This window comes from Corynebacterium sp. HMSC063A05 (assembly GCF_001809695.1).
Classification (GTDB): Bacteria; Actinomycetota; Actinomycetes; order Mycobacteriales; family Mycobacteriaceae; genus Corynebacterium; species Corynebacterium amycolatum.
The window spans coordinates 1-55,690 of the sequence record NZ_KV798511.1 but is presented as its reverse complement, the minus strand read 5'-3'; the positions used below and the strand labels follow the sequence as shown (position 1 = coordinate 55,690).

56 protein-coding genes and 1 tRNA gene (1 of these 57 cut by a window edge) are annotated in these 55,690 nt (G+C 58.6%); 25 read left to right on the top strand and 32 right to left on the bottom strand.

Annotation, left to right across the window (positions count from 1 at the left end):
* On the top strand, positions 1-519 hold the 3' portion of the coding sequence (locus HMPREF2651_RS10455; protein WP_038626537.1) for a thiamine phosphate synthase. 240 nt of this gene lie to the left of the window's left edge; only the last 519 of its 759 coding nucleotides appear in the window; its start codon lies beyond the left edge, outside the window; the stop codon is at positions 517-519.
* Positions 520-807: 288 nt separating this feature from the next.
* Here HMPREF2651_RS10455 and HMPREF2651_RS10450 read toward each other — a convergent pair whose 3' ends face one another.
* Together HMPREF2651_RS10450 and HMPREF2651_RS10445 are read right to left on the bottom strand one after the other, a co-directional pair.
* On the bottom strand, positions 808-1,509 hold the full coding sequence (locus HMPREF2651_RS10450; RefSeq protein ID WP_038626539.1) for a potassium channel family protein: 702 nt from the start codon (positions 1,507-1,509) through the stop codon (positions 808-810).
* The gene (locus HMPREF2651_RS10445; RefSeq protein WP_038626542.1) at positions 1,502-2,932 is read right to left on the bottom strand and encodes a TrkH family potassium uptake protein; all 1,431 of its coding nucleotides are present in this window, start codon (positions 2,930-2,932) and stop codon (positions 1,502-1,504) included. Before HMPREF2651_RS10445 ends, HMPREF2651_RS10450 begins: the two co-directional genes overlap by 8 nt.
* A 422-nt stretch (positions 2,933-3,354) precedes the next feature.
* Here HMPREF2651_RS10445 and trpB point away from each other — a divergent pair, with 422 nt between their 5' ends.
* Positions 3,355-4,680: a tryptophan synthase subunit beta gene (trpB, locus tag HMPREF2651_RS10440; RefSeq protein ID WP_052155542.1), complete on the top strand. Its 1,326-nt coding sequence runs from the start codon at positions 3,355-3,357 to the stop codon at positions 4,678-4,680.
* Between the two features lie 66 nt (positions 4,681-4,746).
* Here the strand turns inward: trpB and HMPREF2651_RS11005 are convergent, their stop codons facing one another.
* The 3 genes from HMPREF2651_RS11005 to purD form a co-directional block, all read right to left on the bottom strand.
* On the bottom strand, positions 4,747-4,902 hold the full coding sequence (locus HMPREF2651_RS11005; protein WP_162837147.1) for a hypothetical protein: 156 nt from the start codon (positions 4,900-4,902) through the stop codon (positions 4,747-4,749).
* 816 nt (positions 4,903-5,718) lie between these two features.
* The gene (locus HMPREF2651_RS10430; RefSeq protein WP_038626546.1) at positions 5,719-6,846 is read right to left on the bottom strand and encodes a pyridoxal phosphate-dependent aminotransferase; all 1,128 of its coding nucleotides are present in this window, start codon (positions 6,844-6,846) and stop codon (positions 5,719-5,721) included.
* Between the two features lie 247 nt (positions 6,847-7,093).
* On the bottom strand, positions 7,094-8,368 hold the full coding sequence (purD, locus tag HMPREF2651_RS10425) for a phosphoribosylamine--glycine ligase (protein WP_038629163.1): 1,275 nt from the start codon (positions 8,366-8,368) through the stop codon (positions 7,094-7,096).
* An 80-nt stretch (positions 8,369-8,448) separates the two neighbouring features.
* On the opposite strand from purD, the gene HMPREF2651_RS10420 reads away from it, so the two are divergent.
* The 3 genes from HMPREF2651_RS10420 (at position 8,449) to HMPREF2651_RS10410 (ending at position 10,521) form a co-directional block, all read left to right on the top strand.
* On the top strand, positions 8,449-8,871 hold the full coding sequence (locus tag HMPREF2651_RS10420) for an HIT family protein (protein WP_038626548.1): 423 nt from the start codon (positions 8,449-8,451) through the stop codon (positions 8,869-8,871).
* Between the two features lie 167 nt (positions 8,872-9,038).
* Positions 9,039-9,758 carry an esterase/lipase family protein gene (locus HMPREF2651_RS10415; protein WP_038626550.1) on the top strand — a complete coding sequence of 240 codons (720 nt, stop codon included), beginning with the start codon at positions 9,039-9,041 and terminating at the stop codon, positions 9,756-9,758.
* Entirely contained in the window at positions 9,748-10,521 is a 774-nt protein-coding gene (locus HMPREF2651_RS10410; RefSeq protein ID WP_049180884.1) for an esterase/lipase family protein, read from the top strand. The genes HMPREF2651_RS10415 and HMPREF2651_RS10410 overlap by 11 nt, the downstream gene beginning before the upstream one ends.
* Positions 10,522-10,530: 9 nt before the next feature.
* Here the strand turns inward: HMPREF2651_RS10410 and HMPREF2651_RS10405 are convergent, their stop codons facing one another.
* Positions 10,531-11,373 (bottom strand): PaaI family thioesterase, encoded by an 843-nt coding sequence (locus tag HMPREF2651_RS10405; RefSeq protein WP_038626554.1) that lies wholly within the window; start codon positions 11,371-11,373, stop codon positions 10,531-10,533.
* Positions 11,374-11,499: 126 nt separating this feature from the next.
* Entirely contained in the window at positions 11,500-11,874 is a 375-nt protein-coding gene (locus HMPREF2651_RS10400) for a hypothetical protein (protein ID WP_141737486.1), read from the bottom strand.
* Between the two features lie 545 nt (positions 11,875-12,419).
* Between HMPREF2651_RS10400 and HMPREF2651_RS10395 the strand changes: the two genes are divergently transcribed.
* From HMPREF2651_RS10395 to HMPREF2651_RS10380, 4 genes are all read left to right on the top strand, one after another.
* Positions 12,420-13,922 (top strand): hypothetical protein, encoded by a 1,503-nt coding sequence (locus HMPREF2651_RS10395; RefSeq protein WP_038626562.1) that lies wholly within the window; start codon positions 12,420-12,422, stop codon positions 13,920-13,922.
* A gap of 370 nt (positions 13,923-14,292) precedes the next feature.
* The gene (locus HMPREF2651_RS10390) at positions 14,293-14,544 is read left to right on the top strand and encodes a hypothetical protein (RefSeq protein WP_049180886.1); all 252 of its coding nucleotides are present in this window, start codon (positions 14,293-14,295) and stop codon (positions 14,542-14,544) included.
* Complete coding sequence (locus HMPREF2651_RS10385) at positions 14,541-15,293, top strand: hypothetical protein (RefSeq protein WP_049180887.1); 753 nt, start codon at positions 14,541-14,543, stop codon at positions 15,291-15,293. Before HMPREF2651_RS10390 ends, HMPREF2651_RS10385 begins: the two co-directional genes overlap by 4 nt.
* Positions 15,294-15,299: 6 nt before the next feature.
* Positions 15,300-17,927, top strand: a complete 2,628-nt coding sequence (locus tag HMPREF2651_RS10380; protein WP_070586056.1) for an FtsK/SpoIIIE domain-containing protein — start codon at positions 15,300-15,302, stop codon at positions 17,925-17,927.
* A gap of 524 nt (positions 17,928-18,451) precedes the next feature.
* Here HMPREF2651_RS10380 and HMPREF2651_RS10375 read toward each other — a convergent pair.
* The 9 genes from HMPREF2651_RS10375 to HMPREF2651_RS10335 form a co-directional block, all read right to left on the bottom strand.
* A complete protein-coding gene (locus HMPREF2651_RS10375) occupies positions 18,452-18,922 on the bottom strand; it encodes an OmpH family outer membrane protein (RefSeq protein WP_049180890.1) in 471 nt (156 codons plus the stop codon).
* 67 nt (positions 18,923-18,989) lie between these two features.
* Entirely contained in the window at positions 18,990-19,340 is a 351-nt protein-coding gene (locus tag HMPREF2651_RS10370; protein WP_049180891.1) for a hypothetical protein, read from the bottom strand.
* A 61-nt stretch (positions 19,341-19,401) separates the two neighbouring features.
* Positions 19,402-19,770, bottom strand: a complete 369-nt coding sequence (locus HMPREF2651_RS10365) for a hypothetical protein (RefSeq protein ID WP_049180892.1) — start codon at positions 19,768-19,770, stop codon at positions 19,402-19,404.
* Between the two features lie 97 nt (positions 19,771-19,867).
* A complete protein-coding gene (locus tag HMPREF2651_RS10360; protein WP_049180893.1) occupies positions 19,868-20,467 on the bottom strand; it encodes a hypothetical protein in 600 nt (199 codons plus the stop codon).
* Positions 20,436-21,374 carry a hypothetical protein gene (locus tag HMPREF2651_RS10355; protein ID WP_049180894.1) on the bottom strand — a complete coding sequence of 313 codons (939 nt, stop codon included), beginning with the start codon at positions 21,372-21,374 and terminating at the stop codon, positions 20,436-20,438. The genes HMPREF2651_RS10360 and HMPREF2651_RS10355 overlap by 32 nt, the downstream gene beginning before the upstream one ends.
* 73 nt (positions 21,375-21,447) lie before the next feature.
* Positions 21,448-21,648 carry a helix-turn-helix domain-containing protein gene (locus HMPREF2651_RS10350; protein ID WP_049180926.1) on the bottom strand — a complete coding sequence of 67 codons (201 nt, stop codon included), beginning with the start codon at positions 21,646-21,648 and terminating at the stop codon, positions 21,448-21,450.
* A gap of 736 nt (positions 21,649-22,384) precedes the next feature.
* Positions 22,385-22,996, bottom strand: a complete 612-nt coding sequence (locus tag HMPREF2651_RS10345; protein ID WP_141746500.1) for a helix-turn-helix domain-containing protein — start codon at positions 22,994-22,996, stop codon at positions 22,385-22,387.
* A 204-nt stretch (positions 22,997-23,200) separates the two neighbouring features.
* Complete coding sequence (locus tag HMPREF2651_RS10340; protein WP_049180928.1) at positions 23,201-23,548, bottom strand: hypothetical protein; 348 nt, start codon at positions 23,546-23,548, stop codon at positions 23,201-23,203.
* A gap of 134 nt (positions 23,549-23,682) precedes the next feature.
* The gene (locus HMPREF2651_RS10335; RefSeq protein WP_049180929.1) at positions 23,683-23,910 is read right to left on the bottom strand and encodes a hypothetical protein; all 228 of its coding nucleotides are present in this window, start codon (positions 23,908-23,910) and stop codon (positions 23,683-23,685) included.
* Between the two features lie 81 nt (positions 23,911-23,991).
* Between HMPREF2651_RS10335 and HMPREF2651_RS10330 the strand changes: the two genes are divergently transcribed.
* On the top strand, positions 23,992-24,654 hold the full coding sequence (locus HMPREF2651_RS10330; RefSeq protein ID WP_053088404.1) for a recombinase family protein: 663 nt from the start codon (positions 23,992-23,994) through the stop codon (positions 24,652-24,654).
* Positions 24,655-24,796: 142 nt separating this feature from the next.
* Here the strand turns inward: HMPREF2651_RS10330 and HMPREF2651_RS11000 are convergent, their stop codons facing one another.
* A complete protein-coding gene (locus tag HMPREF2651_RS11000; RefSeq protein WP_153246018.1) occupies positions 24,797-24,952 on the bottom strand; it encodes a hypothetical protein in 156 nt (51 codons plus the stop codon).
* Complete coding sequence (locus tag HMPREF2651_RS10325; RefSeq protein ID WP_049180930.1) at positions 24,949-25,641, bottom strand: hypothetical protein; 693 nt, start codon at positions 25,639-25,641, stop codon at positions 24,949-24,951. Before HMPREF2651_RS10325 ends, HMPREF2651_RS11000 begins: the two co-directional genes overlap by 4 nt.
* A gap of 74 nt (positions 25,642-25,715) precedes the next feature.
* On the opposite strand from HMPREF2651_RS10325, the gene xerC reads away from it, so the two are divergent.
* Complete coding sequence (gene xerC, locus HMPREF2651_RS10320; RefSeq protein ID WP_070586054.1) at positions 25,716-26,882, top strand: site-specific integrase; 1,167 nt, start codon at positions 25,716-25,718, stop codon at positions 26,880-26,882.
* Positions 26,883-26,907: 25 nt separating this feature from the next.
* On the opposite strand, the gene HMPREF2651_RS10315 is transcribed toward xerC, so the two are convergent.
* A tRNA-Thr gene (locus HMPREF2651_RS10315) sits at positions 26,908-26,980 on the bottom strand.
* Between the two features lie 360 nt (positions 26,981-27,340).
* On the opposite strand from HMPREF2651_RS10315, the gene HMPREF2651_RS10310 reads away from it, so the two are divergent.
* From HMPREF2651_RS10310 to HMPREF2651_RS10300, 3 genes are all read left to right on the top strand, one after another.
* Complete coding sequence (locus HMPREF2651_RS10310; protein WP_038626570.1) at positions 27,341-28,993, top strand: threonine/serine exporter ThrE; 1,653 nt, start codon at positions 27,341-27,343, stop codon at positions 28,991-28,993.
* Between the two features lie 221 nt (positions 28,994-29,214).
* Positions 29,215-29,592: a hypothetical protein gene (locus HMPREF2651_RS10305; RefSeq protein WP_038626573.1), complete on the top strand. Its 378-nt coding sequence runs from the start codon at positions 29,215-29,217 to the stop codon at positions 29,590-29,592.
* A 14-nt stretch (positions 29,593-29,606) separates the two neighbouring features.
* Positions 29,607-30,083, top strand: a complete 477-nt coding sequence (locus HMPREF2651_RS10300; RefSeq protein ID WP_038626574.1) for an META domain-containing protein — start codon at positions 29,607-29,609, stop codon at positions 30,081-30,083.
* On the opposite strand, the gene HMPREF2651_RS10295 is transcribed toward HMPREF2651_RS10300, so the two are convergent.
* Positions 30,065-30,688: a flavin reductase family protein gene (locus HMPREF2651_RS10295; protein WP_038626576.1), complete on the bottom strand. Its 624-nt coding sequence runs from the start codon at positions 30,686-30,688 to the stop codon at positions 30,065-30,067. The two genes, HMPREF2651_RS10300 and HMPREF2651_RS10295, sit on opposite strands and share 19 nt — an antisense overlap.
* Positions 30,689-30,789: 101 nt before the next feature.
* Positions 30,790-31,896: a LacI family DNA-binding transcriptional regulator gene (locus tag HMPREF2651_RS10290; protein WP_038626578.1), complete on the bottom strand. Its 1,107-nt coding sequence runs from the start codon at positions 31,894-31,896 to the stop codon at positions 30,790-30,792.
* A gap of 317 nt (positions 31,897-32,213) precedes the next feature.
* Between HMPREF2651_RS10290 and HMPREF2651_RS10285 the strand changes: the two genes are divergently transcribed.
* The 3 genes from HMPREF2651_RS10285 to HMPREF2651_RS10275 are packed head-to-tail and all read left to right on the top strand — an operon-like array spanning position 32,214 to position 34,785.
* Entirely contained in the window at positions 32,214-33,230 is a 1,017-nt protein-coding gene (locus HMPREF2651_RS10285; protein ID WP_070586052.1) for a metal ABC transporter solute-binding protein, Zn/Mn family, read from the top strand.
* 2 nt (positions 33,231-33,232) lie between these two features.
* Positions 33,233-33,913 (top strand): metal ABC transporter ATP-binding protein, encoded by a 681-nt coding sequence (locus tag HMPREF2651_RS10280; RefSeq protein ID WP_049180933.1) that lies wholly within the window; start codon positions 33,233-33,235, stop codon positions 33,911-33,913.
* Complete coding sequence (locus HMPREF2651_RS10275) at positions 33,913-34,785, top strand: metal ABC transporter permease (RefSeq protein ID WP_038626582.1); 873 nt, start codon at positions 33,913-33,915, stop codon at positions 34,783-34,785. The genes HMPREF2651_RS10280 and HMPREF2651_RS10275 overlap by 1 nt, the downstream gene beginning before the upstream one ends.
* A gap of 556 nt (positions 34,786-35,341) precedes the next feature.
* Here HMPREF2651_RS10275 and rlmB read toward each other — a convergent pair.
* The 3 genes from rlmB to HMPREF2651_RS10260 form a co-directional block, all read right to left on the bottom strand.
* A complete protein-coding gene (gene rlmB / locus HMPREF2651_RS10270; RefSeq protein ID WP_038626584.1) occupies positions 35,342-36,286 on the bottom strand; it encodes a 23S rRNA (guanosine(2251)-2'-O)-methyltransferase RlmB in 945 nt (314 codons plus the stop codon).
* Between the two features lie 57 nt (positions 36,287-36,343).
* Positions 36,344-37,747 carry a cysteine--tRNA ligase gene (gene cysS / locus HMPREF2651_RS10265; protein WP_038629169.1) on the bottom strand — a complete coding sequence of 468 codons (1,404 nt, stop codon included), beginning with the start codon at positions 37,745-37,747 and terminating at the stop codon, positions 36,344-36,346.
* A gap of 139 nt (positions 37,748-37,886) precedes the next feature.
* A complete protein-coding gene (locus HMPREF2651_RS10260) occupies positions 37,887-38,462 on the bottom strand; it encodes a CarD family transcriptional regulator (RefSeq protein ID WP_038626586.1) in 576 nt (191 codons plus the stop codon).
* A 154-nt stretch (positions 38,463-38,616) separates the two neighbouring features.
* Here HMPREF2651_RS10260 and HMPREF2651_RS10255 point away from each other — a divergent pair, with 154 nt between their 5' ends.
* From HMPREF2651_RS10255 to radA, 3 genes are all read left to right on the top strand, one after another.
* Positions 38,617-39,303, top strand: a complete 687-nt coding sequence (locus HMPREF2651_RS10255) for a hypothetical protein (RefSeq protein ID WP_038626588.1) — start codon at positions 38,617-38,619, stop codon at positions 39,301-39,303.
* Between the two features lie 289 nt (positions 39,304-39,592).
* Positions 39,593-39,856 carry a hypothetical protein gene (locus HMPREF2651_RS11160; protein WP_246817355.1) on the top strand — a complete coding sequence of 88 codons (264 nt, stop codon included), beginning with the start codon at positions 39,593-39,595 and terminating at the stop codon, positions 39,854-39,856.
* Positions 39,857-39,935: 79 nt separating this feature from the next.
* Positions 39,936-41,153: a DNA repair protein RadA gene (gene radA / locus HMPREF2651_RS10250; RefSeq protein ID WP_371325856.1), complete on the top strand. Its 1,218-nt coding sequence runs from the start codon at positions 39,936-39,938 to the stop codon at positions 41,151-41,153.
* Here radA and HMPREF2651_RS10245 read toward each other — a convergent pair.
* Both HMPREF2651_RS10245 and HMPREF2651_RS10240 read right to left on the bottom strand, forming a co-directional pair.
* Positions 41,150-41,860, bottom strand: a complete 711-nt coding sequence (locus tag HMPREF2651_RS10245; RefSeq protein WP_038626593.1) for a hypothetical protein — start codon at positions 41,858-41,860, stop codon at positions 41,150-41,152. The two genes, radA and HMPREF2651_RS10245, sit on opposite strands and share 4 nt — an antisense overlap.
* Positions 41,861-41,864: 4 nt before the next feature.
* Complete coding sequence (locus tag HMPREF2651_RS10240) at positions 41,865-42,497, bottom strand: carbonic anhydrase (protein WP_038626595.1); 633 nt, start codon at positions 42,495-42,497, stop codon at positions 41,865-41,867.
* Positions 42,498-42,526: 29 nt separating this feature from the next.
* Between HMPREF2651_RS10240 and HMPREF2651_RS10235 the strand changes: the two genes are divergently transcribed.
* Both HMPREF2651_RS10235 and HMPREF2651_RS10230 read left to right on the top strand, forming a co-directional pair.
* On the top strand, positions 42,527-43,459 hold the full coding sequence (locus HMPREF2651_RS10235; protein ID WP_049180935.1) for an HhH-GPD family protein: 933 nt from the start codon (positions 42,527-42,529) through the stop codon (positions 43,457-43,459).
* Positions 43,460-43,521: 62 nt separating this feature from the next.
* Positions 43,522-44,784, top strand: a complete 1,263-nt coding sequence (locus tag HMPREF2651_RS10230; protein ID WP_224786627.1) for a lipase family protein — start codon at positions 43,522-43,524, stop codon at positions 44,782-44,784.
* 39 nt (positions 44,785-44,823) lie between these two features.
* Here HMPREF2651_RS10230 and HMPREF2651_RS10995 read toward each other — a convergent pair whose 3' ends face one another.
* On the bottom strand, positions 44,824-45,000 hold the full coding sequence (locus tag HMPREF2651_RS10995; protein WP_005510144.1) for a hypothetical protein: 177 nt from the start codon (positions 44,998-45,000) through the stop codon (positions 44,824-44,826).
* Between the two features lie 334 nt (positions 45,001-45,334).
* Positions 45,335-46,168: a DUF1266 domain-containing protein gene (locus HMPREF2651_RS10225; protein ID WP_038626599.1), complete on the bottom strand. Its 834-nt coding sequence runs from the start codon at positions 46,166-46,168 to the stop codon at positions 45,335-45,337.
* 130 nt (positions 46,169-46,298) lie between these two features.
* Here HMPREF2651_RS10225 and HMPREF2651_RS10220 point away from each other — a divergent pair, with 130 nt between their 5' ends.
* Positions 46,299-46,859, top strand: coding sequence for a hypothetical protein (locus HMPREF2651_RS10220; RefSeq protein ID WP_049180937.1), 561 nt, complete (start codon positions 46,299-46,301; stop codon positions 46,857-46,859).
* Positions 46,859-47,704 carry a hypothetical protein gene (locus HMPREF2651_RS10215; RefSeq protein WP_049180938.1) on the top strand — a complete coding sequence of 282 codons (846 nt, stop codon included), beginning with the start codon at positions 46,859-46,861 and terminating at the stop codon, positions 47,702-47,704. Before HMPREF2651_RS10220 ends, HMPREF2651_RS10215 begins: the two co-directional genes overlap by 1 nt.
* Positions 47,705-47,830: 126 nt before the next feature.
* On the opposite strand, the gene HMPREF2651_RS10210 is transcribed toward HMPREF2651_RS10215, so the two are convergent.
* Both HMPREF2651_RS10210 and HMPREF2651_RS10205 read right to left on the bottom strand, forming a co-directional pair.
* Positions 47,831-50,563: an ATP-dependent Clp protease ATP-binding subunit gene (locus HMPREF2651_RS10210; protein ID WP_038626605.1), complete on the bottom strand. Its 2,733-nt coding sequence runs from the start codon at positions 50,561-50,563 to the stop codon at positions 47,831-47,833.
* A 159-nt stretch (positions 50,564-50,722) separates the two neighbouring features.
* Positions 50,723-50,959, bottom strand: coding sequence for a hypothetical protein (locus tag HMPREF2651_RS10205; protein ID WP_049180939.1), 237 nt, complete (start codon positions 50,957-50,959; stop codon positions 50,723-50,725).
* 366 nt (positions 50,960-51,325) lie between these two features.
* Between HMPREF2651_RS10205 and HMPREF2651_RS10200 the strand changes: the two genes are divergently transcribed.
* Positions 51,326-53,044, top strand: a complete 1,719-nt coding sequence (locus tag HMPREF2651_RS10200; protein ID WP_053088405.1) for an AMP-binding protein — start codon at positions 51,326-51,328, stop codon at positions 53,042-53,044.
* A 112-nt stretch (positions 53,045-53,156) separates the two neighbouring features.
* On the opposite strand, the gene HMPREF2651_RS10195 is transcribed toward HMPREF2651_RS10200, so the two are convergent.
* Positions 53,157-53,984 (bottom strand): hypothetical protein, encoded by an 828-nt coding sequence (locus tag HMPREF2651_RS10195; RefSeq protein WP_049180940.1) that lies wholly within the window; start codon positions 53,982-53,984, stop codon positions 53,157-53,159.
* 149 nt (positions 53,985-54,133) lie between these two features.
* Positions 54,134-55,591: a purple acid phosphatase family protein gene (locus tag HMPREF2651_RS10190; protein WP_049180943.1), complete on the bottom strand. Its 1,458-nt coding sequence runs from the start codon at positions 55,589-55,591 to the stop codon at positions 54,134-54,136.
* Positions 55,592-55,690 lie beyond the last annotated feature (99 nt).

Below are 55,690 nucleotides of genomic sequence, written 5' to 3'. Positions count from 1 at the left end.
GTCAATGACCGCGCCGACATTGCCGCGCTGACCGGCGCAGACATTCTGCATGTGGGCCAGGAAGACCTCACGACCGAGCAGGCCCGCCAGATCGTTGGCCCCGAGGTTCTCATCGGCCGATCCAACCGAAATCTGGACATGTTCGCCGCCTCACTTGCCGACGATGGCATCGATTACGCGGTAATCGGCCCGGTGTATGCCACCCCGACGAAGCCCGACCGTCAGCCCGTCGGAGTCGAGATGGTTCATGAAGCTGCGGCACTGGTGCGGAGAGTGCGGGCACAGGGATCAGCGGAGTCCCACCAGGATTCCGTGGCCGATATTGTGCGCCCACACGACCGCGGCGCAAGTGACCCCGTCAAGCCATGGTGGGCAATTGGCGGTATCAACGCCGAGACCGCCAATGCGGTTATCGCCGCTGGTGCGGAGCGCATTGTGGTGGTTCGCGCACTGACCGAGGCAGAAAATCCGGAAGAGGCAGCTCGTGCCCTGCGCGCTGCGGTTACGAACGGTCGCTGAGTTTCGTGGGTTAAGTAGCAAAAGTGTGGGTTAATAGGCAAAAAGTGTGTCCGCTCGGCGTGTCGCTGGGTGGGCACCATGTGCTATCTAGCCCTACTTTGCCCCAATGCGAGTTAGTGACTGCGTTTATGACAAAATTGGCCCAAAAATGGCCTGAAAGCGTCATAAACTCGCACAGTTTCACATTTGCAGCCCGTTGAGCTGGGCGTGGACCCCGCCTTTCCACACTGTTGGTCGTTGATTTCCATCGCGACGGAGCCCCGCGTGCACGGACTCCGTCGCTTCCTGTTACTCTCCGGCGAATGTCTCCAACTGCCGAATAGCGCCGGAGACAATCAGGAGATCACCTGCGGAAATGCGGTCGTCGGCAAGCGCAGGGCGGAATCGCTGACCGCGCTTTTGTACGGCGACAACCGTAATCGGTGCGCTCTGGTTAATCTCCGCCACCGTCTTATCCAGGCAGTGGATTGGCGGCGCGACCTTGCCTACTGCGTAATCGCGGTCGAACTCCAGGAAGTCCTGGACCTTGCCGCCGATGAGGTGCGCAATACGACGACCGGTGTCGGCCTCCGGGCGAATGACGTGGTGCACACCAATCTGGCCCAGGATTTTGGCGTGGGCCTGGTTATCGGCCTTTGCCCAAATCATGGGCGCCCCCATATCCACCAGCGCAGACGCGGTCAGCAATGAAGCCTCAATGTCACTGCCGATGGCGATAACAACACGTTCGGCTTCATCGACACCGAGCTGCTTCAGTACCTCCGGCATGGTGGTGTCGGCGGTGACCACGTGGTCGAAGGTCGAGGACAGCTCCTGAACCACCTTTTCGCGATGGTCTACGCAGAGAACCTCGATACCGCCAGCGACCAGCTCCTCGCCGAGTGCCTGTCCGAAACGCCCCATACCGAGGATGACAACAGGCGAAGAGCTGGCTTGGTTGGAGAAATGATCTGCAAAACCAGCAAACGGGTTGAATTTCGAGTTAGCCAATGAAGGGCCTTTCTTCTGGATATTCGTAGACGCGCTGGCGTGGGCGGGCGGCCAAGGCCGTCGCCAAGGCGATTGGGCCAACACGTCCGGTGAACATCAGCACGATGAAGATTGCCTGTGCTGCCACCGGCAGGTCGGCGGTAATACCTGTGGAAAGGCCTACCGTGGCGAAAGCACTGATTACTTCAAAAAGAATTTGGTCAGTAGAAAACTGTGGTGCTAGGAAACTGACGGCGATTACTGCCAGGAATACCTGGCCGATACCGAAGGCAAGGACAACGAGAGCCTGGCGCAGCACCTTTGGGTTGAGGCGCCGCCTAGCCACGGACACGGAGGTGTCACCGCGAATCTCCGCGAGAACAGCGGCGAGAATGACTGCCGACGTCGTGATTTTCACGCCACCTGCAGTACCGCCGGTGCCACCACCAATGAACATGAGGAAGTCAGTGCCCAGCAGTGTCGATGGGTGGAACTCCGCGTAATCGAGCGCGTTGAACCCCGCGGTACGCGGGCTCACACCAGCGAAGAATGAGTTGAGTATCTTCTCCCCCGCGGTGAATCCAGACATGGCATTGGACCACTCCCCAAAAGCCACCATGAGCGTACCCAAAGCAATCAGCAGAATCGTGCCTTTAATGGTGAAGCGAGTAGTCAGCGACCAGCGTTTAGGCAGCTGTCCTCGAGTGCAGACACTAAGCCACGCTTTGCCGTGCCGCCAGGCCTCGAGCAAAACAGGAAAACCCAGACCACCCACGATGAGGGCGAAGGCCAGTGGCAAAAGCACCCAGGCATCGCTATAGAACCCGATGACATTGTCGGTATACAGAGCGAAACCGGCGTTGTTGAAGCTTGAGATGGCATGGAACAAGCCTTCCCATGCAGCCTTTCCCCAGCCATACCCGTATCCGGAGTGGAACCGCAGCGTAAGTGCCACTGCCACCACAAACTCCACCAACAGAGTGAAGCTAACGGCAGCACGGACAACCCACGAAATCTCGCCCATATCCATACCGCGGCCTTCAACGCGGGCACCGGCACGGCGGTTCAGGCCGAGCCTTCCTGCTACGAAGAGGCCGAAAAGTGAAGCCAAGGTCATGAACCCGAGACCACCCAGCTGAATCAACAACATGATGACGACCTTGCCGAAGGTTGACCAATGGGTGGCCGTATCTACGGTGATCAGGCCGGTCAGGCTTGTTGCCGAGGTGGCTGTGAACAGCGCATCAGACAGCGCCGTGGGCAAACACATATCCCCAGGGCTCGGGGCGCACTGCCCCGTAGGATGGCTATTGACCGCCGAAATCGGCAGCATTAACAAAACCGTGCCAGCGGTTATCAAGGCGACATAACACCACACCACCAACGTCGTGGGACGAACTCCCCGACGTGTTTTAGTGGCCTGCCGCGACAGCGTAATCACCATCGGAACGTTAGTCCTCGTGGCCAGCGATGTCGAGGGGAATGCTGATATTCCGTCTCTGCATATGCCGGGACTTAGCGGGGAGCTGCTTTACGCCCCCAGACACCGTTGCGATATCCCGTACACATTTCGCGCCCCATCCCCGCCCCCACACCCCACCCCGCTTTGGCTACTACGGAAACCTTGAGTTATGGTCAGATTCATGATGACACCCCTGATGAACACACTCGCGCCGTGCGGCGCACAGTGGTGGTGGCTCGCCTAAGTCCGCGAGCAACGTCACGTCATCTCATTAATGTCGACGGCAAACCCGTCAAGTACGAGCTCGCAAGAAGATAAATCTGGCGGGCTCTTTTCTTTTATCGGTTCGGCGAAGAGAACCAGGGCCCGCTGAAATAAACAACAGCAACGAAAGGCTCTCTTCAATGACTGATTACAACCCCAGCGCGGATGCCATCGCCAAGGCTTCAGCACCGACTGCAACCAGGGTGCCGTCGGCAAGCGTTAACGGCGCGGGCGAGGTGCGCGAAACCCTCTTGCCTGCATTTTTCGGTCGCTTCGGTGGACAGGAAGTGCCGGAGTTCCTGCTGCCAGCACTCGATGAGCTGGAAGCGGCTTACATCGAGGCGATGAGCGATCCGGAGTTCCAGCGCGAGCTGGAAGAACTGCGTCGCGATTTCCTCGGCCGCGCAACCCCGCTGTTCGAATGCCGACGTCTATCCACGCCGAACACGACGATTGTGCTCAAGCGCGAGGACTTGAACCACGGCGGCGCGCACAAGGGCAACAACGTGGTCGGCCAGGCGCTGCTGGCAAAGCGCATGGGAAAAACCCGTCTCATTGCTGAGACGGGTGCAGGCCAGCACGGCACGGCCACCGCGATGGCCGCAGCGCTGCTGGGACTTGAGTGCGAGATTTACATGGGCGCGCACGATGTCGCCCGCCAGCACCCCAATGTCGAGCGCATGGAGCTCATGGGCGCGAAGGTCGTTCCCGTCACCACCGGCGAGGCCGGTTTGAAGGATGCTATTGACGAGGCACTGGTCGAGTGGAGCAAGACTCTCGACTCCACTTTCTACCTGCTGGGCACAGCCGCCGGGCCGCACCCATTCCCCACTATCGTGCGTGAATTCCAGCAGGTCATCTCGGAGGAGTCACGCAGTCAGATGGTCGAGCGTTACGGCAAGCTTCCCGACGCTGTCATCGCAGCCGTCGGTGGCGGCTCCAACGCCATTGGCGCATTTGCTAACTACATCGACGACTCCGATGTCGCCCTCATTGGCGTCGAGCCTGCAGGTGAGGGACTCGACACCGATCGTCACGGGGCGCCCATCAATGGGGGCAAGACTGGTGTCCTTCACGGCATGCGCTCATTTGTCATGCTTTCCGACGACGGCGAGGTGTTGCCATCGCACTCCATCTCGGCGGGCTTGGATTACCCGTCCGTTGGCCCGGAGCACGGCATGCTGAAGGAGAATGGCCGCGCCAGCTATGTCGGAATTACCGACGAGGAGGCGCTGGAAGCGTTCCAGCTGCTCAGCCGCATGGAGGGCATTATTCCGGCGATGGAATCCTCGCATGCGCTGGCGCAGGCCATTAAAATTACGCGACTCCGTGAAACCTACCCTGCCGCTGGTAGCGAGTTCGGGCTGCCGGTTCACGAAGGCGATGAGCCTTTGCTGTTGCTCGTGAACCTGTCGGGTCGCGGTGATAAGGATATGGAGCAGGTCCGGGAGTTCCTGAACCAGTAGGAATAACCAGTAGGGATTGCTTCCCCACTAGCTGCCTAGCAGGAATCGGACCAAAGCTAATTCTTGTTAGGCAGCACGGCGATCGTCAGCGGCGATGCCCTGCTTCGGGTTCGCCTCCACGATGGCTTCGGCAAGCAGCGATGCCAGCGCATCCTGCTTGGATTCCTTGCCGTCCTGGAAAATCGGGGACACAGTATCCATAATCTCGTTGAATGCGTTCATCAGAGGTCACCTCTCTTAAGATCTCTTTGATCTTTATTGTTGGACTTCTCCAACCGATTCTTTGCGATTCAGCAGTTGAAACAATGTTTCATCGAACCGTTTGGAACTTATGACTTGCAACCGTAGACGACAACACAAGACCTGGCAAGCACTAAACTTTATTTTTAGTTAACCGTTTGTTAACTTTTGGACACTTTTTAGCTCAGACACTGAGCCACAAACAGTGCCCCTCAACGCCGCCCCATACCTCGCTTTACTGCCCTTGATAACCGCTTCAAAATCACGCTCTTTTACACAGCCGAAAGCCAGGCGCGAAAGTCTCTTTTGGCCGAACATAAACTATCCCCACTGAAAGCGCTTGTAACCATCGTTGAATGTGGATTACACACCACACTCAATCGTCACCCCGCGCACGAATAGCCACCAGCTTCCCAGGGGTCCACCCCAGCGCCAGTTAAAGAAAAAGAACCCACTGCCAGCATAAATAGCCCACCGACAGAGCTGCCGACCGCCGAAACCACTACCGTGAAGGCCATCCCACCCCTCTATCAACTCAACCCTAGCCTCGCTGGATGTGGCCGCAGCCACGAAGCCTTCAATCTGAGGCAGTTTTTCCGCCTTTACGGCGAACGAGCAGTCAGGAAAACAGAGCCCCAACGCCTCCCTCCCAAAACTGCCCCAACATCAGCCCAGCAAGCGGTTACCGACACAGGATTTAAAGCAGCGATTCGTCCACCGAGCCCCTATCTCAACCGACCTCAAAAACACCCCTGAAAGGGTGAGGTAAATCACATCGCAAACGTCGCTAACGGCCGCTTAACCACGACCAGTGAACGCCCCAATACGCCGAATAGCCTCTTCCATCTCGGAAGTCTCACCGGCGAAGCAGAGGCGAACCCACTCATGGCCGTTCTCTGTGTCGAAGTCGATTCCAGGGGCAACGGCCACGCCCGTTGCAGCCAACAGTTCCCGAGCCCATGTCATGGAGTCGACGGAGTTCGGGTCGTCGTAAAGCCCTGCGATATTGGCATAGATATAGAAACCGCCGTCGGGCGGGGCGATATTACCGAGACCGACGCGGGGCAGCCCCTCGAGCAAAACGTCGCGGTTGCGCGCGTAACGCCTCACGTGCGAATTGAGCTCGGCAATGGACTCGGCGCTGAACGCCTCTACCGCCGCTTCCTGCGAAATTGCCGGTGGGCAGACAGTGAGGTTGGCTTCGAGTCGATCCAGGGGCGCACGCAGCCACTCTGGAACGATGAGCCAGCCGACGCGCCAGCCGGTCATCGAGAAGTACTTACTGACACTGCCGACTACGACCGCCGCATCAGAAAACTCGCGTGCTGACGCGCACTTTCGACCATAGGTAATGCCGTGATAAATCTCATCGGAGATGAGCAGGCAATCGTGCTGCTCGCACCACTTCGCAATGGCACGCAGCTCGTCGGCATCGATAATGGTGCCAGTGGGATTGTCCGGACTGGTGACGATCACGGCCTTGGGCACGCGCGGAAGTTCCTGCAGGTGTTGGACAGTGAGCTGAAAGCGGGTCTCGGGACCACAGTCAATCTCGACAATGTTGGCGCCGAGCGCCTGCAGAGTATTGCGGTATGCGGGATAGCCCGGGCGCGCGAGCACAATATCGTCGCCGACGTCGAGCGCTGCGAGGAAAAGTGCCACGAAACCGCCGGAAGAACCGGTGGTGATGACAACATCGGCAGCTTCCGTGGCCGTGCCGTAGTTTTCACGATGCCAGGCGGCGATGGTTTCGCGCAGCTCAGGCGTGCCGACGGCCGCAGTGTAGCCCAGAACCTGATTTTCCAAATCGGCACGAGCACGGGCAATCGCGGCAGCCGGGGCCGCAGTCGCGGGCTGCCCCACACAGAGGAACAGAGCGTCACCGTGAGTACGCTGACGCTCCTGTGCGAGCGCGAGAACATCCATCACATGGAAAGGTGCGACCTCACTGCGGCGGGATGCTAGATCGCGCTCGGGCTGGGATGCCTGCGGAGGCCCCGAGAAGTTTAACGGCTGCGGTGATTGCGGTGACTGCAACGACTTTGGCGACTGCGGAGATTCGGCGTGCATACCTTCATCTTTGCAGCCACCGAGGCCCCCGGGAAATCCAATTCAGCCCGGGTGGGTGCACCAGTGAGGTATTCGAGTGCAGCCTGACCGCCTCGAGCATTATTTAAATGGAAATGCGGCCCTCAACTGCAGGTAGTGCAATGTCGGTGCGGTAGTGCGAGCCCTCGAGCTTAATGGTCTTGATGGTCTCGTACGCCTTGTCGCGAGCCTCTTCCAGCGTGTCACCAACGCCGATGACGTTGAGCACACGGCCACCAGCGGAGACCAGCTCACCTGCAGCATTGCGGGCAGTACCTGCGTGGAGAATGCCATCTGCCTCACGACCAGGCTCTGCACCTTCAATGACATCGCCCGTGCGCGTCGACACCGGGTAGCCTTCAGCTGCCAGCACAACAGTCAGAGCGTACCCATCACGCCAAGACAGCGGACTGAAGTCCGCCAATGTGCCGGTAGCAGCGGCGTTGAGCAGCTGCGCCACCGGGGACTCCAGCAGCGCCAGCACGGCCTGGGTCTCCGGGTCACCGAAACGGCAGTTGAACTCAATGACAGCCGGGCCGTCCTCGCCCCAGGCCAGACCCGCGTACAGCAGACCCTGGAACGGGCAGCCGCGAGCGGCCATTTCACGAGCGACCGGCTCGCAGACCTCGGTGACGATGCGCTCAGTTGCGCCTTCCGGCAGCCAGGACAGCGGGCTGTAAGCGCCCATGCCACCGGTGTTCGGCCCCTCGTCGTTATTACCGACGCGCTTGTGGTCCTGAGCCGGCAACAGCGGGACGACGGTTTCGCCGTCGACCAGGCAGAACAGGGAAACCTCCGGGCCATCCAGGAAGGACTCCAGCAGCACCGGGTTACCGGCTGCCAGCACCGCCTTTGCGTGTTCAAGAGCTTCAGCGCGGTCCTTAGTGACCACAACGCCCTTGCCAGCAGCCAGACCGTCATCCTTCACGACCCAGTTCGGACCAAAGCGGTCAATGGCGGCCTCGATGTCTTCATCGGAAGCCTCCGGCTGAATGGCCTCTGCCGAGGCGGTCTTTACTCCAGCCGCCTTCATGACGTCCTTAGCGAAAGCCTTAGACCCCTCAATCCGAGCCGCGTCCGCGTTCGGGCCAAAAACTGCAAAGCCAGCGTCGCGCAGCGCGTCTGCCACACCCGCGACCAGCGGAACCTCCGGGCCAATAACAACCAAATCGGCCCCAATTTCCTTGGCCAGCGCAACAGCGCCAGCGGGGTCATCCACGACCAGTGGATGCATGGTGGCAATTTCACTCATACCCGCATTACCAGGGGCTACGTGAAGATCAGTAGCCTGCGGGTCCTTACTCATTGCGTACAACAGGGCGTGCTCACGGGCACCGGAGCCAATTACGAGGATGCGCATAGCAATCATCTTACTAATCAGCCCGGATAACTCTCATCGCGCCCAACCCCTCAATCCGCTATTCGGGTTACCCTTGGCACATGAGCACAGTATTTACCAAGATCATCAACGGTGAACTCCCCGGTCGTTTTGTCTACCGCGATGACAAGGTCGTCGCATTTTTGACCATCGAGCCAATCGCACCTGGTCACACTCTGGTTGTCCCTATTGAAGAGGTGGACAAGTGGACGGATGCCTCGCCTGAGCTGTGGGCTCACCTCAATGAGGTTGCCCACAAGGTTGGTCAGGCTGTTGTCTCCGCTTTTGACGCTCCACGTGCTGGCTACCTCATCGCCGGCTTCGAGGTTCCGCACACCCACATCCATATCTTCCCTGCCCACGACATGTCCGGCTACAACCTCCAGTCGGTCGATCGCAATCCTTCCGCAGAGTCCATGGATGAGGCCGCCGCTAAGCTACGGAAGGTCCTCGGGACTGATGAAGACGGAAAGTTGGTGCGCTAATCGCCGCTTCAAACGAGGATTTTCGGGAAGAACAACTTCCGGTTCCTGCCCCTGAAGCGCAGGAACCGGAGGCGCAAAAACCGGCTGCAGCTGAAGGATCAGCATCGCTCCCCTATGCCATCTTCCGTCCGCTGCGCGGTGTTTTCGAAGATAACTGGGGAGCCAAAGTGTCCAAATCCCGGCCGTGGCCGGTCATCCTCCTGCATGGAACAGGCCAGGTCAAGGGTATTTGGGAGACCCTCGGCGGTCAGTTACGGGAGGATGGCTGGGCTGTCTTCGCGCCAGATTTTGGACACCGTGCAACAGACCCCATCAATCAGTCCATCGACATGCTCGTGCCTTACATCAAGGCTGTCCTGCACGCCACTGACGCAAAGCACGCCGTTATCGTGGGGCACTCGCAAGGCGGCTTAATTGCCACTCTGCTTTCTCTGCGCATTTCCAAGTACATCAAGCATGTTGTCTGCCTTGCCGCGCCCAATCACGGCACCAATCTGGGCGGCATCGCTTCCAGTATCACTAAGATCCCCGGCACAAAGTCGCTGATGAGCAACTTCGTTCAGAGTTACTGGGGCGTTTCCGGTTTGGAACAGCTCACGGGTTCAAAGATGGTTTTGAACTCCAATTCCCACGATATCCTCGGTCCCGGTGTTACTTACACCTGCATTGCCACCAAGTATGACCAGCTCATTTCCCCGCCACAGTCCTGTTTCTTGGATGATGGTGACACAGGCATGGTCACCAATCTCTATGTGCAGGACACGTTCCCTCAAGCAATAATTTTGCATGAGCAGATGGCGCACGATTGGCGTCCCCGCGCACTTACTCGCGAGGCACTATTCAAGCTGGTAGGCGAGGATTTTGACCCAATCGAGCATGCGGAATAGACCGCTCCTAACGCGGATTTTCCCACCGACAGCCGCACATCCGTCCTCACCAAATCCGAGTCCAGCGTCGGGGGACCTCAGAGACCCCGTTCCGGTTATCGCACTTCATGGCACGCTCGATAGTCCCGGCGCGTGGGCACCGCTTGCCGACGGTCTCCGTACCCTCGGCCGCCGAGTCTATGTACCGGCCTACGGAGACCGTGGCACTGCTGCCCTTGTAGATTCTGTCGCCGAGGTCGAGTCCTATATCAACGGAGTCTGCACTGAAACGAACTCGGACACGGTCGATATTGTGGCTCACTCGCAGGGTGGGCTACTGGCTTTCCTGCTGTTTACGCGTCTTGCAAACCATGAATGCGAGCGTTTTTCGTTTCGACGTGTCATCAGTGTGTCGGGATCTGTCGGCGGTGTAAATCTGACTGAGATCTCCCGCATTTTGGGCTGGTGGAATGGGGCTCCTGCCCGCTGGCTAATGGGACAGGCTTTAGCCGATCAGATTGCGGTAGCTGCAGGAAAATATGAACTTCCTGCAGCCAACACTGCCCCGCACCTCCGAGGGCGCAAGGCAGCCGCACCTGACTGGATTAATGTCATCAGCCACCATGACAACCTGGTCATTCCGTGGTCCGATACCGCGCAGAGCTTCCTGCCAGACAGCCAAACTGTTTTGCTCGAAACCGAGCTGGAGGGCAGGTCTGTTGCGCATTGGAAGCAGCAAACAGACTCCGAGGTGATCGACCTAATCACTCGGCTATTGGCGTAGGGCTTCGACCTAGAACTTGGTCAGCGACTCGCGCGCGGTGACGACATCCGCAAGCAGCTGCTGCGCGGCTGGCGAGGGGTTATCGGAGGTGAGGGCCTCGATGACGACGTCGGGAAGCCCTGCGGCGCGGTAGTCGTCGACAGTGACATCGCCGTACTCGAGGACCCCGTGGAGCCATGCGACTGCACGCGACTCTGGCGAAATGCAGCGTCGTGCGGTGCGTTCCTGCTGGACGAGCACATCACGGTTTTCCACCCCGCGCATCCCCAGCCGCGCAAGAGTGCGAGCAGCAGAGATGAGGTTCTCACCGGCAACACGATCCTGCTGATTCGGATTGGCCGGCGGCTTCTTACGACCACGACGGCGCACGTAGAGCTCCTGCTGACCAATACCGACCAGGGAACCATCGCGGTTTCGGATTACAGAGGTGTATGGAACGACCGTCGAATAGCCACCTTCGGTTTCGGCCTTAAGCTTTTCGACCATCTCATCCGGCACCTCTACCTCGAGGTACGCACCATTCTTACCCGGCCGGATAAATTCAAACGACCCAGTTCGCGTCCACGCCTCGTACTTCTTGACATCCAGGCGCTGCATAACCAGCGTGCCAAACAGCACATCCGTCATCGAAAACAGTGCACCGCCAAATGCCGCGCCATGCATATTCGCAGTCAGAGCGTTTAGGCGCAGCTCCAATCGTCCCTCAGACCAGTCATCCGCAATCTCGGTGATACGGATGCCGGTGCCAAACAGCGGCGGCCAAATGTTCAGCAAGAACTTTGCCTTAGCCGGGGACATCTCTTTCTCAGCAAGTTTGTACAGGGTGCGTCGCAGCGATGGACCAATAGACATAACTACTTACATTAGGTGTTGACCGGGCGAACGCGGGCATTATTGTCAGAAAACAAAAGTGTGTCAGCTTCAGCGCATGCTTTACGACGGTTCCCGCGCCCCACCTTTTATTAAGACAGCGACTATTTAGGCAGCAAACCGTTTCGCCAGCGTATTGACGCGCAGAGTGAAGAAATCCCGCAATTCCGCGTAGCGGGAATAACCATAAATCCCGCGGTCAGCTGGGTCATCATATTCCCAGCGCTCAGTCTCTACATCTGGCGCGATGTAGTCCGAAACGTCGATTTTCCCCACAACAATGACCACATCCGCACTGTCTGCGAGAGACGGCGTGAGTTGATGAGGATCGCCATCGCACCGTGCCCCCACCTCACAGAGCGCACGCCGCGCGTCTTCATCCAGACCGCGGTCATCATCATCGATGCTGATACCTGCTGACAAAACTGTCAAGCCTGGGGCAGCTTGCCGCAGCAGCCCTTCGAGTACGCGTGAGAGTCCCATGTTTGAACTACTGACAAAGAGCACCTCTGACATGGCTCTATCGTAGAATATTTTTCTCAGAGAAATCACCCCAGCTTGTGGGGTTTTCTGGAAGGTTTTGCAGAAAAATGCCAAAAGCGCCCATAGCGCAGGCCCTTCCCCGAGACCAGCCCTATCGGCGCTTATGACTTAAAAACAAAGTCCACTTTACATGCGCATGCAACCCCTGTGAAGCATGGGGCTAGAGTTGCAGATGTGAACGCTCCGTGGCCTGTGATTTTCCGGCTGTCGGTGTTGCGCTGTCCGGCTGTCGGTGTTGCGCTGTCCTATCGATGCAATATTCACCTATCGATACGCAGCAGCGTGGCCATAAGTGGAAAGCTCATCCATATGTCGACCGGGACTTCCGACAACGTGCGCATAAGTGACAGAAAATTCCCCCGCCCCAGCCCCCGACAGGCATTGCCCTTTAATCTGCCTTCAAAAGAATCCTTTGCTCCCCGCCCCGGCCCCCTTAGACCGGATAAAATTGGCGGGGCCAATCGCTCGCGAATAGGAGAATCACCGTGACCGACTCTCGCGATATTAAACCTTTTGCAGCCAACCGCAGCTCCAAAGTGACCTCCATCGGCTCCATCATCGGCGCAGCAGCAGTGAGCGGCCTACTTCTCGGAGGTGTCGGTGCGGGCACCTGCTTGGCAATTCTCGATGTGCCCGAGCGCTCCGACTACGTCATGAAGACTGCGCAGCGTGAGGTACAGGCTGACATCATGGACCCGGACGATGTGCTCACCCCAGAGGAAGAAGAGCGCATGCTTCGCGATGTCTCCCTGATCGCCGCCCCTGACGTGGTCCAAGAGCTGCACTACATGGTCTTTGCCGAGAACAAGGAAAACGTTAATGACTCCGTAGAGGAGTACCTGCGCGATAACCACCAGGAGCTCATCGGCAAGGATAAGTTTGCTGATGGCCAGGTCTTCGTCGGCGTGGGCCTTGATCCGCGCCAAGCCTTCGTCTTCGCGGGTGAGGACGTGGCTGCTCAAATGAAGCTACGCAAGAATGACAGCCATCTGAAACAGTCCATCGAAGCAATTAAGCCGGGCGTGCGGGATGGCAACATTCCTGCTGGCCTCTTTGCTGGCGCAGCGGCTGCAATCGACGTAGACCGTGCTGCGGATACTCAGTACGAGGGCGCAAAAGAGGATCGGATGGGGGCGGCCGTTGGCCTCGGGGTGGCGGGCCTGAGCGTTGGCGGCGCTGGTGTCGGCCTCGCCGGCGGTATACGCCGCAGCCGACAGAAGCAGGCACAGCAGGCACGCGAGGACTGGGACTACGTGTCGCAGACCTACACCGATGTGGCGCAACGGCTAAGGGAGATTGATATTCGAGCGCACTCGCTCCAATCAGGACTGGTGGATGAGCGCCTGCGCCAGGACTGGGAGGGTTTGCGCGATGACTTCCTAGCGATCGATAGCCAGGTTGGTTCCCTCATGTCGATTCCGGCGGATGCGCCAGATGAGCAATTCCGCTCACGCTCTGAGCTCATCGCCAATGCGCGCCAACTGTGCGAGCGCGTGGAAACCGCTGAGGTCAATATTGAAAAGCTGCACCGCATTGAGAACGCTGATGCGGATGCTCGCCGCTATGAACTCTACGAGCTGGGGAAGGATCTGGCACAGGCAGGCTACTTGGCCGCAAGCATCGACTCGACGCTTGAGCGCCACGCGAAGGAGTTGGAAGATGCCGCCACTGAATTATCCAAGGAACCACACCATCCGCAGTTCATGGAGCGCTACCTAGAACTCTTGGATCGCTCCGCGCTCTTGTCGGAGCACGTGCAGTCCCAGCTGCAGAAGCGCAATGAGGCCGACGAGCGCCCCGAGCGCACGCGCATCTACGACTCTAATTTCTTCGCTGGCTCCGGCTACCACGGCTACGTGCCCTTCTATGTCGTGAGCACCTGGGATAGCGATGCCACCACTGCCCGCGACAGCTCTTCTAGTAGCGGCGGCGTCAACAGCGGGTTTAGCTCGGGGTTTTCCGGTTCAGGTGGTTCTTCCAGCTTCTAAGCCGGCTTACGGGGCAGAAGGGATGCGGACGTTCTGTTAGACGATTTCACCCCTCACGCTACTTAACCCCCTACTTTTCTCCTTTAAACCAAAGAACCCCAGGCCGGAAAACTTCCTGGACTGGGGTTTTGGAGCCGGAAACGGGACTCGAACCCGTAACCTACTGTTACGGCATCACGACTGCTCGCGATTTTTACTACCCCCGCGCACTCCATATAGCTGCGAATATGAAAAATTAGCAGGGGTACCCCCTTGCTCCGCGCGACAGAATTGATTGTGAAAAAGTACCAATAAAGTACCAACTCGGTTCCGGTTTTCCACCCCTTGCAGACCCCCCAAAGGGGGTGCCGCATGTGGTAAAATGTGGAATATGAGTGAAATTCATAACACCCCCACGCAGGGGGACTCGACCACCTCACACATCCCGAAAATGTTGTCCACACGCAGGCTGGCGCTATGCCTGGGGATCAACCCCTCGACCCTCTACAAGGCCAAGAGGCTCGAACTTCCCAGTGGGGAAATCCGGGAGCCTGACCTGCGGGTTCGCTCCATGCTTTTGTGGCGTACCGAGGGGCTGGAGCACCTGCTCGACGTTCGCTATCTCACGGAGGACACAGAATGATGTCACCTCTAATCCCGGAGCCGTTCGGCGCCGACCACACCCCCGAGCCGCCCGCCGCAATCCCCATGCCGGAGCTGCCCACCACCCCCGACTACATCACACCCCCACTGGACAGCGACTCCCCCATGACGGAGTTGCGTACTGCCACCCCTATTCTCGACTCAGACGACAAAAGCTCGCTCGCCCGGGTCGCGGTCATCTGCGGCGTCCTTGGCTTCATACTCATGGGTGTCAGTCTCTGGCTAACCCTGATCCTCTGGGTATTCGCAGGAGGCGCGTGCTGGCTCCGCACCGGCACAGACCCCACCGAGGAGATCTCCTACCGTGTGCCATTGGAGTCGCCCGCGCACCGCCTCTGGAGCGGCACAGGAGCGGCAGCCGGTCTCGACACTGACCGCCTGCAGCGCACCATCCGCCAGGCCGCAGCCGTGGCGCTCGCAGCAGATCGCGCGCCCCTCGGGCACGACATCGAGGTAACGAAACTGGTGCTGGACGACGATGGATCGGGTGACGTCATAGTCGGCCTGTCGGTACCGGCGCTGCTCACCACCGACGAGCTCCAGTCGCTCGCCCTGGAGACTGCCGATGACCTCAGGATCACTGGAATTTGCGGCGCGGAGCGCACCGCAGACGGATTCTATTTCTTCCTGACCAGCATGAACGCGCAGCACTACAACGTGCATATCGCGAAACCTCCGAAGGCCCCGGAACCACCAAAACCCGCCGGGCCGCGATTCTCGAAAGCGTGATTTGACGTGCCCGATTTTTTTGACCGATTCCAAGAATCACAACAAGAGACAGAGTTTGCTGTCCCCGACACTGCAGAAGATCTCCTAAGGGTGACCTCCGAGGTCGGCGGCGAGGCACAGTCAGAGGAGGGGCTCGTAGAGCGGTTCGTGTCCGACCTCGCCCGTGCTCGCGCCGCTGTAGGTGCCCTCGACGTGCCCGCTGACGGCGGTGCTTTCGTGCGGTCGCCTGGCGCTGGTCTAGTGCCAGAAAAGGAAGTGCGCGACACGATCGAGCGCCTCGGCGGCCATATCCCCGCTGGAGCCTCCTGGGTCAGTAGCGTGACGCGCCTGGAGGTCACCAGTGAGCACCTGCTGCTGGAGATTGAGGGGCAGGACGGGGCTGCTGCAGGTGCGGCGCTCCGCGCATCAGGCATCCCGAACGTGACCTCCTCTGGGGTCGCAGAGGGGGACTTTGCGGGCGCCCTCGCCTACCGGCAGCTCTCCACCGCAGTACCACAACTCATCGACCTGTACCACGGCACAGAGGCGCACTGGGGCAAAACCTGGCACCGCCTGGGGCTCAGCGAGGTATCTCGCAGGCAGGACAGCAGCGAGACGATCACTATCCCGAATCCCATCGCTTTCCGACTGCTCCCTGACGGCAGGGGATGTATGCTGCTCCGCACCCCTGTCACCAAGCCACTCAAAGCATGGGAGGGGAAACTCGCGGCGATCCGCGCAAAGATGAAAAAGCAGGTGACCCTGGTGGACATCGCCCCGAATGTCGTCGGTCTAGCCTCACCCGCGAAACCCCAGGAGATCACTCCATGGATCCCCACAGCCAGCGAGCAGCTACATGTCAACGCTCCCACACCAGAGGATTTTGTGGCAGGCGCTCTCTCAGCCTACCCACACATGGCGTGGGTGCAGGGACGCGCCGCAGACGGGCAGATCCTCTCTCAGCCCATGGCACGGGTACCACACGCCATGATCGGCGGTGGCACCGGCGCCGGCAAATCAACCTGGGCATCATGGCTCGCAACCTCCTGCGCACTGGCAGGAGCCGATCTCATCATCTGCGACGGCAAGGGCAGCTCCGACTACGTGCCACTGGTGCAGGCGCTCCCCAACGTCGTCATGTACGCGTCATGCGACGCCGAGCACGTTCGCGCCCTCCAGTGGATCCACGCAGAGATGGACTCGCGGTACCGTCGGCAGAAGACCGCAGCGACTCGTGGGGAGACATACGAGCCACGCGCGATCGTGCTGCTTTTCGACGAGTTCGGGGCCTTCGTAGAGGGAATCTCGGACAAATCCCACCCGCAAAACTCTGGGTGGGAGGGCGTACAAGCCCAGCTAACGCAGGTGCTACAGAAAGCGCGCGCGGTCCGAATTCACTGCGTGTTCGTATCCCAGACTCTCTATGCGGGCACATTCCCAGGCAAGATGCGAGGCAACATACAGTGCAGGTTGAGCCTGGGCGTGCCCGAGTCCCACACGCTCCAAATCGTCGCAGGTAATGTCTACGAGGAGGCAAAGAGCCTGAGTGCCCAGATCCCTCGTGGGAAACCTGGTCAGGGCGTGGCGGTCACCACTGGCAGCGACGGCGAAGCCGCAGCCCGCAGAGTCGCAGTCCCATTCGGCTTCGTACCTGGCCGCACAGCCCCCAATCGCGCCACTCGCGACGCGTGGGGCACCCTCCAGCCCGCATACGAGAGCATCCCGGCGCTCACTCCCCGCATCGCGCCGATGTTCGATGCCGAGGTGCAGCCCGCAGGACGCAAAAAAGACGATGAGTTGCCCGCCGACTGGCATCTCTACACGTGCCAGGAACTCAGCCAGTTGCCCTGGGCGCGGGTGGGAGCCACCGATCTCGCTGGGCCGCCTCTCCCCGAGGCTGCACACTACGACAGTCTCAGCGCCGCCTACGGGGGCGATGACACCCCAGACGACAGCACCTACACCACCTACCACTACCCCCCCACACACCACAGGAGGACGCACACCATGCCTAGTCACGACATACACGAAGCACGACTCGCAGCCGACGCTGCACTCATGGCAATACAGGACGCTCGCAAGCTAGCCGACGACGTCCCCTGGCAGACGGTGGCAACGAAGGCCGCCACCGCCGCGCAGTACGCGTGGGAGGCAACTGATCCTCAGCGCGGACAGTGGCGCCGCCGAATCGCCGCTACTCTCCTCGCACGGGGACTCCCACAGCTCACAGTAGGGCTAGCCGCGGGGGTTGGCAGTAAGGGCATCACAGAGTGGTGCCGACAGCCCGCAAAGCCTCGCGCAGAGGGAGTGTACAGGAGCGAAAATGTCGGCCGGGAGAGGGAAGCATCGGGTCGCGATTTTCTTGGTTATTTTCTCCCTGATCTTGAGCAGAAAATCAAGGCGATAGCGACCACGCTGGGAGTTCTCGACGACCGTGGGAACGACGACATTGTGACGCTGACCCGAGTGCTGCATGTCGCGCGCCGGACACCCGAGATGGAGATGACTATATCTGCGATCATTTCGGCTCTACATGTGGGTGGTATGAGCGCTGGCAGCATTGGCTCCTACCTGGAGATGTCGGGGGTGACGGTTCGTGCCCGCGCGGCGGTCCTCGGTCAGCACTACCGGCAGGCGATGGCGGCTACTGCATAAAAAAGAAAGCCCCCTGCGGGGGGCTGACCTTGGGTTTTGCCCCTCCCAGAGGGGTTTTTCGCGTTTTGCAAGTCGGACTTCCTAGGGCTTTACCCACCTCAAAAGTTGAGCTTCCTAGGCGAAAAGTTAGACTTCCTATCCTAAAAGTCCGACTTCCGCTGGGGGAATACATGAACAAAACCACTCCAGGGAGCACTCCAGGGGATCATCCAAGCCCCATTCCATACCGCATTCTAAAAACAACCCCTCCGAATTCCAGTTTTCCAACCCCTCACTTTTCACACACCTCAACCCCAGTGCCCCACCCCCTATCGTCACAGTGACAAATCTGGGTGGTGCGGAGGGGTCTGCACCACCCAGATTCCTACCTAGTGCGTCCTACACCGCACCACCCACACAACCCCCACCCACGCCACACCAGGAGCGACTGGAGAGGGGATTTTTCAGCACCTCCCCACCCCCTCCGCTAGGCATAAAAATAACCCCCACTGGCGATTGCCGGTGGGGGCTAAAAGCAGGGGGGGTTATGCGGCCTCCGAGTGCTCGTCACCCTCCCTGTCCGAGGTGTCGTCGGCATGGTCAGCGCCAGACTGAGAACGGACCTTCACAGGGCGGTGGCTGCTCGGACGATCCAGTCCCATGGCATCGAGGTGCGCATGAGTGAAAACCTTCGTCTCCAGCTCGGTGTCGAGCTGTGCGCGCCACTCGTCCAAGGCGCGGTTGTGCTGGGCTGCGGCAGCGTCCACTGCGGCCTGCGGCTCGGCGAGCGTCTCCGCCTCGGCCACGTTGATCTCTTCACGTAGTGCGGCCATCTCCTGACGCTGGCGCTCACGCAGCTCCGAGATGCGCTCCGCACGGTAGTTCTTGATCTCGTCGCGCTGCGCGTCGAGCTGCTCTCGGGCGTCCTCGTAGGCTTGCGCTGCGGCCTCGTACTGTTCCTGTGCGCGCTGGAGGCGCTGGGCGGACTGCTGCATGGACTCAAAAAGGTTTGTCATGCGATTCTCCTAGTGGAAGATGGGGGGGTTGATGGAGCACCCCCGGTTCGGGAATATAGTCCACATTTTACCACACCTCCACCCCCGTCTGCGGGTGCCTTAGCGCGCTATCGATTACGTCATCCAGGATCTCCGTATCCCAGGAGTTCTTGCGGACACTGAGGAGGTCGAGAAGATCCTCGTCGGAAAGCTCGTCGAGGGAATCCCCGTACTCCTGATACAGGGCCACCACAGGCGCGTAGACAAACGGCATGACCAGTGAGGTTCCGTAGCGGGCCACCAGCCACACGACCTGCTCCCACGAGGTCGCACTGTCGTGGTCAAGATCATCAGACACCGCGGCCTGCACCTGCGGCATCTCGTAGACGCGCTGGACGACGGGCCATTCGGGAGTATCAAACCAAGCGGTAAAAGACATGAGATTTGTTTTCCTTTCTGTGCGCCCCAGAGAGGGGCGCTTGATATATGGGGGTGAGGGGTTATGCCACCTGCCGGCTGCGGCGCGTTTCCCAGCCGCGTCGTGCTGCAGCGGAGCGCCGACGGTGTGCCTCCTCCGCGGCTAGCCGACGGCTGCGAGCACTGGCCGCGCGGGCGAACGCCGCGTGATCCTCGCGGGCGAGTCGGTCGAGCTCCTGCTGACGCCCGTGCGCCCGCCACATGGCCGCGCGGTTTTTGCCTCGGTCGTGGGTGCAGCGCATGAGCGTGAGCGTAGGGCCTGGGACCTCAACCCAGCCAGCAGCGTCGCAGAGCGGGCAGGTAGCGACCGTGGGGTGGTGCTCGCGCTCCCACGCTGCGATGGTCGGTAGCGGGATGGGGTCCGGGCTGGTGGTGTATGATGTAGAGGTCATCTCGAAAAAACCTTTCTATGCGAGATGCAAAAAGTAAATCTTTGGAGAGATTTGCTGGGTGCCGCTACCGGGTCTGAACCACCAGGTAGCGGCATTTTTAGTACTTGCCTTCCTGTAGGCGACTACGTTTCGCTGCCGCATTCGGCCCCATGTACAGGCGCTCTGCACGTCCCGAGGTGTCCACCTCCAGAGTGCCGTCAGCCCGCCATTCCTCTAGCATCGACTTGGCCTGCGCACGCTGACTACCCGTGATGCGTCGGCAAATTTCAGGGATACTACCAGTCTGCAGTTCGTCAAGTGCGTCGAAGATTTTCAGGGCCAGCTGACGCTCGTTCTCTGCGCGCTGTGCGCTGTAGCGGGCGGCATCCAGGCGTGCTTTTTCCTGGATGGTGCGAAGTTTGCCTGCTTCGATTTCCCGTTGGCAGCGTTGGCGCTCCATTACTGACACAGCCATGAGGTGCGCAGCCAGGGCCCAGTCCTCGTTCGTGACGTTGGCGCGGCTGTCGGCTAGAGCAAAAAGGCACGCAAGTTTTAGCTGAATCTGGTATCGGTGCGAATCTAAACCCGGCTTGATACGACGCTCCTGCACCGCAACATCGAATCGATCGATTTCAGCCATGATTTCATCAGCCACAGTCAAATCGAATTTTTCATCGGAACCGAGCTCAGGGATACCCTCGGGTAGCTGAATTTCCATCGGGGTGATGGTGCTGGCGCGGGGGGGTACCAGCGAAATCCACGAGTCCTTGACCTGCGGTGGCTGGTAGCCATACCATCCGTTGCACATGCCCAGTCACAGCGTCAGAGAGGAGACTCTCGGCGTTTTCGGTCTGTACGCCGGCAATCATGCAGCATCGGTACGAATCGTCCTCAACATTGATGAAATTTTCCCGCGACGCAGTGGAGGTGCCGACACGCTCGGCTGACCAAATCGCGCACAAGTTCCCTTTGATACTGTCGCCTCCGCGAGCGGCCATTTTCCCGTCGAGAGCAGTGATTTCTGGGACGTCGAGAATGATCGCTTTTGCCGGCCCCATCTGAGGCTCGTCAGAGGTAGGGTTCCCCTCGTCGTCGGTCTCCTCGATAAGGTCGCGTGAGAGGGCGCGGGCGAGTCCCTCCGCAGTACCTGCGGGGATGCGTGTGCCGTAGAGGGGGCGCATACCCCAGCCCTTAACTTTCGCGACTTTCTTGGCGACGCGCTGGCTTTTACCCTTACCGCCACCACTATCTGCGGTGAGGAGGAAAAACGAATTTAGACTGCCTTCGCCTGGAAAGGTGGCACCTGGGCCGACGGCGCTGGCGACGCTGACGAGGACGCCCGCGAGTACGGCGTAGGGTGAGCAGCGCCAGCCTGCGGCGGTGTGCATGATGTGCTGTAGGAGGGGGCGCGACTCCCAGAACTCGTCGGTGCCGTCTGGCAGCTCCAGGACCTTGGCGGCCTCCTGTGCGCGCTCATACACGATGCGTTGGATCTCGCGCTCTGCGTCCTGGAGATACAGGCAGTCACTCACTATCTCCAGGTCCGCGAGGCTGAGATCGTCGATAGTCAGCCCGTGTGCCGCTAGTAGGCGACTAATCTGACCGTCTGATACAGTAGGGGTCACGGTAAAAAAATCCTTTTGGGGTTGTAGGCTCCTCGACGTGGCAGCGTCGAGGAGTTTTTTTCGTTAGGGGGGGTTATGCCGCGGTGTGCGGCGTTTCGGGCGTCAGCTGGGCCGCGACCTCATCGCTGGAGATGCGGTGCTCGCCGTTGGCGCGAAGTTTTACTGACCGCATTTTTCCTTGGTGGATCCAGCGGCGGACAGTGCCGGGGTGAACGCCGAGGATGTGGGCGACCTCGGCGACGGAGTAGTAGTGGGTAAGACGTTCGGGGGTCACAAGAAGACTCCTTCCATTTGGGGGTGATGCTCTTTACTGTAGCACACTGTGTAACGCTGCTCGCCTGTGTGATATTCCAGGTTTACCCTGGTCGCAGCACCTTTAAACACGCTAAGCGACCCCTGCAATCGCGGTTTTACCAAGCCTTTTACCCAATTAATGCTCGGTTTTAGAGCATTTCAGGTGTTTAAAATTGTTACGGAATTGTTATCAACTATGCGGTACTGTTCACGTGAATCGCGACAATCGCGACAGCGTTTTTTGAATCGCGACGGCAGGTTGTCGCGACTATTTCTGCAGGTCAGCGCACCTTTTTAGCCCAATCGCGACATCGCGACAACTTTTGACCGCACATACCCGTCGCGATGTCGCGGATTCGTCGGAAAAAGTTCCGAGACTCATGGGTGTCGAGGAGGTACAGGCTTCTGACCTGGGGTTTCTCTTTTTCTCTATATACACTATTTATAAGTAAATCCTATATATAATACTAAGAAGTAACTACTTCCAATAAGGAGCACTCCCCCAATATTTGTGACCCACAACACAAAAACTATCCAAAAATAAATCGCGACACTTCCGCGACAGCCTTATCGAGGCAAAGTTGTCGCGTTGTCGCGATTAGCAAAAACACCCACTCTGACCTGGGAAAATAACCGCGACAAATGTTGTCGCGGTTAGGGTTTTCCGTGTCGCGATTGTCGCGATTCGCGACACCTGTCGATTTATAACCGTCAACCTATGAATCTGGGATGTTGCACTGCTCGCGGATGACCGCGGCAAGATCCGAGGCTCCCAGTTCCCCCTCGACTGGCGTGAAAAATGAGTCAGGAATCCCCAACATTTCCAGGATTGCGTAGGCCGGCAGCGGCACCCCAGCCTCTCCCAGGACGATCAGCGCCAGGGCAATGCTGCGATCAAATTCGTCGAGTGACTCCGGGGTAGTGTCAACCCCCTCCGCGACAGCCAGTACGCGTGTCAGCGCCGCCCTGCCCTGCTGGAGATTTGTCAGCCAAAATTGGTTCTCCCTAGACTCCCTCTCTATGCGGGTTTGTGTCAGCAGTGCGTGCTCGGTGGCATCATCCAGGAGGGTAAAAGCCTTGATCGCTCGACGCCCCTCTAGGAGGTCCTTGGGCGACAACCCCAGGACTATCTCCACCGCTTTCATTTCCGGCAGCGTGATCGGTCGAGTGCCGGCCTCGATCCTCCCCACCGCCATGCGTGCCACCGGTTCCCCTATGACCTCCCCCAGGCGCGTTGCGAGCTCCGCCTGGGTTATCTCCCGGCGTTCACGCTCCCTGCGGATGGTCTCTCCGATGCGCCGGTTGAGATTTTGAGCGTCGATGGTCATGGGGTCCAGCGTATCTGGTGCCCTCCTCTGTGGCCAGTGGGTGTGCCAGGAGCGATTCTGGAGCGTTTTAGCGACCTCGCCCTTGTGGTTGCCCAGAGGATCCCCCACAGCGCCCCTGTGGGCGCCCTAACGAGTTTTCGGGGATGTTCGCGGGGTTTTGGGTATAAGAAAACCACCCCAGAGGGGTCTGGGGCGGCTGGGGGGTTACTGTGCGGCTTCGAGCAGTGGAGTGTCCCACTCCTCTGGCTCCTGCCATGGCGACACTCTGATGCTGTGCCGTGCATCGTCGGAGGATCGATCCATCACGCCCTGGCGGGGCGCTGGGATCACTCCAGTGCTGGGAGGGGTCACGCTCCCGTCTGATCTGCGCGTGTCCTCGTAGGTGTAGGTCACCGTAGAGCTGCTTTCCTCTCCGCGTGGGGATGCCTCCGCGGCGTAGGGGGCGGTACCACGCCCCTCACCGCTGTCAGCGTCGTCGCTGTCCGCTCCGCACGCTACGAGGGGGAGCGCCAGTGCCACGGTCACCAGAGCTAGCGCACTAATTTTTTTCATTTTCAATCTCCTTATCTAGGGCTTCAATCGCTGCATCGAGGTGCCACATCGCGGTGCTGCTGAGTAGCACACTCTGGAGGCGCTCACGGCACGCTACGAGCGCCTCTCTCAGCCCCTCTACCGTCTCAGGCTGGTCAGTTTTCATCGCGTTCCCTCTCTCGTCGTTCGAGTTCCAATTCCAGACCCATCGCCTGCTCCATTGCAGTCCGCAGGTCGCCCGCAATTTCAGTCAGTACAGCAATCCTTCGCCTCATTTCCGCGGCATCTGCGCGCAGGTGCGCGTCTGAAAAACTCTCAATCCCCACGGCATTCCCCGCGGTATCGAATACCTGCAGGCCAGGGCTATTTTCTGTTTTGTCCATAGTCCACATTTTACCACATGTCTACCCCTACTATGGGGTACACTGTGAGATAGATACTGGCCGAATTTCAGGAGGTTTGATATGGCAACTGGAGCGTCAAAAACGGACGTTAGTGGTGGGGTCGGGGAGGTTGCGGTTTCCGCAGGTGCCGCACCACCAAAAAAGCCCACCAAAAAGGTGGGCTACGCACGAGTATCTACATCCGACCAAATCGTGGATTTACAGGTGGATGCACTCCGTGCCGCGGGTTGTGATGAGATCATCACAGAGACTGGTTCGGGCTACGCCGTAGGGGCCCGACCACTGCGCGATCAGCTGCTGGAGACTCTCCGGGAGGGCGACACACTCGTGATTTGGCGACTAGATCGCATCGGTCGATCCATGGCCGAGGTCTTGCAAATCGTGGACGGTCTGAACAATCGCGGAGTGAACCTCGTCTCACTGACCGACGGCGTAGACGCGGCCACCCCCACAGGGCGACTACTACTCGGTGTTCTCGTGGCTGCCGCAGAGTACGAGAGAAATTTGATTAGTGAAAGGACTGTCGCAGGCCTACGTGCTGCAAAAAGCCGCGGTAAGCGTCTCGGTCGCCCCAGGGCGCTCACACCCCGCGGTCTAGACGCTGTGCTCCTGATGACCCAATCGGGGCGCACGCGCGAGGAGATTGCCGATGCGCTGGGGGTCGGTACCTCTACTGTGGATCGTGCCCGCAGAAAACTGCGCGCCGAGGGCCGGCTCTCCTAGCTGCTCATTTTTGAGTAGCGGGACTGACCTGCGTGTTTAGCCCCCCTCCTTGCCCTCCCCAGTAGTCGTGTGAGAGGAGTTTTTGTATGCCAAAAACGCTCGAACATGCCATCTTGCAAATCCGAGCGTTTTCATCGGCACGCTAGGCTGCCTTAAATAGCTCCCAGTATGCCTTTACAAGTTCCCATGGAGTGGGTTCCTTCTTAACCTCTTCAATCCTCTTTCGGTTCTGCTCGTATGCTTGCTGAATCTTACGATCCAGGTCATCACGCGGGGATACTGGCGTTGCAGCAGTCATCTTTTTCGCCCCTTTCTTCTCTGTATCCTCATACTACATGTCCGTCCCAGAAACGCGACTGTCCTCGTGGGATTTTCTTGTTTTTCGTCCTCTTTTGCTATCTTTTTCGCCCCCTCATCATCATCTGGGGTGGCAGTATTTTTCGGCTCCGCTTTTTCGTTAAAGCCGCGCATAAGTTCGTTGTAGGCGTTCATAATGTCAGCATCTTCTACATTCACTCGCGAGTTCCAAACCTTGTTTGCTAGGTCAAATGCCGCTTCACGTTTAGAGTCATCAGCGGACTCTAACTTGTCCAATGCCCAGTGAAGCCTGTTGTAGAACGCTGTCCTCTCATCAGATTGTTTACGCTGCTCCATTGAAGCAAGTGCAGTAAGTAATGCGGCCAGCGCGATGATTCCAGAGATGAGACCAGCATTGTCACTGGTTGCACCCATAGCGTCCTTGACCCCCATTCCTTTCCCGTAGCCGAATGCCCACCCGCTCGTAACAAACCAATAACCGAGCAGCCAAAGTAAAGCGATGCCCAGGAAATAGAAGAACGTGGTCTTGACGAACCTAGATACGACCGAAAACATAGGATTGTTCAAGGTGAATCCCCAAGTTCTGCCTTCACTCGAATCATTCGATTCCCTTTTCTTCTCGTCCCGAGATAGTGCGTCATGATTCGCCTCAGTCATGTCGTTAATCATGCATCGAGGCTCTATCTGGAGTCTTCTACCCCCCCGTATTTGTTTCTTTTACAGACTCCCAAGAGCATAGAATCATGCCGAAAACCGAGATAGCGCCAGGAGGCATGGGGCAACCCATCTCAAGGCGGACCACCGCAGGCTGGGAAGTCATCATTCGGTTCCGTTACCTCAATGGAACACGGGCACAGGTAAAACGCCGTAGACGGTTGAAGGCCGAGGCTATTGAAGCGGCCCAGGCAGAGGCCCGCCGCCTCATAGAGGCCGGGCGTGGATACGCTGACGACCACCTCACACGCCGCACCCCCGTACCCCAAGCGGTTGAGATGTACCTCGACTCCGAGATCTCCAACGAGAATACGAAGAGCGTCTATAAGCGTCATCTGCGGAAACACATAGAACCTGAAATGAAAAGTCTGTGCGTCGGGGAGGTCACAACCCCGATGGTGGAAAGATTTTTAACCTCGCGAAGCCAGGGGATCCACCGCTCCTGCAGAGCCATCCTGAGTGGCTGCTGGCGCTGGCTGACACGTCGTGGGGTAGTGCCATACAACGTTGTTGCCGCAACGTCTCCTGCACCTACTGAGCGAATTCTGGAGTACCGATCCTCTACTGCGGAAGAGATCGTAGCGCTTTTGACTGCGGCTCATGCCTACAATCTCCCCTGGATAGCACCCGCACTCCTCGCTTATGCAGGTACAGGGCTTCGCAGGGGAGAAATTGTGAACCTCCGCTGGGACGATTTAGAGGAACGCGATGGGCTGATTTATCTGAACGTGGCGCGGCTGAAAAAACGAGATGAGCGGAATTCTCGCGGGCTCGTCGCGCTCCCCGATTTGCTCGTTGCAGAGCTCCTAGAGTGGAAGAAAAAGAACGGAACGGAGTTCATTTTCCCAGGTCACCCACCCACGCGCCCCATGCGGGGCGAATCGGTAAAAACAGGCTTTGCACGGTTCCTGAAGTGGGCCCGCGACCCTGACGTATCCGGGGATGCAATCTCCCCAGAGGTGCGCTCGGCGCTGCCACAGAGGATTGCTGCGCGAGACTTCCGCCACGCCGTTGCAACAGCCATTACAGATACCCAAAGTTTGTACGACGCCTCACTGCAGCTCGGTCACTCGCGATCTTCTACAACAGAGCGGTACTACGTTCACCGACCGCGCTCCGTTGACCATCGTGCCGCTATCGAGACGCTTCTGGGAAAAAGTACCAATAAAGTACCATCCGACGAAAAAACCAGGTAGGAAATCGCTCCTACCTGGTCATTCGAGCCGGAAACGGGACTCGAACCCGTAACCTACTGATTACAAATCAGTTGCGCTACCAATTGCGCCATCCCGGCAACTTTAAAGCGACCCTTTTGGCGTTAGCCGTCGCTGGCTCGAAAGAATCAGAGTCAACCTGAGAATCGAACTCAGCTGTGCCGCTGACAGGCGATTGTACAGGTTGGCAAGCAGAAGTTAAAAACGACACCACAGGAATACTGCAACCGCACTTCTTGAACACTTTTCTGCACACTAAAAGCCCCGCTCAGATAGGTAAATTCACCCCACCGAAAACGAATTGAGATTCTCCGTCACCGACGGGGTAGTGTGACTATCGCTAAATCACTGGGGCTATGTTGCTGCAACGCCTCTAGAACTCGTCTTTGCAATAGCGCTGCAACGCACCCCAGGCAGTATCGGGGAAAGGAAGTGCCGACATGCCATTCGATGGTGGCAACAAATCCAACGCCGAAGAAAACTCCGCTGCGAAGGACGATGCCTACGATGCCGAAGCCGCTGTCGCTTACCCCGCTGACCCCACTGTCTCTTACGACGACACTCCGCAGACCCAGTTTCCTGCAATCGACAATCAGTCCGCCTTCAAGCAGCGCGTGATTGATTTCGTTTCCGGCCCAACGGCAACTGTCGACCTAGTGCACTCGACCACTACCCCACTGCCGCTGGCACCGATTGATTATTCCGACCCCAGCCAGGTTACGGCCGTACTCGATCTCGCTGCTCGCATCGGAGGACTGCTGCTGGCATGTGGCTCGGGCAACCGCGACACCGAGCTGCAGATTAAGACCGTGACCTCAGCCTATGGCCTCACCCAGATCCAGGTTGACATCACGTTGACCTCGGTGACGGTCTACCACCTCATCGGTGCCCGCCGCACACCAATTACGGCTATGCGCGTAGTCACCGCACCAGTGCCCGACTTCGAGCGCTTGCGCCACACGGACCGTGTCATCCGCCGAATTCGCGCGGGCCATCTGAGCCTGGAGGAGGCTATTGAGGCTATCGACAAGGTCGAGCGTGAGCCCGCAAAATACCGCCTCCGCGTCATCTACGCTGGCTGGGCGTTGCTGGCCTCATCTGTGACAGTGCTACTCGGCTCTGGTTTCGAGGTCGCTCTCATCGCGGCTGCCGTCACACTGGCCATTGTCATTGTGATTGGCGAGCTTGCCGCCCGCGAGTTGCCCACATTCTTCCAAAACGCAGTCGGCGGTCTCATCGCCACACTCTCCGCTGCTGTACTCAATGCAGCACAGGCATACCTTCCCTTTGAAATGCAGCCATCCAGGCTAATTGCCTCGGGAATCATCGTGATGCTCGCCGGCCTAACCCTCGTGCAAGCACTGCAAGACGGCATCACCGGCGCGCCAGTGACTGGCTCAGCGCGCTTCTTCGACACCATGCTGTTGACCGGCGGCATCGTCGCTGGCATCGCGATGGGCATCGAGTTTTCTGGAATGCTGGGCATTCCGCTTCCCGACGTCATCGCGGGCTCCGACCTCAACCTGGCCCAGGCGACAGTGCGGGTGATAGCGGGAACTACCGCCTCAATCGCATTTGCGTTGGCCTCGAATGCTGGGTTCACTGCGTTGGCAGTGTCCGGAACGGTCGCCCTGTTGGGGTCAATGACCTACTACTACGTGTTGACTCCGCTGGGAGTTCATCCGGTGACCAGCGCAGGCGCGGCAGCAACACTGATTGGTCTCATCGGTGGCCTGCTGGCACGACGTTGGTCCATCCCGCCGCTAATTACGGCAGTGGCAGGCGTAACCCCACTGCTTCCGGGTATGACAATCTACCGCGGTATGCACGCACTGCTGCACGACCACCCGACCAAGGGGTTTACGGCGCTGGCCTCAGCGCTGGGCATTGCGACGGCACTAGCTGCGGGCATTGTCCTCGGTGAATGGATGGCGCGCAGGCTCCGTCGCCCTCGCGCACTGCGCGAAGACAGTGGCCTGACCCGTCCAATCCGGGCCGGTATGCGTCGCATCCGTCCTGTGAATCCGCGGAACAAGCCTCGCCGTCCACGCAACTACCGCTTCAAGGGCGGTATGAACCCGCGCGTGGACTAGCCGTACCGTGGGAGCATTGTCCACACCGCGCGACCTATCAACAACGTGGTAGAATTAGGTTTTTGAATTGTAAGTAGCGCTTAAAGCCGAAACTGCGTCATCACAATCCCATTCCTTCTCCGCTGAACTCGGTTGAGCTCAGTGACGGGAGCATATGGCGAGATGGCTGGCAGAAGTAGGTGTATTGGGCGCAATTAAGGCCATGCTTGCCAGGAGGATTCGTGCCACCGAAGGTCACAGACACTCGCACTGCTCAGAACGAGGCTCTTCACAAGGTCGAAGAAAAGACCGCTGCTGGCGCACGGCGAATTGTGGCTACCTTCGCCGAGGACTTTTACGATGCCGTCACTCTGATGTGCATGCTCGGAGTGGAGAAGGAAGGCCTGAGCTTCAAGAAGGTTCACGAGGAGTACGAGAAGGAAAACGCTCCGAAGACCGCAAAGCGCACACGCAAGTCCACTAAGAAGACTGCAAAGAAGTCGGCCAAGAAGGCAGCAAAGAAGACCACTCGTAAGACGGCGAAGAAGGCTACAAAGAAGGCCGCCAAGAAGACGACGAAGAAGGCTGCTAAGAAGAGCACCAAGAAGGCAGCTAACTAACGGGGTCACGCAGCATGGGGCGGAGCGGGAAAAAGGCGGTTGCCACAGTAGCTGTCGTTGCGGCGGTGTCCATGACGGCTACCGCATGCCAGGCAAAGCCGGCAGCGGAGATCGTCGGCAAGCAGTGGCAGATAACCGCGATTTTTGATGACCCAAACCTGCCCCACGGTGTGCCGGACGGAACGCAGGCACCGACTATTACGCTGGGGCAGACAACATATACTTTCGCTGATTCCTGTGGCAACGGCTCTGGTTCGCTGCAGTGGAAGGGCGAGGCGGTCGAATTCGGCGCCCCGGAGCAGACTCGCAGTTTGGACTGCTCAGACCAGGCGCAGACCTATTCGGAGCGCTTCCACAAAATTGTTGCGGGCGAATTCACCTACAAGCAGGACAACAACGGTCTGCGCATGCGAGAGATGAAAGACACCAAGCCAGGCGAGGATCGCCGTGGCTGGACTGCGACAACCTCGGGTTACACCGAGGGGCGCTGACGCCACTTTTGATCAACAGGCGCATCGATGCCGGGGTGAGAAACCCGTGCGTAAGAACCGCGGTGGTAAATGAGCGGATTGATTTCTTCACGCTTGCCGATAGCCACAATATCCGCCGTCACAATCCAGTGATCGCCGCCTTCGTAAACATCGACGACGGTGCAATCAATCCACACGGAGCAGCCGTGCAGTAAAGGGTTGCCCAGCTCAGAGCGGGTCCACTTCCCCGTCTTGAACTTTTCTCCATTACTGCGACCGAAGGCTGCCGAGATATCCTCCTGATCCTCAGCCAACACGTTGACGGAGAAACGTCCAGCGTTCCGTATGTGCGGCCACGACCGCGAGGTCTTCATGACAGTAAACAGAACCATCGGTGGAGTGAGGCTGAGAGAGGAAAAAGACTGGCAGGCAAAACCGTACGCCTCGCCTTCATCCTCGGTGGCGATAATGGTCACGCCAGTGGTGAACTCACTCATCGCGCCACGGATAGACATTTCATCCAATTCGACGGGGCCACCAAGTTCGACATGGTCGTCGCGGGTAGCTTCCGGACTATTGAGAGCCGCAGCTGATCGGTCGGTGCTCGAATTTGTTGAATCTGTCATGTAATAGACCTTAATCTGAATCCGAACACAGTAAAGACGAGGTGGGGTTTACCACCCCAGGAACCTCCGATAGCGCCACGATGTTGTTACCCTCGTGCCCGCTACCCGGCTGACGGTACCGACGGCGCTGCAGTTGTCGCTCCAACGACAAACTCAGTCTCTAGCAAGACGCGCGGAGCGCGACCGCTGTCCTCGTGTGCGGCCTCAAGCTCCTCGGCCAGCGCGCGGCCGACGGCAATGCCCTTCTGCCTATTCGGCTGAATCACGGTGGTCAGGTTGTGGAAGAGGGCGCGCTCAATTCCGTCAAAGCCGGTGATGGACAGATCCTCCGGAACACGAATTCCGTTCTCCTTGGCATATTCCAAGACCGCAATTGCCTGAGTATCGGTAGTGCAGACCACCGCCGTGAGATCTGGGTTGTCGGTCAGCAGCTGGCGAGCCGCATCGCGGTTGTTCTCGCGGTCATTGAGGTGACGCTCGATGATGGGCACATCTGCCTGCTGAATACCGGCCTCGGCAAGCGCTTCCAGCGCACCTTCGACACGATTCTTCTGCACCTGGTGATGAGCTTCTGCCAGTCGCTTCTCCGTAACATATCCCGAGTTCGGGGTACGCGACAAGCGCACCGAAAGGATTCCCACCTTCCTATGCCCCAACTCAGTCAGGTGCCGCACCGCGGGCTTGATGGCCTCACGGTCGTCGATGCCCACAAACGGTAGAGCCGCCGCATCTGCAGGCTGGTCGCACACGACCGTCGGCAAGCCGCGAGCGCGCACCGCAGCGAGGAACGGATCGTTGTCCGCGACGGAGTAGACCACGAAGCCGTCGACCACCGCCTGCCGAATCAGATTGAGATCTACGTCCCCGCCCTCCTCGGAGGAAGCTGGGATGACCAACATGGAGTCGCCCATTTCGCCGAGCTCTTCTGCAAGGCCGGCGAGAAAATCCACCGACGCAGGGTCTTCAAAAGCGAATGGGAGGTGCTCGGTGAACAGCACGCCGATGGCGCCAACCCGGCGCATGCGCAGACCCCGAGCCATTGGGTCCGGCCCCGGATAACCAAGCCTCTCCGCCGTTTCCAGGATGTGCTCGCGCAACTTCTCTGAGAGCTGGTCAGGGCGGTTGTAAGCATTGGACACAGTCGTGCGCGAGACCCCAAGTTCTGCTGCGATGGAAGCCAAGGTGCCACGACGACGCCGACTTTGCACGGAATACCGACCCTTCTTGAAAAACCAACAGTGACTGCGCGCTCAGCTATCTTCACTCATCTACCTCAGGTAGAAAACCTCAGTTTTATGGAAAAGAACTGCAACGAGCATTACACGCATCTAATCGCGGACAACTTTACCCAACGAATGTGCGCGACTGTCATTTCTGCCACTCCGGCAGCGATCCGCCTTGTGACTGGGTCTCCGCAGCCCCTACTATATTCTTTGAACTAAAAGACAACTGTTTTCAATAGCGGTTAATACTCAGGAGCTGAATAGAGGAAATAATTCAGCCCGCAACAGGATTGGATACATATATGAAGGCACGCTTTTCCACGCGCATCGCGGCGCTAGTCGCCAGCGCCGGCCTCGTCGCAGGTCTCGGCGCATGCTCCAGCAATGATGACAGCGCTACGTCCGCGGACAAGTCCGAAGACACCATTAAGGTGGTCACCTCCACCAAGGTCTGGGCGGACGTCGCCGACGCAGTCACCGACGACGAGAAGGTCGCCATCGACCCGATTATCGCGTCCAACGACATCGATCCTCACTCCTACGAACCGGCCGCAGCCGACATGGCAAAGGTAGAGGACGCCGATATTCTCGTCGCAGGTGGCGGGCATTACGACGCATGGCTGACCTCCTCTCTGCGTGACGCAAAGGATAAGGTCATCATCTCTGCGCTGCCGCAGGAAGAGGGCCACAATCACGATCACGATCACGAGGGCCATGACCATGAACATGACCATGATCACGAGGGCCGCGATCACGACCACGAAGGCCATGACCACGACGGCCACGACCACGACCATGGCGACCACGAAGGCCACGAGCACCACCACGATGGCGAGGCCAACGAGCACGTCTGGTACGACACCGATGCGGTTGAAGAAACTGCAGAGCAGCTCGCCGAAGCTCTGACCAAGATGGGCGCCAAGGCCGACACCAAGGCTGTCGACAAGGAAATCAAGGACATCGAAGAGGCCAAGAGCAAGCTCAAGGCCGCTAAGGTTGCTCAGGTTCACCCGCTGGCCGATGACATCCTGAAGGACACGAAGATCAAGGACATCACCCCGAAGGGCTACCGTCAGTCCACGCTGAATGAGTCCGAGCCGTCGGCAAGCGATGTCAATGAAATGCTCAAGCTGATCGAGTCCGGCGAGCTGGACTACCTCATCGACTCGCCACAGACCCACGACCAGGTCTCGCAGCGACTCGTCGAGGCAGCCAAAGCAAAGGGCGTTAAAATCGTCGATGTTTTTGAGTCACCCAGCACTGACCAGTCGTTCTTTGACCTCTACAAGCAAACCCTTTCCGATATGGAGTCCGCATAACTTTGCCCTCACTGACTTTTACTGACGCAGCCGTCGAACCGCTGTGGTCCGGTCTGAATTTGGATATCGAGCCCGGCGAGTTCTTGGCCATCCTGGGTCCGAACGGCGTCGGCAAATCCACGCTGCTGACCACCGCCCTTGGCATGCGACGGCTGACTCACGGTTCAGTAAAAGTCGACGGAAACCTGGGCTACATTCCGCAGCAGCGGATGTTCGAGCCCTCGCTGCCCATTCGGGTTCGCGACCTCGTCGAGCTGGCGGCCGGCAAGAACCGCTCCGCCACCGACCAGATGCTGGAGTTTGTCGGCGCAACGGGTATTGCGGACCGTCGTGTCGGCACGCTCTCTGGCGGTCAGCAGCAGCTTGTCCGTCAGGCACAGGCGCTCGTTTCGGCGCCGGATTTTTTGCTTTGCGACGAGCCTCTGCTCTCCCTCGACCCTGCGGCACAACGAACCACGGTCAAGCGCCTGGACCGGCATCGCCGGGAAAATGACACGGCAGTCGTCTTTGTCACCCACGACATCAACCCCATCCTGGGCGTCTGTGACCGGGTGCTCTACCTGACGCCGCATGGACATGCGGTCGGATCGGTCGAGGAAATTATCACCTCAGAGACGCTCTCGGAGCTCTACCAAACCAAAATTGTGGTTGCCCGTGTCGAGGGAAAGTTGGTTATCGCCTAATGACCCTACTGGCTCAGTATTTCTCCGACACCGCCGCCCTACTCCAGGTCGGATTCGTCCACAATGCCCTCATTGCAGCAGCACTGCTTGGGCTAATTTCCGGCATCATCTCGCCCCTGATTGTCATGCGGCAGATGAGCTTCACGGTCCACGGCACCAGTGAGCTGGCACTCATGGGCGCATCCGCGGCTCTATTACTGGGTGTCAGTGTCAGCAGCGGCGCCATTATCGGCTCGGTGCTCATCGCAATAGTCCTGGCAGCACTGTCGCTTCGAGGGCGCCAAGATGCGGTTGTGGGCGTGGTTTTGAGCTTCGGCATGGGCTTATCGGTGCTGTTTATCCACCTCTACCCTGGCCGGACAAGTACCGCGTTTTCACTTCTCACCGGCCAGATCATTGGTCTGACTGACACTTCTCTATGGACGATGGCCATCGTCGCGGTCATCGTCGTCGGCGGCGTTGCCTGGAAATGGCGGCCGCTGCTATTCGCCTCCGCTGACCCCATCATGGCCGCCGCCTGTGGTGTCAACGTCAAGGCGCTATCGATCTACTTCGCGATTCTCACCGGTCTCGTCGCCGCCCAGGGCGTGCAAATTGTCGGCTCCCTGCTCGTCATCGCCCTGATTATCACCCCGGGTGCCGCGGCCGCATTCGTCACTGCCTCGCCGGTGAAGGCCATCATCCTGTCGACCATCTTCGCCGAGGTCGCGGCTGTCGGCGGCATCGTCCTCTCGCTCGCACCGGGCATCCCGGTCAGCGTTCTAGTGACAACAATCGCGTTCGTCATCTACCTGACCTGCTACGCCATCGGAACGGTGCAGTCGCGTAAGGCAACGCGTGACGACGTTCAGGCTGCCAAGTGGAGCAAATAGACACATACGCTTTTCGGAGTGGCTTTTAAAACAACAAAAACATCGGGCAGCTCCTCGAGTGACGATTGCGGAGAAGGTGCGTCCACCTCCCCTCTCGCCACCGAGGGGCTGCCCGTATTTTTACTGGATTCTCTAAAAGCAGACTCCAATACCCCCGCTCTTTTTAAGACTGCGAGGCTGCCGAAATGGGGTGACCCGGCAGACAGAAAAACTAACGCTGAGGATGTCGTGGTCTGACATCTCAGTGACCCAAAAGCTAGCTGTACAAGCCACCGCTAGGTCCGTGAGCATCCCTAAATTACGGCCAATTACGCCCCCATTTCTAGGAGCATGATTTGCCCGCCCTCCCCTTCAGGAAACTACGGATAATTTTCTGTTGGAAGTGATAATAACGCCGTCATTTCTGCAGCGCACGCCGGAAATAGAATTATCTTTAAAGCGCTGAACTACTGGGGGTAGCCATAAGTACCGGCCGCCATTTAGAACGCAAAATACCCCACGTAAACGCCATTACTATGACGAATTGGTAATGGTGCCTACGGGGGTATCAAATGCGCTACTGGCTACTCTTTGCCCGGCGCTGGCGGGCAAACTCACTCAGAGTCACGCCGGCAGCAACGGAAGCGTTGAGCGACTCAACCCAACCGGTCATCGGAATGGACATGATGGTGTCACAGGTATCGCGCACCAGGCGCGAAAGTCCCTTGCCCTCGGAGCCGACGACCACAACCACCGGGGTGGTGCCGTCGTAAGTGTCCAGAGTGTGATCGCCACCGGCATCCAGTCCAACGACCTGGTAACCAGCCTTCTGGAACTGCTTGAGCGAGCGCACCATGTTGGTCGCCCGCGCAACCGGCAGACGCGCAGCAGTACCAGCAGAGGTACGCCAGGCGACGCCCGTAATGGCAGCCGAGCGACGCTCCGGAATCACCACACCGTGACCACCAAAGGCCGCCACCGAGCGAATGACCGCACCCAGGTTACGCGGATCAGTGATGTTATCCAGGCAGACGATAAGGCCCGGCTCACCGGTCTTGGCCACAGAATCAATCAGATCTTCGACAGATGCGTACTTGTACGGCGGAATCTGCAGGCCGATACCCTGGTGCATGGTGTTGCCGGTCATGGTGTCCAACTCGTGGCGGGGTACCTCGCGAATCGGGATACCACGGGAGTTAGCAATACGCACTGACTCCTGCAGGCGCTCGTCATTGTCGGTACCCAGCGCCACAATCAGCGCGGCCGCTGGCACCTTTGCATGCAGGCACTCCACGACCGGGTTACGGCCAACTACCAGCTCGGTGCCATCCCCCTTGCGCTCATGACGCCCCGAGTCACGGCGGCGCTTCTCTTTCGCCCGCTTATGAGCTGCGTGATAAACGCGGTCCTCTGCTTTCGGGGTCGGCCCCTTGCCACGCAAGCCACGCTTTTGGCCACCGGAGCCGCCAACGTTCTTCTTGCTTGCCTTGCGCACTGCACCACGACGACCGTTGCCTGCCATAGCTACCTGCTTCCTGTTGTTAATAGTTTTCTTTAGCCTAAAGCCAGCTTTTCAGCCCTAGTCAGCGACAGACCATGCTGGACCATCCGCGGTATCAGTTACCTCGATACCCGCTTCCTTCAGGCGGTCGCGCACAGCATCAGCCGTAGCCCAGTCCTTCTCTGCACGAGCCCGGGTGCGTTCCTCCAACTGGTGCTCAACCAGCACACCGAGCGCATGCATTGCTGCATCAGAACCGGAATCGGAGGTTGCCCACTGCTCATTCAGCGGATCGAATCCAAGGACTGCGGCCATAGCGCGGACAGCACCGGCAATCTCCTTGGCCTTGGTCTCGTCGCCGTCGGCAAGCGCCTGATTGCCTCCACGAACAGCGTTGTGGATTTCTGCGAGCGCGCGCGGGACAGCGAGGTCGTCGTCGAGCGCTGCTTCGAACGCCGGCGTCCACTCACCGATTTCGATATCGCCGAGCTTATCGACGGCACGGTGCATAAACGCCTCGATACGACGGTAGCCCGCTGCCGCTTCCTGCAGAGCCTCCTCGGAGTACTCCAGCACGGAGCGGTAGTGCGCACTGCCGAGGTAGTAACGCAGCTCAACCGGACGAACCATGGTCAAAATGTGCGGCACAGACAAAACGTTGCCGAGCGACTTCGACATCTTTTCACCGGACATGGTGACCCAGTGATTGTGCATCCAGTAGCGGGCAAAGCCGTCGCCAGCTGCGTGCGACTGCGCAATCTCGTTTTCATGATGCGGGAACTGCAGGTCGAGACCGCCACAGTGGATGTCGAACTCCGAACCCAAGTAGTAGGTGGCCATGGCCGAGCACTCCAGGTGCCAGCCCGGACGCCCATTGCCCCACGGCGTCGGCCAGGAGGGCTCGCCCGGCTTGGCGGCCTTCCACAGCGCAAAATCGTGCGCGCCACGCTTGCCCGGAGTATTGGTCTCGCCCTGCTCCATCTCCTCAACGCGGTTGCCGGACAGGCTACCGTAGTCGCTGCCTTCAGCCTTGGACCAGGCGTCCACGTCGAAATAGACGCTGCCATCGACAGCGTAGGCGAAGCCGTTATCCATCAGACGCTGCATGTACTCCACCATCTGAGTGACATGTCCGGTAGCGCGCGGCTCAACGCTCGGCGGAAGAACGCCGAGCTGGTTGTAGGCCCAGGTAAATTCGCGCTCAAAGCGGGAGACCCACTCCCACCAAGGGCGGCCGTGCTCGGCGGCCTTATTCAAGATCTTGTCATCGATATCGGTGACGTTACGCACAAACGCGACGTCATACCCCTTGGCAATCAACCAACGGCGCAAGATATCAAAGGCCACGCCGGAACGAACATGGCCAATGTGCGGCTGAGCCTGCGGGGTCGCACCGCACAGGTAAATGGAGGCATGCCCCTCGCGGAGAGGCTCAAAATCCTTCAGTTGGCGGGTTGCGGTATCGAAGATTTGAAAAGTCACAGCCCCGAGCATAGCGGGGAAATAGATACGGGTGAAAAAGAGAAAACGGCTAGCGCACACGGGCAATGTGTGTGCGCTAGCCGTTAACCGGAAAAGTGCAGAAAATCCCTACTGGAAGGAACCGGGGAAGGGAAACGACTTATGCGTCTGCGTCCAGGTCCACCGGCTTATCGTCGGCTTCATCCTTCTTCTCACCAGCGGCACCTTCCTGTGCCAGTGTGCGGTGACGTTCGATAGTGGCATCGACGCGGGCAAAGACTTCCTCGACCTTGGCCTCATCAACGCCGTCGGCAAGCGCGAGCTCACCGACGAGAACCTGGCGAGCCTTGCTCAACATACGCTTTTCACCGGCGGACAGACCGCGGTCCTGATCGCGGCGCCACAGGTCACGGACTACCTCAGCGACCTTGTTAATATCGCCCGAACCCAGTCGTTCCTGGTTGGCCTTGTAGCGGCGGGACCAGTTGCCGGCCTCTTCCACATCGGTCTCACGCAGAACGGAGAAGACCTTTAGCAGCCCCTCTTCACCGACAACGTCGCGGACGCCAACCAACTCGGCATTCTTGGCGGGAACCTGGATATTCAGATCACTCTGCAGAATTTGCAGTACGAGGTACTGAACGGTCTCACCGTTAAGCTCTCGTTCAATGATGTTTTCGATTTTCGCAGCTCCGTGGTGCGGATAAACTACGGTATCGCCAATGCTGAATTCCATGTAATGCACACGCCCTTTCCAACGGCCTTCCACCCTATCATGTCCCCCCATGATTTTACGGGTAGTATGAGAACATCTTAGGAAGACACTAAGGTGTTCTTTAAATACTGAAAATCCTATCGCCCATCCTCAAGCTACTGGAGGAAATCTAGTCATGGCCTTCAAGTCCGTACTTCGCCGCAGCGCCCTCGTCACCGTCTCCGCAGCATCTGCAGTTGCACTTGCTGCTTGTGGCGCCGGTCAGATTTCGCAGACCGCAAATCAGCACCCGGCTGTCGACGGTGCGATGAACGGCGGCGAAGATGCTGCCGGCAAGGGTGCTGAGAACACCAACTCGGCTCTTGGCTTCGTCAACATCCGCGACGCTCACATCCTGGTTGACCCGGAGGCTGGTACCGCTGGTCTGAAGTTCTCCGCCAGCAACCAGCAGCGCGCTGCCGAGTCAGTCTACACGCTGAAGTCCGTCACCGTTGAAGGTATCGGCGAGGTTGAGCTGAAGAAGGTCGCTGAGACTCCTTCCTTCGCTAAGGCTGCCAAGGGCGAGAACTCCCTACCGCGTGAGTGCCAGATCGTTGCCGGCCCGAAGTCCGTCATCGATCCGCTGGCTAAGACCGCTAAGGACAACACCGGCTGCATCGCGTACTACACCAATGAGCTGGACCCGAGCACCCTGGTTGGCGACAAGAGCAGCGCTGCCGGCCAGAACCGCGAGGCCACCTTCGAGTTCACTGACCCACAGGGCCAGACCAACACCTACGACCTGGACATCACCATCTCCGCTGACATTCTGGAAGCTGGCGCACCGAACCGCGGTGCTGACGGCATGATTGAATCCAAGTAAGCGCAGCACGGCGCGGTTCCTGCGCTGTTCACGCGCAGCGCACTATTAGCGCTGGTACAGCGCAGTCCTGTCCCGCAAATAACGCGAGGAGCTTCATCGAGCGGGCATGGGCGATTGGTCGCTTGATACGGGCCACGGCGGTACAGTCAGTCCTTGACACATGTCATTGACTCTGCCCTGGCCCGTTCTCGCGTATCTGGGGCAATTTTTTAGCGACATTTCCCGCACATCCCGCACCAAACGTTGTCGGGTCTGTCGCCCCCTCGTTTGAAGCAAAGGCGGTTGCACCGTGGCCAAGACCAAAGACGAAGCCTACGAATGCTCGGCATGCGGTTGGCAGGTGTCGAAATGGGTTGGTCAATGTCCCAACTGCAAAGAGTGGGGCACACTGGAGAAGGTCACTATCCGCTCCAGCAGAGGGAAGTCCGGCTCCACCCTTGAGGACAAAATCGCCACCCGGGCAGCCAAGCAACGTCGCCGGAGTGCTGCCACAACGGAGCCCGGCACGCGAGGTGACCGTCGTAAAGCATCTTCCACTTCCGTCCGCGGCTGAGAGCCAGCGTTTAGCACAGCGCGCGCTTGACGACGATGCGGAGGAACGTTTCCTCGCCGAGACATCCGCAACAGATCGAATCCCCACTTCTTCTTCTGAGCTGACGGCCATTACCGGGATTTCCGCCAAAGCTGCGCACGCGGTGCGCACGGGCATCGGTGAGCTGGATCGGGTGCTCGGTTCGGGTATTGTGCCGGGTTCGTTGGTGCTCTTGGCCGGCGAGCCGGGGGTTGGTAAGTCGACGTTGCTGCTTGAAGTGGCCTATCGCTGCGCGGACGGCGATTTGGGGCCGACACTTTACGTCACAGGTGAGGAGTCGGTCGGTCAGGTGCGACTGCGTGCCGAGCGCACTGGCGCGCTGTCGGACTCGCTGTACCTGTCGGCGGTGTCGAATATCGAGGACGTCATCGATCTGACGCTAGAGCTCTCCCCCGGTCTGCTCATTGTGGACTCCGTGCAGACGATGCGTGCCGACGTCGAAGGTGCTCGCGGTGGCGTTGCTCAGGCCCGCGCCGTAACCTCTGCCCTGGCGGCGTTGGCAAAGGAGACCGGGACTGCGATTTTCTTGGTAGGGCACGTGACCAAGGACGGCAATGTGGCCGGCCCGCGCACGATGGAACACCTCGTTGATGTGGTACTCAACTTCGAAGGCGATAGACACTCGGGGCTACGCTTCTTGCGGGGTCTGAAAAACCGCTTCGGCAGCACCGATGAGGTGGGCTGCTTCGAGCAGACCGCGGGCGGTATTGCGGAAGTTGAGGATCCCTCGGGGCTGTTTTTGCATCACCGAACACCGACCTCGGGAACTGCAATTACCGTGGCCATGGATGGCCGCAGACCGCTGCTGGCGGAGGTGCAGGGCCTGGTAATCAACACCGAGGCACATAATCCACGACGCAATGTCTCTGGTCTCGACCCGAGGCGCGTGCCGATGGTCGCGGCCGTGCTGACTGAACACGGTAACTTCAAGCAGTTGGCCCGCATGGAGATGTACGTGTCCACCGTCGGCGGAATGACGCTGTCGGAGCCTGCCGCGGACCTGGCGATTGCGCTGGCACTGGCCTCATCCATGACTAAGCGGACCTTCCAGGACAAAACCATTGCACTCGGCGAACTGGGGTTGGCCGGCGAAGTGCGGCGAGTGACCGATTTGGAGTGGCGCCTTAAGGAAGCTCATCGAATGGGCTTCGACACGGCAATTGTGCCCAGAGGCGCAAAAGGCCCGGCAGGGATGCAGCTGCTGGAAGCAGCCACCGTTGCCGAGGCCATTGAGCTTGGGTTAGGAGCTAAGCGCTAGCGCATGTTGAACGTGTAGGCGTCAGAGTTGTTGTCACCAATCACGCCGTAGAAGATGTACGACCCGGAGGGAACTGGGACCCGGTCTTCTTCGGAGCACTTGTTCGGCGCCGAGGTCAGACGCGACCAGGTGGCGGCATAGTTGACTTCCTCGCCCGGTGCCAATACCAGTTCACCGTGGCCTTCGGAGTCATTGCAATCCACATCCGACCAGACTCGCTCATACGTTGCCAGGTCGTACACCTCGAAGCGCAACTGCTGCTCATCAAGGTTCACGCGGCATTCACCGCCGGTGGGATTGTGGACGGTAATCGCCAGAGTCGGCTGCTCATCGCCGTAGTTCGGCTGATCCGAGGTGGCCGTCACCTGCAGATCTGCAAGGGTACAGTCCTTTTTGCTCGCAAGCGCCGCCTGAGCGTCATCCTTCGCGGAGTCTTCGCCTTCCTTGTCGCCCTTCTTGGCGTCCTTGTCAGACTTGTCGTTCTCCGAGTCCTTGTCAGACTTAGGCGCGTAAGGTTCCTTGGGCTGTTCCGGAGGAGTCACCTCTTTCCCGTCATCCCTGGTGACATTCACCGGTTCAGAATCCTCGCTGTCCCGGTTTACCAGTGCGGAAATACCCCAGCCCAGGAGAACGAGGATGATAACGAGCAACACCGCCGCGGCGATACGCCGACGCCGGTAGATTTCTGGAGGCAGCTTATTGGTCACACATTTAGGTTAGCGGGTTCTCGCTGACTCCATGGGTAACGACGGTCTCAGCGCGTCCGTCCTCCAAGCGGTACCGCATACCGACAACGCCTACCTCGCCGGTCTCCAGTCGCGACGAAATCTCCGGAGAGCGATCAATAATGTGATTAACAATCTCGCGCACGTGGCGACGCTCAAATTCGTCGATTTCAGTCTCGCCATCCTTGCGAGCCGCCAGCAGCGACGGGGTGACCTTTTCAATCAGCACACGCTGGAAACCACCCGGCAGTTCGCCACCATCCAGTGCATTCTTCGCCGCAGCCACAGCGCCGCAGGACTCGTGACCGAGAACAATCACCAGCGGAACTCCAAGACCATCAACTGCGAATTCCAGCGAAGCCAGCACCGACAGGTCAGTAATCTCACCGGCAGTACGGATTACAAATACATCGCCCAAGCCCTGATCGAAAATAATCTCCACCGGAGCGCGGGAATCCGAGCAAGCCAGCACAACGGCCTTCGGCTTCTGCCCCTGCGTCAGCTGCTTACGACGAACCAAGTCCTGGCGAGGATGCGCAGTCTTGCTCTCGCAGAAGCGGAGGTTTCCGCGCACCATCGATTGCCATACACTCTCAGGAGTCCTCTCAGAATTGCTCATAGCTATATTGTGCAACGACTCTGCTGTTTATGGGAAAGCGAGAATGTAGATTGACCTCTGCAATTAACCAATCCGACGACTTCGACGAACACGTCGATGCCGCCTTACGTGATTGGTATCGCACCAACATGCGGCCACTTCCCTGGCGCGAAGAAGGCACTTCACCATGGGCTGTGCTCGTCAGCGAAGTGATGAGTCAACAGACTCCCGTCGCCCGCGTCATCCCCTCCTGGCGCGCCTGGCTGGAAAAATGGCCCACCCCAGCCGATTTGGCAGTCGCGCCAAAGGATGAAGTCCTGCGTATGTGGGGAAAACTCGGCTATCCCCGACGTGCACTCCGGCTGCGTGAATGCGCAGAAAAGATCGTCGAAAAGCACGACGGCGAAGTACCAAGCGACGTGAACACACTGTTAGCCCTTCCGGGGGTAGGAGACTACACAGCTCGGGCGGTAGCGGCGTTTGCTTTTGGCGCGCGCACGCCGGTGGTGGACATCAACGTGCGCCGCGTACTCCGGCGACACCGTCAGGGCACGTACCTACCCGGCATCGCCAAACGCGCCGACATGGCGCTCGTCGAAGAGTTCCTACCACTCGACCCCACGACTGCGGCCGAGACTTCCGTCGCACTCATGGAACTCGGCGCTACCGTCTGTCGAACGACACCCGAGTGCGAGGTCTGCCCCATCGCCACCAGTTGCGCATGGATTGCCGCCGGTCGCCCCGAACCCGAAGACCACGAAATCGCCGCTGCTAAACGGCGTGTGCAGAAGTTCGAAGGCACCGACCGTCAAGTCCGGGGCTTGCTTCTCGACGTGCTCCGCGCCGCCGACTCCCCCGTCGAACAGGCCGCTCTGGATGCGGTCTGGGATGATGCGCATCAGCGTTCCCGCGCACTGTTTTCCCTGCTTGACGACGGACTTGCGGAGCAAACCTCCGATGGCCGCTTCCAGTTGCCCCGTTAAAGCCGAGGCAATGCTCCGGTAAAGACCAGATTCGAACAAGTGCGTTGCCTAGAATTAGACACATGAATGCCACGCCCCATCGACCTCAGCGCCAGCGCTGTCTCTTTGGGGCTAGTAAGCGCAGAATTGCGCTGAGCACAGTGCTTGGAGTTGCTCTTCTGGGCTCTAGCGTGGGAACGCTCGGTGGTTGCTCGGCGGTGGATGGTCTAGGAGCGACTGGCTTCGGTTCTTCGGATTCTGACTCTTCTACGGTGAAGCGATTGCCTCCGGGGCAGGTAATTACGAAGACGCCATTTCCGGTCAATACGCCCGCACGCGCACAGCGGGTCGTGTTTTCCTCCACAGGTGCACGCGACCACCGCCAGACAGCCGTGTCCGGCACGATTTTGCAGCCCTACGCCCGATGGTCAGAGAAATCCCCGCGCCCACTGGCAGTAATTGCACCTGGAACTCTCGGCATGGCTGATAACTGTGCCAGTTCGGTCGCCCTGCGTTACGAAGCGCCTCCGACGCCTCCGGCACCTCAGCTGCTGGCACAGGGATGGAATGTTGCCATTGTGGATTACCAGGGGCTCGGCACGCCTGGGGTACATCCGTATCTCAACCGTGAGATTGCCGGGAATAACACGCTCGATATGGCGCGAGCGGCTATTGAGACTTTACAACTACCTGCAGATACTCCCATTGCGCTGTTCGGCTACTCACAGGGCGGAGGCGCCACCGCTGCAGCCGCCGAGCTAGCCGATGCGTACGCCTCGGAGCTGAACATCCGCGCTGTTTACGCCGGGGCTATTCCGGCCGATCTCACCGACACTGCACTGCATATTCGCGGCTCGGCGCTGGCGGGGCTCGTCGGTTACTTCATGAACGGCTTGATTGCAGAGTACCCAGAGACAAAAGAACCGATCGAGCGCATGCTGAGCCCGCTGGGGCAGGATTTCCTGAAGCTCACGGCCGATGAATGCATTGGCGCCACTGTCGAACGTTGGCCCCGCAATGACACCAAGGCATTCACGGCCAACGACTTAGGAATAGCGGAAAATCTGCGCTCGCCGGAGCTCTCCCCCGTCGTTCGGCGCCACGTGGAAGAACAAGCTCTGGGGACAAAGACTCCCAGTATGCCCGTATTCGTTACCCATAACGCATTGGATGATGTGCTACCCGTGACGTCGGCACGCGAACTTGTGCAGAAATGGCAAAAGGCCGGCTCCGACATCACCTACGTGGAGGTCGATACTGACCTCGGTGATGGGACGCACGGCCTTGCCTACGTGCTCACCCACGAAGAGATGCTTGCGTGGGTGAATCAGAAAATGGGGTACTAGCGGCGACAACCGCCGCTTTCCTCCATCTAGCAAGTACAGCTACTTTTTCTTCCAGCGACCACGGAAGGTCAAGCCCTTGCCCAGTCGGACGGTGTAACCGCCACGGCTGTTAATGGTCACCGGACCGATACGCTTCGAACCAGAGACTCCCGAACCCGAGTAGTTCAGCCACGTGTCCTTGTCCAGGTTCTGCTTCTTGCGAAATTGGATCCCCATTTAGTTCTCTCCCTCGGAGTTATCAGATTCGGTCTCTGCCTCGGCAGTGGCCTGATCGACAGTAGCTTTGATGTCGCCAGATCCAAACGCTCAGGATACCGTCAGCACTGCCGAGAACGCCCGTCATCTTCCTCAGAATCGGCCAAGGCACCGCCCATCGGCATCAACGTTACCGACCTTGCCCCATATTGGTGAAGGTAACTTCGCCTTGCAGATGCCCCTTGAACTCGCCGTTCCTGCGCCATAGATGCCTCAATCCGTTATTTGTGACCGATTCTAATGAGCTCATGAAACCGGCCGCTGCCACGGCATCCCGAACAATGACGACAGCTAGTTAGTGCAGACCGTCTAAGGATGAGAATGGTTCCTCGGCCACGATGTCATGCAAGGGCACGCGAACCCAAGGTGAATCACTGTGTGCGAGCAACTCGGTGAGCCGTTGCGATTGGTCTTTCATCGCAGCGGCAACGTCGGGCTCACCATCACTCGCCCAGATCATTCGTCCCCACCAGAAGCTTGCGGCTACGTCAGCCCACGACACGAAGTAGCGCTGCAACGCCGCCACGGCCTTATCGGAAATCTGAAGGAACTCTTCTGGAGAGATCCATCCCAGCTCCGTTGCCGCACCACCAACGCTGTGAATTCGGATTATGTCCCATGCGCGAGTAGTGGCGGGCAATGCCGGGGCTGCTGCTTTGGCAAAGTTTTCGGAGCGCAACATCCGTACGAGGTAGCGGAACTTATGTTCTGCACCACGCGGATCCACGCCTTGGACAACAAAGAAGTCTTTCAGAAACTCGATCCGCTCCTCCATCTCTGCCTCGAGCTCGTTCTCAGAGATGTCCTTCACTGCATATGCGAGCGGTAAAAGCAGGTCATTTTCCACATGCTGGTTGCCCTCAAGCAGGGCATCAATAACCTGATGCGCTTCCTGGGCACCGGTGACCCCCCAGTTTTGCTCGAGAGATGCTTTGTAGTACTTGACCGCCCTTGCGTTGATGTTCTCAACCCCTAGCGGGGTCGCAAACGCCTTATTGTGCTTGTACGTCATTCCCCACGAGTGGCGGCGCACTTCATCTTTGCTCGGCGCCGGTTCCGGCCACGGGAACTTGGCAAACCTGTAAAGCGAAGAATCATCAAACTTTGCTGGGGTGAATGTAGGGCTCATATCCTCACAAAGTACCGAGGTTTCGGGGTTGAGTCAGTGTTACTTCACGCACCACCCCACACCTGGGGTGAGTTATGTCATAGTACTGAACGTCAGGCGCGGTTTCTATTGTGTTGCTAGTCTCGTGTGCATGACAGGATCCCAGATTGCATTGACCGACCGGCCAGATCTCGGTGCCGCACTTGAACGTGCCGGTAATTCCGGGATTGTGCGCACTGCCGCCGTCGCTGTCGTAGAAGGTCTTGGTGTCGACGAGATTGTGCTCGAGGCCGCCGCTACAAAAACCAGTGGAGTCGATGGCGCAGCGTTCGTCACCAACCGAAGAATTCTCGTGACCGCCAACAAGAAAGATCCGTCTCAATTCGAGTTCCTTGAACTCGACAACCTCGCCAATGTAATCGTTCTGCCTTACAAGGGTGGCTGGGCCGTCGTGGCCCAGCTCTACAACACATATAAAGTGTGGAGCGGTTTCACAGAAAAAGCTGCGAAACGTGTGCAATTTGCTGCCCAGTGGGCCCTGACCGCAGGCCGAGAGGCACGAACGGAGGCCTCGCGTGCAGTGTCGTCGACGGAGCTTTTTGAGCGATGGAAAGAAAACAAGCACCGTCTCAATCGCAATAGTTTGGAAGAGCTTGCAGGGTCGATGCGCTCCCTGTATTCCGACATTGATTCACGGTGGTGGACTGAATAATGATTCGACTTGCATACCCGGGTTCGCCCGACCGCTTTAATGGGGCAGAAGACACATCACACATCGAGCAAAACCTGGCTATTGCGGAAAATGGCTATCGCCATTACATCAAGCATGGCTCATTACTAGAAACTGGAGCATCTCCGGCAAATACGACTGCTACCTTCAGGTCAAACTCCAGCGCGGGCACGACAGGTGCTCAGACCAGCGGCGCATCGAAAGGTCTCAGTGTAAAGAAGCAGCTATTACTCCTCCCCTTAGTGATAGCGGGCATCGTGGTGCTAGCGATTGCCTACGTTGCAGCTAAAGACGCGCTCTTTAGTGACAAGTCAGACGAGTCCGCTGCTCCCGCACAGTCCGCCGCTGAAGCACCTGCCAATCCCGGCGCTTCCAACGGTGGAGCTACCGGTGCCACTGGTGGGGATACCGCTGGCGGCCTCACCCCTGCCGACCACGCACCCGAACCGATTGCTAGTTTCGTGCGGGCCTGCACAGACTATGAAGTGGTGTTTAGCTACTATGGTGCGGATAGTGCCCCCGCCCCACAGGCAATGGGTACCAACTGTTCCGTGGATACTACGAAGGCACCCGACGTTGGTTACGTAGTCTTCACCGATGACCCTGCCGCCACCGCCGCCGTTCGTGACGGCAAGCCCGTCTTGGATGCCGTTGAGATTCCGGCAGAATCAACGCGCGGTTCCACATTCAAGGCGCAGCGAGTGGAGTCCCTCATCACAGTTGCGGAAATCCTCCCAGAGGACCAGGGAATCGTTGAGTACATGATCAAAAATGATGACCCTGAAGTAGCAAAGAAAGCATTGGTCGACCTCGGCGTGGCCAAGTAGAACTACAACTCTCCGCGCTTTTAGGAAAGACCGCATATAGACACACTGCCGCCCCAGTTCCTCCTCCCATAATGGAGTCGGAACTGGGGCGGCAGTGTTCGTTGGTACTGCTAGCGGCTAAACCTCTTAGAGCGGCTGGCCAGCACCCGCACCAGCCGGTGGCGGGTTGTGGCCGTCGTCATCGGAGTCCGAACCGGACTCTAGGTCGGTTCCAGCGGCGGTGGAACCGCCGTCACCCGGTACATCCGGGGTGATGATATCGGACTCGCTGGTACCAGCGCTGCCGAGAACGTCCTTGTCTTCCTCAGACTCCCCCAGAGCACCGCCGTCGGCATCAACGTTCCCGGCCTTGCCCTTGTTGGTGAAGGTGAACTTCGCCTTGTCGACGTCCTTGGACTCGCCATCCCAGCCTTCGACATCGATGAAGACGGTCTCGCCGAGACCAACCTCACCGTAGAGAATCTTCTCGGAGAGCTGATCCTCAATCTCGCGCTGGATGGTGCGACGCAGCGGACGGGCACCGAGCACCGGATCAAAGCCACGCTTGGCCAGCAGGTTCTTGGCGCGGTCGGAAATCTCCATGGTGATGCGCTTCTCACCGAGCTGGTCGCTGACGCGGGCCAGCATGAGGTCGACCATCTGAACAATCTCGGCCTGGCTCAGCTGCTTGAAGACCACAATCTCGTCGATACGGTTCAGGAACTCCGGACGGAAGTGCTTCTTCAGCTCGTCGTGGACCTTGTCCTTCATCCGCTCGTACTTGCCGTCTTCATCGGCCTCGCCGACGCCCGAGAAGCCCATACCAACAGCCTTGGAAATGTCGCTGGTACCCAGGTTCGAGGTGAAGATCAGAACCGTGTTCTTGAAGTCCACCACTCGCCCCTGAGAGTCAGTCAGACGACCGTCTTCCAGGACCTGCAGCAAGGTGTTGTAAATCTCCTTGTGGGCCTTCTCAATCTCGTCGAAAAGCACGACGGAGAACGGCTTACGGCGCACCTTCTCAGTGAGCTGGCCGCCCTCTTCGTAGCCGACGTATCCGGGAGGAGCACCGAAGAGGCGCGAAGCGGTGAAGCGGTCGTGGAACTCACCCATATCAATCTGAATGAGGGCGTCTTCCTCACCGAAGAGGAACTCCGCCAGGGCCTTCGACAGCTCGGTCTTACCAACACCGGACGGGCCGGCGAAGATAAACGAACCGGACGGACGCTTCGGGTCCTTCAGACCAGCGCGGGTACGACGAATAGCGCGGGAGACAGCACTGACGGCCTCTTCCTGACCGATAATGCGCTTGTGCAGCTCATCCTCCATGCGCAGCAGACGCGAGGACTCTTCCTCGGTGAGCTTGAACACCGGAATGCCAGTCCAGGAAGCCAGGACCTCCGCAATCTGCTCCTCACCAATCTCAGCGATGGTGTCGGACTCGCCCGCACGCCACTTCTTCTCGCGCTCGCGGCGCTCTTCGCCCAGCTTGCGCTCCTTGTCGCGCAGACCAGCTGCCTTCTCAAAGTCCTGCTCGTCGATGGCGGCTTCCTTCTGGCGGCGCACATCGGCGATCTTGGAGTCAATCTCCTGCAGGTCAGCCGGGGCAGTCATGCGCTTGATGCGCATGCGAGCACCGGCCTCATCGATCAGGTCAACGGCCTTATCCGGCAGGAAGCGGTCGTTGATGTAGCGGTCGGAGAGCGTAGCTGCGGCAACCAGAGCCTTGTCCGAGATGGATACGCGGTGGTGAGCCTCGTACTTATCGCGGACACCGCGCAGAATCTCGATAGTGAGATCCACACTCGGCTCCGGCACGTTCACCGGCTGGAAACGACGCTCAAGAGCGGCGTCCTTCTCAATGTGCTTACGGTACTCATCCAAAGTGGTAGCACCGATGGTCTGCAGCTCACCGCGAGCCAGCTTCGGCTTCAGAATCGAGGCTGCATCAATTGCGCCCTCGGCGGCACCGGCACCAACCAGCGTGTGAATCTCGTCAATAAACAGGATGATGTCACCGCGCTGGTTAATCTCCTTGAGCACCTTCTTCAGACGCTCCTCGAAGTCACCGCGGTAACGGGAACCCGCAACCAGCGAGCCCAGGTCGAGAGAGTAAAGCTGCTTATCCTTCAGCGTCTCCGGCACACGACCGTTGACAATGTCCAGTGCAAGCCCCTCCACGACGGCGGTCTTACCAACACCAGGCTCACCAATCAGCACAGGGTTGTTCTTGGTGCGACGAGAAAGAACCTGCATAATGCGCTCGATTTCTTTCTCGCGGCCAATAACCGGATCCAGCTTGCCCTCACGTGCAGCAACGGTCAGGTTACGACCGAACTGATCAAGCACCAGCGAACCCGACTGGTGGTTACCCTCCTGCACACGAGCGCCGGAAGTAGCACCGACCGGACGCTGCTCCGGAGAACCATCGGACTCATCGCCCTGGAAACCGCTGAGCAGCTGAATAACCTGCTGACGTACGCGCGGCAGGTCAGCGCCGAGCTTAACCAGGACCTGAGCAGCAACACCTTCGCCCTCACGAATCAGGCCGAGCAGCAGGTGCTCAGTACCGATGTACTTGTGACCCAGCTGCAGAGCCTCGCGCAGAGAGTACTCCAGCACCTTCTTTGCACGCGGGGTAAACGGCACGTGACCGCTCGGCGGCTGGGAGCCACGACCAATAATGTCGACTACCTCAGAGCGCACAGCATCCAGGGAAATACCCATGGACTCCAGCGCCTTGGCAGCTACACCGTCGCCTTCACTAATCAGGCCGAGCAGGATGTGCTCCGTACCGATGTAATTGTGATTGAGCTCGCGTGCCTCATCCTGTGCCAGGACGACAACGCGACGTGCTCGGTCCGTAAACCTCTCGAACATCACTGCCCTTTCAAGTGTCTATTTTTGCCGTAATTCAATAAAGGTTGTTTCACCTAGCTTAAACGCGACGCGACGCATATTAATCCCTATAGCCGTACGCCAGTAGCGAACAGACTGGTCGAGAGGGGCGCAACGGCAGTTTCATCCTGGATCGGACGCCTAGTTGTTCACGCGGTCGTCGTGGCCATCATCCCGGTCGTCATCATCGTCGTCCCGATCGTCGTCCACGCTCTCGGTCGAAGTCACCGTAGTGGTCTCGACAGGTGCCGGATCGACGTCATCGCTATCGCCACAAGCTGCAAGACCGAAGGCCGCACCGGTTGCGACTGCTCCGACTACGGCAACTCGGGTCGCCGAAATACGTAGGAAAGTTTGATGCTTGAGACTGGACTTCATGGGTTCCCCTAAGTCATATCGGATGGCTCCACCCTCCACTACTGCGACGAGGACGCAGTCGGATTGGAACATCTTTCAAGAACTTTTTCTAGAGAAATTACCTCAAAACGGAGACTCTAAGTACGGCGACAACATTTCTCGAGACAGAAAAAGCCCCGCACTTTTGAACGTACTCCCTGGTCACACCTCAGGTCTTTACAACTATTCGTTTCTGATAAAAAAATTTTGCAAAAAGCTACACAAAAGTGACCTAGGACACTTATTCTTACTGTAAAAGAAACTAAATCGGCGGTCCTACCGATGAGGTTTCGCCTGATTAGGCCTCTCCGAAGACCACAGGACATGAACCACGGAAGATGAGTGACTATGACATCTAATCCACAGACCTCGATTTTCAATAAGGTGCGCAAAGCTTCGCGAGCTACCTCGGACCTCGTTCTCGGACTCGCACCGGTGACGCAGGCTGGCGTCCTCGGCTCGATGGGACCCGGCGCTGCTGGAAAGGCATTGAATTCCATCTACCGTTGGGACTTCCTGCCAGCTGGTCTCCTCGGCATTGCAGCCGGCCGCGACCCGCACCACACCGCGATTATTGATGACGGCGGCTCGCTGACCTACGAAGAACTGCACGAGCGCTCCACTGCCCTGGCTCGAGCACTCCGCCACGGTGATATTCAGCAGCGCAACCGCATCGGCGTGCTGGCTCGCAACCACCGCGGTTTCATTATGGCGCTGTGTGCCCACGGTCGCCTCGGCACCGACCTGGTACTGCTCAACACCGGCGCCTCTGCCGAGCAGACTCTGGCCGTGATTCGTGAGCAGAAGATTGACTTCCTGTTCATTGATGAGGAATTCACTCACATGTTGCCGGAGGACTTCGATGAGTGCCCGGTCGCAGTGTCGTGGTTCGAAAACTACGGTGACACCTCCTGTATTCGCGAGGGCTGGACCTCCATGCAGGAGATGCTGAAGACGGCACCGCCGGCAAAGTGGCCAACCGCCGAGCTGCCAAGCCGTCCACGCCGTGGCCGCGTTATTATTCTGACTTCCGGAACCACCGGCACGCCAAAGGGCGCCAAGCGTCCGGAGCCGCGCAGCTGGATGCCGGCATCGTCCATCATGAGCCGCATTCCGCTGCGCCAGCGTCGCCCGGCTTACCTTGCGGCTCCGCTGTTCCACACCTGGGGATTCGCAACTGCACAGCTGTGCATCGCACTGCGTTCCACCATGATCATGCGCCGCAAGTTCGATCCTGCCGACAGTCTCCGCATTATCGAGCAGCACTCTCCGCACACCATCTTCCTGGTGCCGACCATGCTGCAGCGCATGATTGAGATTCTCCCGGAGAACTACGACATCGGCGCGACATCGCTGAAGGTCATCGCATCCTGTGGCTCGGCCATTCCGGAGGGAATTGTCACTAAGACCCTCGAGCGTTTCGGACCGGTTCTCTACAACCAGTACGGCTCCACCGAGGTCAGCTGGGCAACCATTGCTACCCCGGATGAGCTCAAGGCAAACCCGACCACGGCAGGTCGCGCACCACTAGGCACTCGTGTCCAGATTCTCGACGAAGACGGCAACCGCGTTGCCGATGGCGAGACCGGTCGGATCTTCGTGGGCAACAACATGTTGTACGAGGGCTACACCCGCCCCGGCGCGGACAAGCAGGTCATTGACGGCATGGTCTGCACCGGTGACCTGGGTCGAATGGAAAATGGCCTGCTCTACATCTCCGGTCGCGAGGACGACATGATTGTCTCCGGTGGCGAGAACGTCTTCCCACGTCAGACCGAAGATGCACTCAGCCAGCTCGAGGGTATCCGCGAGTGCGCAGTCGCAGGTGTTCCGGATGAGCGCTTCGGTCAGGCCCTGGTCGCCTGGGTTGTCCGCGACGACTCCCCTGAGGGCCGTGCCCTGACTAATGAGCAGATTCGCACATATGTCAAGCAGCACCTCAGCCGATTCGCCGTTCCGCGCGAGACCGTGTTCCTCGATGAACTGCCACGCAACGCAGTCGGCAAGGTGGTTCCTCGCCACCTGCCGAAGCCGTGGGAGAATGTCACCGAGGAGAAGGTGGCTTAGGGCGCAGGGACCGTCGTAAAGCGAACGGCAGACACGAAAAGGACGCGGTAAAAACTTCCGTTATGGAAGTTACCGCGTCCTTTTTGCGTATCCTAGGAAGAACTAGAGCTGATTAGCCAGCGTTCAAAACACCGTAGTCCGTGACGGGCTCACGGAAAATCTCTTCGCCGTCCTGGGTCACGGTTACCGCATTCGGAGTGACGGTATACGTGTAGCCACCATTTTTCGCGACAGCACGGTTCCCGGAGAAACTATCTACTGTGTACGCATCCGGGGTATCCGAAATCTCACCGAAGTCACCAATGTAATGGCGCTGCTGGCGGTTATTGGAGTTCTCACAAATCACGGCCTTACCCGAAGAAGTCTCCGCCAACACACGCGCGTAATACCCACCCGAGCAGCGAGCGGTACTGCCAACCCAACCTTTGGCATCGATATCATCGCGATTCATACCGAACGCGCGAAGACCAAAATTTCCCCGCTGCGTAGTGGTAGGAGCGCTGCTCTCCGGCTGCTTCGTCGTTTCTGGCTCGACGGTCTGGGTATAGGTTTCCGTGTACGTCTCCACCGGCGCCGGGGACGCAGTGCTTGACGACGAGTCCCCTGCCGCAACCGTATCGGGAGACTGCGGGGAATTATCGGAGGAATTATTCAGGTAGTACGCGCCACCGATACCGGCGACCGCTGCAAGTGCAACACCGACGATGCCCAAAACCACGTACAGACCGTTGTTGCTCTTCTGCTCAGGTACCGGAGCCTGCTGATAAGCCGGATACTGCTGGGGTGAACCTCCCTGGTTCGGCCCCTGCGACTGGTACTGGTACTGAGGCTGGTACTCGTCTTGAGCCCCACCCTGCGGCTGCTCCCAGGCAGATGTTGCATAACCGTCCTGCCCCCAATCCTGCGGGGAGGACGAACGCGGGTTGTACTGGTCGGTCATCGCTAAATTCCTTATTTCTTCAGAGCCACACTTGTGCTCGGCCAATAACGTGGTGGCTTGCGACTTCGCCCACAGCGGAACTTGCCACTACGTATTTTCCATTAACACTATGCGTTGCCCAGCGTACCCTGCTAGAAGCTAGCACTAGCTCAGAGCGGCACTTTGTTCTTGAAGAAATTGACGTAGTTCCGATCGGAGATCTTTCCCAGCATAAACTCTGGCTCCAACCCGAACATCGACCAACGAGTCTTCGTTGACCAGGCCAGCGACTGCGGTGTTGTGGTGCGGTGGTAGCTGATCTGGTAACCGTCAGTGTGCACTCGAATCTGCGTGTATCCACCAGGATAGCCAAGTGCAGCACCCCGCTCACAGAAGTCCGTATCCCCATAGTCAGCGATACCACGACGGCTGCGGTGCGTATGACCAGCGAACACACCTTTGGCACCCGGCGTGGCAGCCAGGATCTCCTGGAAAATCTTGGCCTGCTGAGCCTCGACCATGAATGCCTCACCACCGAAATGCGAACGCACCGCATCCTGAGTAAACGGGTGGTGCGCAAACAAAATTGTCGGACGCTCTGGATCCTCTGCTAGTTCAGCACGCAATGCACGCATCTGGCGCTCATTAATACGCCCACCTGCATAACCAAACTCGGCAGTATCAACACCGATGAGACGCACTTCGCCGACGCGAGTCGACCAGTGCTGCTGCGTCGGCACAAGACGCTGGCTGAAGTAATCCGGAACCGCGGTCTTGCCCTTGCGGATTCCGCGTCCCCGGAAACCATTGATATTGGGCAGTCCGGGCGGGTGCACATCGTGATTACCACGGGTGACAAACCAGTTTTTCCCAAACTCACCGAAAGTATCCAAAACCCTGATGAGCTCGTCATACTCCTCAGGACGGTTGCTATCCGTGCAATCGCCATTGACGACGAGAGTATCTAACCCGGCAGCCTTTACCGTGTCCACCAGTCCCTGCAATTGCATAGAGGCGAAAGGCTGCTCTCCTGGATCAGAGGAAAGACCGAGGTTGCCAATGCGAATGCCGTCATGATTGGGCTTACCAATGTGTGTGTCATTCGTCAGCGCGAACGTCGCCAAATGTGCACCCGCCAACGCTGGCAGAGTACTTACGACGCCTGTCTTCTCCGGCGCCGTCTTGCTCATGGTGATATTCAGCGATGGGACCGCGCGGCAGTTGTGGGACCAGCACTCAAAGCGGTACTCCCGTCCCGGCTCCAACCCGTCAATGACCACATGGTGGTAGCCCGACTCTGAGTACCCCTCGTGCACGAGCTCTAGCTGCGTTGAATCCGTTGGAGCAAGCAGCACCCGCTCATCCGAAGGAACGGTCGGCTTAATAAAGCCATACGCTGTCTGCACTCCCGGAGCATATGTTGCCCATGTAAATGCCACTGACGTATCTGTAACAGTAATGACCTCCAAGTCGCTAGCCAGTACCTGCCACGACTTGGAATCCGACTGGGTAAGCCCCAGCCCCGACGTGACGTACTCCAGGCCGTACGCTCCCGAGGTTTTCGCGACGGCCATTGAACTTGCAGCAAGAGTTGCAACAGAGAGGTAGGCCCGGCGGGAAATGCTCATGGCCAATAAGCCTAGAACCTAAAGATGAAAAATAGATGAACTCTTCCTCTAATCTCGGAAAAATAGGGGGTTAAGTAAAGAAAAGTGTGTCCGCATGCC

Excerpts from the sequence above, each read along its gene's own strand:
- HMPREF2651_RS10445 (WP_038626542.1), bottom strand. The coding sequence starts at position 2,932 with ATGGTGATTACGCTGTCGCGGCAGGCCACTAAAACACGTCGGGGAGTT.
- trpB (WP_052155542.1), top strand. The coding sequence starts at position 3,355 with ATGACTGATTACAACCCCAGCGCGGATGCCATCGCCAAGGCTTCAGCA.
- HMPREF2651_RS11005 (WP_162837147.1), bottom strand. The coding sequence starts at position 4,902 with ATGAACGCATTCAACGAGATTATGGATACTGTGTCCCCGATTTTCCAG.
- HMPREF2651_RS10430 (WP_038626546.1), bottom strand. The coding sequence starts at position 6,846 with ATGGATGTTCTCGCGCTCGCACAGGAGCGTCAGCGTACTCACGGTGAC.
- purD (WP_038629163.1), bottom strand. The coding sequence starts at position 8,368 with ATGCGCATCCTCGTAATTGGCTCCGGTGCCCGTGAGCACGCCCTGTTG.
- HMPREF2651_RS10420 (WP_038626548.1), top strand. The coding sequence starts at position 8,449 with ATGAGCACAGTATTTACCAAGATCATCAACGGTGAACTCCCCGGTCGT.
- HMPREF2651_RS10410 (WP_049180884.1), top strand. The coding sequence starts at position 9,748 with ATGCGGAATAGACCGCTCCTAACGCGGATTTTCCCACCGACAGCCGCA.
- HMPREF2651_RS10405 (WP_038626554.1), bottom strand. The coding sequence starts at position 11,373 with ATGTCTATTGGTCCATCGCTGCGACGCACCCTGTACAAACTTGCTGAG.
- HMPREF2651_RS10400 (WP_141737486.1), bottom strand. The coding sequence starts at position 11,874 with ATGGGACTCTCACGCGTACTCGAAGGGCTGCTGCGGCAAGCTGCCCCA.
- HMPREF2651_RS10390 (WP_049180886.1), top strand. The coding sequence starts at position 14,293 with ATGAGTGAAATTCATAACACCCCCACGCAGGGGGACTCGACCACCTCA.
- HMPREF2651_RS10385 (WP_049180887.1), top strand. The coding sequence starts at position 14,541 with ATGATGTCACCTCTAATCCCGGAGCCGTTCGGCGCCGACCACACCCCC.
- HMPREF2651_RS10375 (WP_049180890.1), bottom strand. The coding sequence starts at position 18,922 with ATGACAAACCTTTTTGAGTCCATGCAGCAGTCCGCCCAGCGCCTCCAG.
- HMPREF2651_RS10370 (WP_049180891.1), bottom strand. The coding sequence starts at position 19,340 with ATGTCTTTTACCGCTTGGTTTGATACTCCCGAATGGCCCGTCGTCCAG.
- HMPREF2651_RS10365 (WP_049180892.1), bottom strand. The coding sequence starts at position 19,770 with ATGACCTCTACATCATACACCACCAGCCCGGACCCCATCCCGCTACCG.
- HMPREF2651_RS10360 (WP_049180893.1), bottom strand. The coding sequence starts at position 20,467 with ATGGAAATTCAGCTACCCGAGGGTATCCCTGAGCTCGGTTCCGATGAA.
- HMPREF2651_RS10345 (WP_141746500.1), bottom strand. The coding sequence starts at position 22,996 with ATGACCATCGACGCTCAAAATCTCAACCGGCGCATCGGAGAGACCATC.
- HMPREF2651_RS10340 (WP_049180928.1), bottom strand. The coding sequence starts at position 23,548 with ATGAAAAAAATTAGTGCGCTAGCTCTGGTGACCGTGGCACTGGCGCTC.
- HMPREF2651_RS10335 (WP_049180929.1), bottom strand. The coding sequence starts at position 23,910 with ATGGACAAAACAGAAAATAGCCCTGGCCTGCAGGTATTCGATACCGCG.
- HMPREF2651_RS10330 (WP_053088404.1), top strand. The coding sequence starts at position 23,992 with ATGGCAACTGGAGCGTCAAAAACGGACGTTAGTGGTGGGGTCGGGGAG.
- HMPREF2651_RS11000 (WP_153246018.1), bottom strand. The coding sequence starts at position 24,952 with ATGACTGCTGCAACGCCAGTATCCCCGCGTGATGACCTGGATCGTAAG.
- HMPREF2651_RS10325 (WP_049180930.1), bottom strand. The coding sequence starts at position 25,641 with ATGATTAACGACATGACTGAGGCGAATCATGACGCACTATCTCGGGAC.
- xerC (WP_070586054.1), top strand. The coding sequence starts at position 25,716 with ATGCCGAAAACCGAGATAGCGCCAGGAGGCATGGGGCAACCCATCTCA.
- HMPREF2651_RS10310 (WP_038626570.1), top strand. The coding sequence starts at position 27,341 with ATGCCATTCGATGGTGGCAACAAATCCAACGCCGAAGAAAACTCCGCT.
- HMPREF2651_RS10300 (WP_038626574.1), top strand. The coding sequence starts at position 29,607 with ATGGGGCGGAGCGGGAAAAAGGCGGTTGCCACAGTAGCTGTCGTTGCG.
- HMPREF2651_RS10295 (WP_038626576.1), bottom strand. The coding sequence starts at position 30,688 with ATGACAGATTCAACAAATTCGAGCACCGACCGATCAGCTGCGGCTCTC.
- HMPREF2651_RS10285 (WP_070586052.1), top strand. The coding sequence starts at position 32,214 with ATGAAGGCACGCTTTTCCACGCGCATCGCGGCGCTAGTCGCCAGCGCC.
- HMPREF2651_RS10275 (WP_038626582.1), top strand. The coding sequence starts at position 33,913 with ATGACCCTACTGGCTCAGTATTTCTCCGACACCGCCGCCCTACTCCAG.
- rlmB (WP_038626584.1), bottom strand. The coding sequence starts at position 36,286 with ATGGCAGGCAACGGTCGTCGTGGTGCAGTGCGCAAGGCAAGCAAGAAG.
- HMPREF2651_RS10260 (WP_038626586.1), bottom strand. The coding sequence starts at position 38,462 with ATGGAATTCAGCATTGGCGATACCGTAGTTTATCCGCACCACGGAGCT.
- HMPREF2651_RS10255 (WP_038626588.1), top strand. The coding sequence starts at position 38,617 with ATGGCCTTCAAGTCCGTACTTCGCCGCAGCGCCCTCGTCACCGTCTCC.
- HMPREF2651_RS10240 (WP_038626595.1), bottom strand. The coding sequence starts at position 42,497 with ATGAGCAATTCTGAGAGGACTCCTGAGAGTGTATGGCAATCGATGGTG.
- HMPREF2651_RS10235 (WP_049180935.1), top strand. The coding sequence starts at position 42,527 with ATGGGAAAGCGAGAATGTAGATTGACCTCTGCAATTAACCAATCCGAC.
- HMPREF2651_RS10230 (WP_224786627.1), top strand. The coding sequence starts at position 43,522 with ATGAATGCCACGCCCCATCGACCTCAGCGCCAGCGCTGTCTCTTTGGG.
- HMPREF2651_RS10995 (WP_005510144.1), bottom strand. The coding sequence starts at position 45,000 with ATGGGGATCCAATTTCGCAAGAAGCAGAACCTGGACAAGGACACGTGG.
- HMPREF2651_RS10225 (WP_038626599.1), bottom strand. The coding sequence starts at position 46,168 with ATGAGCCCTACATTCACCCCAGCAAAGTTTGATGATTCTTCGCTTTAC.
- HMPREF2651_RS10220 (WP_049180937.1), top strand. The coding sequence starts at position 46,299 with ATGACAGGATCCCAGATTGCATTGACCGACCGGCCAGATCTCGGTGCC.
- HMPREF2651_RS10215 (WP_049180938.1), top strand. The coding sequence starts at position 46,859 with ATGATTCGACTTGCATACCCGGGTTCGCCCGACCGCTTTAATGGGGCA.
- HMPREF2651_RS10210 (WP_038626605.1), bottom strand. The coding sequence starts at position 50,563 with ATGTTCGAGAGGTTTACGGACCGAGCACGTCGCGTTGTCGTCCTGGCA.
- HMPREF2651_RS10205 (WP_049180939.1), bottom strand. The coding sequence starts at position 50,959 with ATGAAGTCCAGTCTCAAGCATCAAACTTTCCTACGTATTTCGGCGACC.
- HMPREF2651_RS10200 (WP_053088405.1), top strand. The coding sequence starts at position 51,326 with ATGACATCTAATCCACAGACCTCGATTTTCAATAAGGTGCGCAAAGCT.
- HMPREF2651_RS10195 (WP_049180940.1), bottom strand. The coding sequence starts at position 53,984 with ATGACCGACCAGTACAACCCGCGTTCGTCCTCCCCGCAGGATTGGGGG.
- HMPREF2651_RS10190 (WP_049180943.1), bottom strand. The coding sequence starts at position 55,591 with ATGAGCATTTCCCGCCGGGCCTACCTCTCTGTTGCAACTCTTGCTGCA.